At 64.9% G+C, this 55771-nt stretch carries 56 protein-coding genes (1 of these 56 cut by a window edge); 24 read left to right on the top strand and 32 right to left on the bottom strand.

The window, feature by feature from the left end:
• Nucleotides 1-885 carry the 5' portion of a 16S rRNA (cytosine(967)-C(5))-methyltransferase RsmB gene (rsmB, locus tag FHW58_RS25210; protein ID WP_179675941.1) on the bottom strand. 522 nt of this gene lie to the left of the window's left edge, so the window shows 885 of its 1407 coding nt (coding positions 1-885); its start codon is at nt 883-885; its stop codon lies off the left edge, out of view.
• A 126-nt stretch (nt 886-1011) separates the two neighbouring features.
• Between rsmB and FHW58_RS25205 the strand changes: the two genes are divergently transcribed.
• The 8 genes from FHW58_RS25205 (at nt 1012) to FHW58_RS25170 (ending at nt 7618) form a co-directional block, all read left to right on the top strand.
• Nucleotides 1012-1350 carry a hypothetical protein gene (locus FHW58_RS25205; RefSeq protein ID WP_179675889.1) on the top strand — a complete coding sequence of 113 codons (339 nt, stop codon included), beginning with the start codon at nt 1012-1014 and terminating at the stop codon, nt 1348-1350.
• A 116-nt stretch (nt 1351-1466) separates the two neighbouring features.
• Nucleotides 1467-3176 carry an arginine--tRNA ligase gene (argS, locus tag FHW58_RS25200; RefSeq protein ID WP_179675940.1) on the top strand — a complete coding sequence of 570 codons (1710 nt, stop codon included), beginning with the start codon at nt 1467-1469 and terminating at the stop codon, nt 3174-3176.
• 21 nt (nt 3177-3197) lie between these two features.
• On the top strand, nt 3198-3905 hold the full coding sequence (locus FHW58_RS25195; RefSeq protein WP_179675939.1) for an SPOR domain-containing protein: 708 nt from the start codon (nt 3198-3200) through the stop codon (nt 3903-3905).
• An 11-nt stretch (nt 3906-3916) separates the two neighbouring features.
• On the top strand, nt 3917-4582 hold the full coding sequence (locus FHW58_RS25190; RefSeq protein ID WP_179675938.1) for a thiol:disulfide interchange protein DsbA/DsbL: 666 nt from the start codon (nt 3917-3919) through the stop codon (nt 4580-4582).
• 2 nt (nt 4583-4584) lie between these two features.
• Nucleotides 4585-5379, top strand: a complete 795-nt coding sequence (locus FHW58_RS25185; RefSeq protein ID WP_179675937.1) for an SDR family oxidoreductase — start codon at nt 4585-4587, stop codon at nt 5377-5379.
• A gap of 13 nt (nt 5380-5392) precedes the next feature.
• Complete coding sequence (locus tag FHW58_RS25180) at nt 5393-6172, top strand: biotin--[acetyl-CoA-carboxylase] ligase (protein WP_229265489.1); 780 nt, start codon at nt 5393-5395, stop codon at nt 6170-6172.
• Entirely contained in the window at nt 6169-6921 is a 753-nt protein-coding gene (locus FHW58_RS25175; RefSeq protein ID WP_179675935.1) for a type III pantothenate kinase, read from the top strand. The genes FHW58_RS25180 and FHW58_RS25175 overlap by 4 nt, the downstream gene beginning before the upstream one ends.
• A gap of 10 nt (nt 6922-6931) precedes the next feature.
• Nucleotides 6932-7618, top strand: a complete 687-nt coding sequence (locus FHW58_RS25170; RefSeq protein ID WP_179675934.1) for an SPOR domain-containing protein — start codon at nt 6932-6934, stop codon at nt 7616-7618.
• Here the strand turns inward: FHW58_RS25170 and FHW58_RS25165 are convergent, their stop codons facing one another.
• From FHW58_RS25165 to FHW58_RS25130, 8 genes are all read right to left on the bottom strand, one after another.
• A complete protein-coding gene (locus FHW58_RS25165) occupies nt 7619-8809 on the bottom strand; it encodes a septal ring lytic transglycosylase RlpA family protein (RefSeq protein WP_179675933.1) in 1191 nt (396 codons plus the stop codon).
• Complete coding sequence (mrdA, locus tag FHW58_RS25160) at nt 8793-10712, bottom strand: penicillin-binding protein 2 (RefSeq protein WP_179675932.1); 1920 nt, start codon at nt 10710-10712, stop codon at nt 8793-8795. Before mrdA (FHW58_RS25160) ends, FHW58_RS25165 begins: the two co-directional genes overlap by 17 nt.
• A complete protein-coding gene (gene rodA, locus FHW58_RS25155) occupies nt 10709-11833 on the bottom strand; it encodes a rod shape-determining protein RodA (protein WP_179675931.1) in 1125 nt (374 codons plus the stop codon). Before rodA (FHW58_RS25155) ends, mrdA (FHW58_RS25160) begins: the two co-directional genes overlap by 4 nt.
• Nucleotides 11833-12945: a rod shape-determining protein RodA gene (gene rodA, locus FHW58_RS25150; RefSeq protein WP_179675930.1), complete on the bottom strand. Its 1113-nt coding sequence runs from the start codon at nt 12943-12945 to the stop codon at nt 11833-11835. The genes rodA (FHW58_RS25155) and rodA (FHW58_RS25150) overlap by 1 nt, the downstream gene beginning before the upstream one ends.
• 13 nt (nt 12946-12958) lie before the next feature.
• On the bottom strand, nt 12959-15013 hold the full coding sequence (mrdA, locus tag FHW58_RS25145; RefSeq protein WP_179675929.1) for a penicillin-binding protein 2: 2055 nt from the start codon (nt 15011-15013) through the stop codon (nt 12959-12961).
• Between the two features lie 15 nt (nt 15014-15028).
• Entirely contained in the window at nt 15029-15541 is a 513-nt protein-coding gene (mreD, locus tag FHW58_RS25140) for a rod shape-determining protein MreD (protein ID WP_179675928.1), read from the bottom strand.
• Nucleotides 15538-16830, bottom strand: a complete 1293-nt coding sequence (mreC, locus tag FHW58_RS25135) for a rod shape-determining protein MreC (RefSeq protein WP_179675927.1) — start codon at nt 16828-16830, stop codon at nt 15538-15540. The genes mreD and mreC overlap by 4 nt, the downstream gene beginning before the upstream one ends.
• A gap of 95 nt (nt 16831-16925) precedes the next feature.
• Nucleotides 16926-17969, bottom strand: coding sequence for a rod shape-determining protein (locus tag FHW58_RS25130; RefSeq protein WP_072789105.1), 1044 nt, complete (start codon nt 17967-17969; stop codon nt 16926-16928).
• A 255-nt stretch (nt 17970-18224) separates the two neighbouring features.
• Here FHW58_RS25130 and gatC point away from each other — a divergent pair, with 255 nt between their 5' ends.
• From gatC to FHW58_RS25085, 9 genes are all read left to right on the top strand, one after another.
• Nucleotides 18225-18527 (top strand): Asp-tRNA(Asn)/Glu-tRNA(Gln) amidotransferase subunit GatC, encoded by a 303-nt coding sequence (gatC, locus tag FHW58_RS25125; protein WP_179675926.1) that lies wholly within the window; start codon nt 18225-18227, stop codon nt 18525-18527.
• 131 nt (nt 18528-18658) lie between these two features.
• Nucleotides 18659-20131 carry an Asp-tRNA(Asn)/Glu-tRNA(Gln) amidotransferase subunit GatA gene (gatA, locus tag FHW58_RS25120; RefSeq protein ID WP_179675925.1) on the top strand — a complete coding sequence of 491 codons (1473 nt, stop codon included), beginning with the start codon at nt 18659-18661 and terminating at the stop codon, nt 20129-20131.
• A gap of 23 nt (nt 20132-20154) precedes the next feature.
• Nucleotides 20155-21615 carry an Asp-tRNA(Asn)/Glu-tRNA(Gln) amidotransferase subunit GatB gene (gatB, locus tag FHW58_RS25115; RefSeq protein WP_179675924.1) on the top strand — a complete coding sequence of 487 codons (1461 nt, stop codon included), beginning with the start codon at nt 20155-20157 and terminating at the stop codon, nt 21613-21615.
• 112 nt (nt 21616-21727) lie between these two features.
• Nucleotides 21728-22099, top strand: a complete 372-nt coding sequence (locus FHW58_RS25110) for a hypothetical protein (protein ID WP_179675923.1) — start codon at nt 21728-21730, stop codon at nt 22097-22099.
• An 85-nt stretch (nt 22100-22184) separates the two neighbouring features.
• Nucleotides 22185-22580, top strand: coding sequence for a HEPN domain-containing protein (locus FHW58_RS25105; protein WP_179675922.1), 396 nt, complete (start codon nt 22185-22187; stop codon nt 22578-22580).
• Nucleotides 22577-22969 carry a hypothetical protein gene (locus FHW58_RS25100; RefSeq protein ID WP_179675921.1) on the top strand — a complete coding sequence of 131 codons (393 nt, stop codon included), beginning with the start codon at nt 22577-22579 and terminating at the stop codon, nt 22967-22969. Before FHW58_RS25105 ends, FHW58_RS25100 begins: the two co-directional genes overlap by 4 nt.
• Before the next feature lie 66 nt (nt 22970-23035).
• The gene (locus FHW58_RS25095; protein WP_179675920.1) at nt 23036-23407 is read left to right on the top strand and encodes a BlaI/MecI/CopY family transcriptional regulator; all 372 of its coding nucleotides are present in this window, start codon (nt 23036-23038) and stop codon (nt 23405-23407) included.
• Entirely contained in the window at nt 23404-24669 is a 1266-nt protein-coding gene (locus FHW58_RS25090; protein ID WP_179675919.1) for a M56 family metallopeptidase, read from the top strand. The genes FHW58_RS25095 and FHW58_RS25090 overlap by 4 nt, the downstream gene beginning before the upstream one ends.
• Nucleotides 24666-25910 carry a hypothetical protein gene (locus tag FHW58_RS25085; protein ID WP_179675918.1) on the top strand — a complete coding sequence of 415 codons (1245 nt, stop codon included), beginning with the start codon at nt 24666-24668 and terminating at the stop codon, nt 25908-25910. The genes FHW58_RS25090 and FHW58_RS25085 overlap by 4 nt, the downstream gene beginning before the upstream one ends.
• A gap of 2 nt (nt 25911-25912) precedes the next feature.
• Here the strand turns inward: FHW58_RS25085 and FHW58_RS25080 are convergent, their stop codons facing one another.
• The 7 genes from FHW58_RS25080 to pyrE form a co-directional block, all read right to left on the bottom strand.
• On the bottom strand, nt 25913-26653 hold the full coding sequence (locus tag FHW58_RS25080) for a LytTR family DNA-binding domain-containing protein (protein ID WP_179675917.1): 741 nt from the start codon (nt 26651-26653) through the stop codon (nt 25913-25915).
• Entirely contained in the window at nt 26650-27696 is a 1047-nt protein-coding gene (locus FHW58_RS25075; RefSeq protein ID WP_179675916.1) for a sensor histidine kinase, read from the bottom strand. Before FHW58_RS25075 ends, FHW58_RS25080 begins: the two co-directional genes overlap by 4 nt.
• Nucleotides 27693-28262, bottom strand: coding sequence for a transcriptional regulator (locus FHW58_RS25070; protein ID WP_179675915.1), 570 nt, complete (start codon nt 28260-28262; stop codon nt 27693-27695). The genes FHW58_RS25075 and FHW58_RS25070 overlap by 4 nt, the downstream gene beginning before the upstream one ends.
• Nucleotides 28259-28819, bottom strand: a complete 561-nt coding sequence (locus tag FHW58_RS25065) for a transcriptional regulator (protein WP_179675914.1) — start codon at nt 28817-28819, stop codon at nt 28259-28261. The genes FHW58_RS25070 and FHW58_RS25065 overlap by 4 nt, the downstream gene beginning before the upstream one ends.
• Nucleotides 28820-28936: 117 nt before the next feature.
• The gene (locus tag FHW58_RS25060) at nt 28937-29782 is read right to left on the bottom strand and encodes an alpha/beta fold hydrolase (protein ID WP_179675913.1); all 846 of its coding nucleotides are present in this window, start codon (nt 29780-29782) and stop codon (nt 28937-28939) included.
• 14 nt (nt 29783-29796) lie between these two features.
• Nucleotides 29797-30168 carry a hypothetical protein gene (locus FHW58_RS25055; protein ID WP_179675912.1) on the bottom strand — a complete coding sequence of 124 codons (372 nt, stop codon included), beginning with the start codon at nt 30166-30168 and terminating at the stop codon, nt 29797-29799.
• A gap of 72 nt (nt 30169-30240) precedes the next feature.
• Nucleotides 30241-30906 (bottom strand): orotate phosphoribosyltransferase, encoded by a 666-nt coding sequence (gene pyrE, locus FHW58_RS25050; RefSeq protein ID WP_179675911.1) that lies wholly within the window; start codon nt 30904-30906, stop codon nt 30241-30243.
• 79 nt (nt 30907-30985) lie between these two features.
• Between pyrE and FHW58_RS25045 the strand changes: the two genes are divergently transcribed.
• On the top strand, nt 30986-31759 hold the full coding sequence (locus tag FHW58_RS25045) for an exodeoxyribonuclease III (protein ID WP_179675910.1): 774 nt from the start codon (nt 30986-30988) through the stop codon (nt 31757-31759).
• Between the two features lie 96 nt (nt 31760-31855).
• Here FHW58_RS25045 and FHW58_RS25040 read toward each other — a convergent pair whose 3' ends face one another.
• The 12 genes from FHW58_RS25040 to FHW58_RS24985 all read right to left on the bottom strand — a co-directional run bounded on the left by FHW58_RS25040 (nt 31856) and on the right by FHW58_RS24985 (nt 43313).
• Nucleotides 31856-32746: a pseudouridine synthase gene (locus FHW58_RS25040; protein WP_179675909.1), complete on the bottom strand. Its 891-nt coding sequence runs from the start codon at nt 32744-32746 to the stop codon at nt 31856-31858.
• 2 nt (nt 32747-32748) lie between these two features.
• A complete protein-coding gene (locus FHW58_RS25035) occupies nt 32749-33630 on the bottom strand; it encodes a M48 family metallopeptidase (protein ID WP_179675908.1) in 882 nt (293 codons plus the stop codon).
• The gene (locus FHW58_RS25030) at nt 33617-34864 is read right to left on the bottom strand and encodes an MFS transporter (protein ID WP_179675907.1); all 1248 of its coding nucleotides are present in this window, start codon (nt 34862-34864) and stop codon (nt 33617-33619) included. Before FHW58_RS25030 ends, FHW58_RS25035 begins: the two co-directional genes overlap by 14 nt.
• A complete protein-coding gene (metW, locus tag FHW58_RS25025) occupies nt 34864-35466 on the bottom strand; it encodes a methionine biosynthesis protein MetW (protein WP_179675906.1) in 603 nt (200 codons plus the stop codon). Before metW ends, FHW58_RS25030 begins: the two co-directional genes overlap by 1 nt.
• Nucleotides 35463-36611: a homoserine O-acetyltransferase gene (locus tag FHW58_RS25020; RefSeq protein WP_179675905.1), complete on the bottom strand. Its 1149-nt coding sequence runs from the start codon at nt 36609-36611 to the stop codon at nt 35463-35465. The genes metW and FHW58_RS25020 overlap by 4 nt, the downstream gene beginning before the upstream one ends.
• 76 nt (nt 36612-36687) lie before the next feature.
• A complete protein-coding gene (ptsP, locus tag FHW58_RS25015; protein WP_179676064.1) occupies nt 36688-38436 on the bottom strand; it encodes a phosphoenolpyruvate--protein phosphotransferase in 1749 nt (582 codons plus the stop codon).
• A 44-nt stretch (nt 38437-38480) separates the two neighbouring features.
• Nucleotides 38481-38750 carry an HPr family phosphocarrier protein gene (locus FHW58_RS25010; protein ID WP_179675904.1) on the bottom strand — a complete coding sequence of 90 codons (270 nt, stop codon included), beginning with the start codon at nt 38748-38750 and terminating at the stop codon, nt 38481-38483.
• A gap of 41 nt (nt 38751-38791) precedes the next feature.
• The gene (locus FHW58_RS25005) at nt 38792-39199 is read right to left on the bottom strand and encodes a PTS sugar transporter subunit IIA (protein WP_179675903.1); all 408 of its coding nucleotides are present in this window, start codon (nt 39197-39199) and stop codon (nt 38792-38794) included.
• A gap of 47 nt (nt 39200-39246) precedes the next feature.
• The gene (gene gshB / locus FHW58_RS25000) at nt 39247-40194 is read right to left on the bottom strand and encodes a glutathione synthase (RefSeq protein WP_179675902.1); all 948 of its coding nucleotides are present in this window, start codon (nt 40192-40194) and stop codon (nt 39247-39249) included.
• Between the two features lie 140 nt (nt 40195-40334).
• Nucleotides 40335-41636 (bottom strand): glutamate--cysteine ligase, encoded by a 1302-nt coding sequence (gene gshA, locus FHW58_RS24995; RefSeq protein ID WP_179675901.1) that lies wholly within the window; start codon nt 41634-41636, stop codon nt 40335-40337.
• Between the two features lie 146 nt (nt 41637-41782).
• On the bottom strand, nt 41783-42547 hold the full coding sequence (locus FHW58_RS24990; RefSeq protein WP_179675900.1) for an SDR family NAD(P)-dependent oxidoreductase: 765 nt from the start codon (nt 42545-42547) through the stop codon (nt 41783-41785).
• A 10-nt stretch (nt 42548-42557) separates the two neighbouring features.
• Nucleotides 42558-43313 (bottom strand): VOC family protein, encoded by a 756-nt coding sequence (locus FHW58_RS24985; RefSeq protein WP_179675899.1) that lies wholly within the window; start codon nt 43311-43313, stop codon nt 42558-42560.
• 112 nt (nt 43314-43425) lie between these two features.
• On the opposite strand from FHW58_RS24985, the gene FHW58_RS24980 reads away from it, so the two are divergent.
• Nucleotides 43426-44034 carry a TetR/AcrR family transcriptional regulator gene (locus tag FHW58_RS24980; RefSeq protein ID WP_179675898.1) on the top strand — a complete coding sequence of 203 codons (609 nt, stop codon included), beginning with the start codon at nt 43426-43428 and terminating at the stop codon, nt 44032-44034.
• Nucleotides 44035-44113: 79 nt separating this feature from the next.
• On the opposite strand, the gene FHW58_RS24975 is transcribed toward FHW58_RS24980, so the two are convergent.
• The 3 genes from FHW58_RS24975 to FHW58_RS24965 are packed head-to-tail and all read right to left on the bottom strand — an operon-like array spanning nt 44114 to nt 46763.
• Entirely contained in the window at nt 44114-45652 is a 1539-nt protein-coding gene (locus FHW58_RS24975) for an ammonium transporter (protein WP_179675897.1), read from the bottom strand.
• 14 nt (nt 45653-45666) lie between these two features.
• Nucleotides 45667-46005: a P-II family nitrogen regulator gene (locus FHW58_RS24970; protein WP_154360515.1), complete on the bottom strand. Its 339-nt coding sequence runs from the start codon at nt 46003-46005 to the stop codon at nt 45667-45669.
• An 11-nt stretch (nt 46006-46016) separates the two neighbouring features.
• Entirely contained in the window at nt 46017-46763 is a 747-nt protein-coding gene (locus FHW58_RS24965; RefSeq protein ID WP_179675896.1) for a TorF family putative porin, read from the bottom strand.
• 275 nt (nt 46764-47038) lie between these two features.
• On the opposite strand from FHW58_RS24965, the gene FHW58_RS24960 reads away from it, so the two are divergent.
• From FHW58_RS24960 to FHW58_RS24940, 5 genes are all read left to right on the top strand, one after another.
• The gene (locus FHW58_RS24960) at nt 47039-47314 is read left to right on the top strand and encodes an accessory factor UbiK family protein (protein WP_179675895.1); all 276 of its coding nucleotides are present in this window, start codon (nt 47039-47041) and stop codon (nt 47312-47314) included.
• 98 nt (nt 47315-47412) lie between these two features.
• The gene (locus FHW58_RS24955; RefSeq protein WP_179675894.1) at nt 47413-48927 is read left to right on the top strand and encodes a YifB family Mg chelatase-like AAA ATPase; all 1515 of its coding nucleotides are present in this window, start codon (nt 47413-47415) and stop codon (nt 48925-48927) included.
• Between the two features lie 161 nt (nt 48928-49088).
• A complete protein-coding gene (locus FHW58_RS24950; protein ID WP_179675893.1) occupies nt 49089-50789 on the top strand; it encodes a M1 family metallopeptidase in 1701 nt (566 codons plus the stop codon).
• Entirely contained in the window at nt 50789-51274 is a 486-nt protein-coding gene (locus FHW58_RS24945) for a hypothetical protein (RefSeq protein WP_179675892.1), read from the top strand. The genes FHW58_RS24950 and FHW58_RS24945 overlap by 1 nt, the downstream gene beginning before the upstream one ends.
• Nucleotides 51275-51410: 136 nt before the next feature.
• Complete coding sequence (locus tag FHW58_RS24940; protein ID WP_179675891.1) at nt 51411-51752, top strand: DUF1840 domain-containing protein; 342 nt, start codon at nt 51411-51413, stop codon at nt 51750-51752.
• 5 nt (nt 51753-51757) lie between these two features.
• On the opposite strand, the gene FHW58_RS24935 is transcribed toward FHW58_RS24940, so the two are convergent.
• Nucleotides 51758-55630, bottom strand: coding sequence for a two-component regulator propeller domain-containing protein (locus FHW58_RS24935; RefSeq protein WP_179675890.1), 3873 nt, complete (start codon nt 55628-55630; stop codon nt 51758-51760).
• Between the last annotated feature and the right edge of the window lie 141 nt (nt 55631-55771).

The following is a 55771-nucleotide window of genomic DNA, read 5'->3' as shown; positions in this document are numbered from 1 at the left end:
CAGCACGCGCATGCCGTCGCGCACGTCCAGCAGCGGCGCGGCCAGCTGGGCGCCGGCGTCCTGCACCGACACCTCGCCCTCGGCGAAGCCGGGAATCAGGTGCACGCCAACCGCCTTGTCCAGCCGCACCGCGTAGGGGCCGATCTGGCGGGCGGCGATGCCGGCGGCGGCCAGCCTGGCCAGGTACTGTTCGCTGGTCTGGCGGCGGGCGTTGACGCGCAAGGTCAGCGGCGGGGCGCTGTTGCCGGCCGCCAGCACGGCCTGCCATTGCTGCGGCCAGGCGGTCTTGACCGCGTCGATCCACCACTGTGGATAGTTCCATTGTGCTACCGGTTGCCGCAGGGCGGTGTCCAGCAGCGCCTGGCGCTCGCGCAGGAAGCGGCGCAACACGGCGTTGACCATGCCCTTGGCGCGCGCGGTGTCCGGGTGCGACTCGGCGGCGCTGACGGTCTGGTCGACCACGGTGAAATCCTCGTACGGCCGGCTGGCGTCCGGCGCCGCCAGCAGCGCCAGCGCGCACGACAGCAGGGCCGACACCAGCGGCTCCGGCGCCTTGGGCGCCATCAGGCCGACCAGCGCCTCGCTCTGGCCCAGCAGGCGCATGGCGCGGTAGCTGATGTCCTGCATGGCGCCGCGCGCCTGCGGCGTCAGCTCGGGCTGGCGCGCCCACACCTGGGCCAGCGCCTGCGGCAGGTTGGTGCCGGTGCGCACCTGGGCAATGGCGGCGGCGGCGCCGACCAGGCTGTAGGCCAGCGAATCGGGCTTGAGGTTAGTCTGGAAATGGGTCTGCAACGCCGGTTTCAGGTCGCGCGCATGGCTGGCGCGCAGTTTCGGCGCGGCCGGCTTGGCGGGAGACTTCAAAGAGAGCGTTGGACGCTTGTTCATATGCTAATTCCAGAGTGGGTAACGGCCGTGATCGCGCAGTATACATTAGCGCCTGACGCAAGGCGACAGCGGTAGCGGCTTAATTTGGATCAAACGCGCGGCCGCCGACCAGCGTAAGATCGGCAAATGGCTACGCAACCTAAACCCGAGCAATCCACCGACGAGCAAGTCCTGACACGACTGACAGGCGTCGAGACGCGCTTGACAGGCGTCGAAACGCGTCTGACAGGCGTCGAAACGCGTCTGACAGGCGTCGAAACAGATGTTGCTGTCGTCAAATCGAACTATGCGACCAAAGAGGACATCGCAAAGTTACAGGGTGATGTCCGCGAAGGCGATGCCAAGCTGGAGCTCAAAATGGCGCAACTGGAAACGCGGCTCATCAAATGGTTCGTGGGCACCGCCATCACCTTGTCGGCCGTGGTCGGCACGATCGCGTTCAGCATTGCAAGGTTTATTCATTAGCAACACCGTTGCCGCTCACAGTCCGCCCCTCCGCCCGGTCAACACAGTATAATTACCGCTGTTTGGCCGGCGCCCATGCGCCCGCCGTTTCCACTATCTGATGAATTTTTAAGCGCATGCTAGCCCAACAAAAACAAGATATCACGGCCCTGTTCCAGGCCGCCCTCGCCCCGATCCTGGCCGGCACCGAGGTCACCGCCAACGTCGTGCTGGAGCGCCCGCGCGACCCGTCGCACGGCGACGTCGCCTGCAACATCGCCATGCAACTGGCCAAGCAACTGAAAATGAACCCGCGCGAACTGGCCACCAAGCTGGTCGACGCGCTGCTGGCCAATCCGGCCCGCGACGGCCTGATCGACAGCGCCGACATCGCCGGCCCTGGCTTCATCAACCTGCGCGTCAGCGCCGCCGCCAAGCAGGCCGTGGTCAAGACCGTGCTGGCGCAGGGCGCCGCCTACGGTTCCGGCGACGCCGGCAGCGGCAAGAAGGTCATCATCGAATTCGTCTCCGCCAACCCGACCGGCCCGCTGCACGTGGGCCACGGCCGCCAGGCGGCGCTGGGCGACGCGCTGTCGTCGCTGTTCATCTCGCAGGGCTACGACGTCACCCGCGAGTTCTACTACAACGACGCCGGCGTACAGATCCAGACCCTGGCCAACTCGGTGCAGGCGCGCCTGCGCGGCCACAAGCCGGGCGACGCCGACTGGCCGGAGTCGGCCTACAACGGCGACTACATCGCCGACATCGCCGCCGACTTCAAGGCCAAGAAAACCGTGTCGGCCTCCGACGGTTCGCCCGCCACCGCCTCCGGCGACGTGGAGGACATCGAATCGATCCGCGCCTTCGCCGTCACCTACCTGCGCAACGAGCAGGACATCGACCTGCAAGCCTTCGGCGTCAAGTTCGACAACTACTACCTCGAATCGTCGCTATACAGCGACGGCAAGGTGGATGCCGCCGTCGACCTGCTCAACAAATCCGGCAAGACCTACGAGGAAGACGGCGCCCTGTGGCTGCGCACCGAGGACTACGGCGACGACAAGAACCGCGTGATGCGCAAGAAGGACGGCACCTACACCTACTTCGTGCCGGACGTGGCCTACCACATCGTCAAGTTCCAGCGCGGCTACCACCAGGCCATCAACATCCAGGGCTCCGACCACCACGGCACCATCGCCCGCGTGCGCGCCGGCCTGCAGGCCGTCAACCTGGGCATCCCGCAGGGCTTCCCGGACTACGTGCTGCACAAGATGGTCACCGTGATGAAGGGCGGCGAAGAGGTCAAGATCTCCAAGCGCGCCGGCTCCTACGTCACCGTGCGCGACCTGATCGAATGGTCGGGCGGCGGCGACATTGAAAAAGGCCGCGACGCCGTGCGCTTCTTCCTCATCTCGCGCAAGGCCGACACCGAATTCGTGTTCGACGTCGACGTCGCGCTGAAGACCTCGGACGAGAACCCGGTCTACTACGTGCAGTACGCCCACGCGCGCATCTGCCGCATGCTGGAGCAATGGACCGGCAGCGAAGCCGACCTGGCCAAGGTCGACCTGTCGCCGCTGACCGCGCCAACCGAAGCGGCGCTGCTGGCCACCCTGGCGGCCTACCCGGAAACACTGGCGCGCGCGCAGGCGGAACTGGGGCCGCACCAGATCGCGTTCTACCTGCGCGACCTGGCCGCCAACCTGCACAGCTTCTACTTCGCCGAGCGCGTCCTGGTCGACGACGAGGCCCTCAAGGCCGCGCGTATCGCCCTGATGGTCGCCACCCGCCAGGTGCTGCGCAACGGCCTGGCGCTGATCGGCGTATCGGCTCCCAACAAAATGTAATTGCGAAGGACATCCCGCACAATGAATTTCCGTTCACGCTTTACCCCACGTTCGCAACAGCAGGGCAACACCTTCATCGGCATCGTCATTGGCCTGGTCATCGGCCTGAGTATCGCGGTGGTGGTGGCGCTGATGATCACCAAGGGCTCGACGCCGTTCACGGACAAGGGCCATCCGGGCAAAGCAACGGAACCAACGGCGGGACAAGTGGCCGACCCGAACAAGCCGATGTACGGCAACAAGGACGCGGCGCGCGAGGCGGCCAGGGACTTCGCCAAGGACCAGCAACAGCCAACCGCGCCGGCGGCCCCCGCCACGCCGGCGCCGACCGCGCCAACGCCGCACGCGGCCGACCAGCTGCAGGCCGTGGTCGACAAGATCCAGGGCACGCCGGCGACGCCGGCCAAACCGGCCGCCACGCCCAACGCCGCCAACATCACGCCGCAGCCGGCCGCCAAGCCGGCGGCGGCGGCCGATGCCGGCGGCGACGAGAAATACCTCTACCTGCTGCAGGCCGGCGCCTTCCGCGAGATCGCCGATGCCGAAAACGTGCGCGCCAAACTGGCGCTGCTGGGCTTTGAGGCCAACATCTCCGACCGCACCACCGACGCCGGCGTGCTGCACCGCGTGCAGATCGGTCCTTACAGCCAGGTCGAAACCATGAACAACGTGCGCCGCAAGTTGTCCGAAAACGGCGTCGATGTCGCCGTTGTGCGTAAACAAAAGTAAGAGGAGCAAAGATGCGATTCCTGAAGTTCATCCTGACCGCAGTGACCCTGAGCGCCGTCGCACTGACCGCGTCCGCCTCGCCAGCCGATCCAAAGGCCGGCACCGAATACAATGTGCTGCCGACGCCGCAGCCGGTGGACACCGGCAAAAAAGTCGAAGTCATCGAATTCTTCGACTACGCCTGCCCGCACTGCGCCGGCTTTGACCCCATCCTCAACGCCTGGGTGAAAAAACAGGGCGACAACATCGTCTTCAAGCGCGTGCACATCGGCCGCCAGGGCACCGACCTGCCGCAGGAGAAAATGTTCTACACGCTGCAGGCCATGGGCGTGCTGACGCCGGAGCTGCACACCAAGGCCTTCAACGAAATCCACGTCAACCACAATCGCCTGAACCGCGATGAACAGGTGTTCGACTTCGTCGCCAAGCAAGGCGTGGACCAGCAGAAGTTCATCGACACCTACCGCAGCTTCGGCATCGCCGGCCACCTGCGCAAGGCGCTGTCGATGATGGACGCCTACAAGGTCGAGTTCTGGCCCTACCTGGTGGTGGACGGCAAATACGCCACCGCGCCGTCGATGGCCCTCTCCAACGCCAACACCGAAACGCAGCTGAACGACGCCGCGGTCCAGGTGCTGGACGTGCTGGTCGCCAAGGCCAAAGCAGAGAAGAAGTAAGCATGACGCCTTTGCGCGTCTTCATCACCGGCGCGTCCAGCGGCCTGGGCGCCGCGCTGGCCCGCCAGTATGCGGCGCAAGGCGCCACCCTGGGCCTGCTGGCCCGGCGTGGCGACGCCCTCGCCGCGCTGATCGCCTCCCTCCCCCACGCCGAACGCCACCGCGCCTATGCGGTGGACGTGCGCGACCACGCCGCCATCAATCACGCCGCGCAGGCCTTCCTCGCGCATGCTGGCGGCGTGGACGTGGTGATCGCCAACGCCGGCATCTCGGTCGGCACGCTGACCGAATACGCCGAGGACCTCGCGGTGTTCTCCGACATCATCGCCACCAACGTGCTGGCCACCGCCGCCACCTTCGCGCCCTTCATCGGCGCCATGCGCGCGCAGCGCACGCCGGGACGGCTGGTGGGCATCGGCAGCGTGGCCGGCATACGCGGGCTGCCGGGCGCCGAGGCGTACAGCGCTTCCAAGGCCGCCGTCATCAGCTACTGCGAATCGCTGCGGCTGGAGATGAAGCCGCACGGCATCCGCGTGGTCACCCTCTGCCCCGGCTACATCGACACCCCGATGACGCAGGTGAATCCCTACCCGATGCCGTTCCTGATGGCGCCCGACAAATTCGCCACGCGCGCCGCGCGCGTGATCGCCGCCGGCTCCAGCTACGCCGTCATCCCGTGGCAGATGGGCGTGGTCGCCAAGGTGCTGCGCATGCTGCCGAATCCCGTCTACGACTGGGCCTTCGGCAAGGCGCCGCATAAACCCCGCAAACCGGCCGCGCCGGCCGCGCCGCATTGAGATGAATCCTTCCATGAACCCAGCCGCCATCGCCGCGCATTGCGCCACCTCCGCCAGCCACGTGGCGATTGAAGCCGTGGCCGAAACCGGCTCCACCAACGCCGACCTGCTAGCCCGTATCGGCACGCTCACTGGCCCGGTGCTGCGTATCGCCGACAACCAGACCGCCGGGCGCGGTCGCGCCGGCCGTTCGTGGCTGTCGCGGCCCGGCGCCGCGCTGATGTTCTCGCTGGCCTGGCCGTTCAAGGGACCGCTGCACAAGATGTCAGGCCTGCCGATGGCGGTGGGCGTGGCGCTGGCCGAAACCATTGCCGCGCTGGGCGTGCCGGTGCAGATCAAGTGGCCCAACGACCTGCTGCGCGACGGCGCCAAGCTGGCCGGCATCCTGGTCGAAACGCAGAAGACCGACGACGGCATCTGGGCCGTCATCGGCTGCGGCGTCAATCTGCTGATGCCGGACGAACTGGAAGCGCAGATCGGCCGTGAAGTCGCCAGCGCGCCATGGCTGGCGCAGATGGACCGCAACCAGCTGATGGCTGCCCTGCTCAGCCGCCTGGCCGCCGTACTGGCGGAATTCGACCACACCGGCTTCGCTCCCTTCGCCGTCCGCTGGAACGCGCTGCACGCATGGCAGGGCAAGGAGGTGGTCCTGCTGGACAATGGCGCCGAGGTACAACAGGGCCGCGCCGCCGGCGTCGACGACATCGGCCGCCTGCTGCTGGACACCGAGGCCGGCCGGGTGGAAATCCTGTCCGGCGATGTATCGCTGCGCTTATCCGGAGCACAACCATGATGTTACTGATCGACGCCGGCAACACCCGCGTCAAATGGGCGCTGGCCAAGGCCGGCGCGGAACTGGGCACGTGGATTACCCACGGCGCCGCCACCCACGCCGACATGCCGCAGCTGGAGCTGGCGTGGTGCGAGGCCGCCGCCACGCATGGCGTCAGCCGCATCCTGATCGCCAACGTGGCCGGCAACGCGCTGCGCGTGCAGCTGGAATACGTGTTGCGGCGTTGCCTGCCGGAGGTGCCGCTGGAGTGGTTTGCCTCGCTGCCGTCGCTGGCCGGCGTCACCAACGGCTACCGCAATCCGGCGCAGCTGGGGTGCGACCGCTTCGCCGCCGCCATCGCCGGCCACGCGCTGGCGCCGGGACGGCGGACCATCGTGGCCAACTGCGGCACCGCCACCACCATCGACGCCGTCACGCCGGACGGGGTGTTCCTGGGCGGGATGATCCTGCCGGGCCTGGGCCTGATGGCCAGTTCGCTGGCGCGCAACACCGCGCAGTTGCCGCAGATCGCGCAAGACGGTAAGCTGCCGGAGGGGTTCGCCGACAATACCGACGACGCCATTTTGAGCGGCATCCTGGCCGCGCAGAGCGGCGCCATCGAACACGCCTGCGCCGCGCATCAGGCGCAGGAATGCATCATTTCGGGCGGCGCCGCGCCCTACATTGCGCCGATGCTGAAAGTGCCGTACCGTATCGTTGAAAACATTGTGCTGATAGGCCTGCAGGCCGCCGCCGGCAGCGCTGAATAAGGAACGCCTCGTGCTGAAGTTTATTTTCTGGACCCTGCTTGCCCTGAACGCCGCGCTGTTCGCGTACGGGCGCGGCTATCTGGGTCACTTCAGCGGCAACGAACGCGAGCCGGAACGCCTGCTCAATCAGCTCAACGCCAACAAGCTGTCCATCATCTCGGCCGACCAGGCCAACAAGCAGGCCGCCCTCGCCGCCGCGCTGCTGGACGACGCCAAACCGTCGCCACCGCCGGTGCAGGCGTGCGTGGAAATCGCCAGCTTCGTGCTGGCCGACGCTCGCCGCTTCGAGGCGCAGCTGGCCGCGCTGGAGCTGGGCGACCGCCAGTCGCGCCACAACCTGCCGGGCACCGAGGTATCGAGCTATATCGTTTATATTCCGCCGCAGGGCAGCAAGGAAGGCGCCGACAAGAAAGCCGGCGAACTGCGCGCGCTGGGCGTCACCAACTACTACATCATCCAGGAAAACACGCCGCTGCACTGGGGCATTTCGCTGGGCGTGTTCAAGACCGAGACGGCGGCGCAGAATCAGCTGGCGGCGCTGATGAAGCAAGGCGTGCGCACCGCGCGCGTGGCGCCGCGCCTGAGCGGCAGCAAGCAGCTGGCCTTCCAGTTCCGCGACGTTGACGCGGACCTCAAGGCCAAACTGGAAAAGATCCGTGCCGGCTTCCCCGACACGACAGTCCGCAACTGCAAGTAATCAGCGCTGCACGATGATGGGCTTGAGGCCCAGCGACGACGGTAGCCCTTGTGCCGCCTGCTGCGCTTCCTGGCGCGTGGCGAACGGGCCGCCGAACAGCCGGTACACGGCGCCGCCCTGCACGACCTCCAGACCATTCAGTTTGCCAGACAGCTTGCCGCGCACCGCCTCGGCGTTTTCCGCGCGCGAGTAAGCGCCCAGTTGCAGATAGAAGCCACCCGCCGCCGGCGTATCCGGCGCGGCGTAGCCGGCTGGCGCGCGGTCGGTCAGCATCAGCGATTCGATCTCCTTCGGCGCGGCGACCGACGCGGCCGCCGCCGCCGTGCTGGCGCTGGCGCCGGCACCAGCGACGGCAGGCGTGGCGGCCGGCGCCGCCGGCGTCAGCACCAGCGGCGTATCGATCATCTTTGCCGTCACCTTGGGCACCGGCGCCGCCTGCTCGCCCGGCTGGGCGGACGGCAGCGGCGTCTTGATCGGCGGCGTCAGGCGCGGCTTGGTGCCCTGCAGGCCCTCGCGCGACGCCAGGATGCGGTCCACCTCCTCGGGCAGGATGCGCTCGATCTTCAGCTCATGACTGCCCTTGCCCAGCAAGCCCAGTTTCAGCGCCGCCGTGTACGACACGTCGATGGCGCGGTTGGCATGGAACGGCCCGCGATCGTTAATGCGCACGATGACCGTGGCGCCGCTCACCATATTGGTCAGCCGCGCGTACGAGGGAATCGGCAGAATCGGATGCGCGGCCGTCATCTTGTACATATCGTACAGCTCACCCGACGAAGTACGCTGACCGTGAAACTTCTTGCCGTACCAGCTACCCACGCCGATCTGCGTAAACGGCTGGTCGTCCGTGATTGGCGTATAGGTTTTGCCGAAGACGACGTAAGGCCGGTTGGAGCGCGGCAGCAGCGGATCATTGCGCACGTCGGCGTCCGGCGTGTCCATCAGATTCGGCGGCGGCGAATCGCCCGGACCATCATCCTGATAATAACCGCCACGTCCCGAATTCGCCGGCGGCAGCACCGGCAGCGACGGATCCGGCTTGGTGGTGGATGGCGCCTTGATCACCGGCCCGGTCGACTGCACCGGGCGCGGTGCGCGCTCGGTCGACACCGGCGCCGTGCCGCAACCGACCAGCACCAGCGCCGACGCCATCGCCGTCAACTGCAGCAGACGATTACGTTGCAGGCGCATCGCCGCTCTCCGTGTTTTCTTGTTCCACTTTGTTCTTGTCCTTCTCCGCCGGACGCTTGCCCAGCAGGTAATAATCCAAAGCCTTGCGCGCAATCGGCGCCGCGGCCTCGCCGCCATGGCCGGCGTTTTCCACCACCATGGCCAGCACGATGCGCGGCTTGTCCACCGGCGCAAACGCGGTGAACAGCGCATTGTCGCGCAGGCGCTCGGCCAGTCGGGCGGCGTTGTATTTCTCGCCTTTTTTAATCGTGATGACCTGCGCGGTGCCGGTCTTGCCGCCCACCGTGTAGCCGGCGTTGGCAAACACGCGGTAGGCCGTGCCACCCGGCTCGCTGGTCACGCCCACCATCGCATTCTTGATAAAGTCGATGTTCTCCTGCTTGAGCGGAATCCGATAGCTTTGCTGCGCCACCGTCAGCTTGCGCGCGTGCGTGGCGCTGTCCTCAACGATCTTCACCAGGTGCGGCTTCATCACCACGCCGTTATTTGCCAGATTGGCCACGGCGTGAGCAATCTGCAAAGGGGTGTAGGCATTGAGGCCGGAACCATTGCTGACCGAGATAGTATCACCACCGACCCAGCGCCCCGCCGCACCCTTGAAGCGCTTCGCCTTCCACTCCGGCGACGGCAACGCGCCGGTCTTTTCGTTTTCAAGATCGATGCCGGTCTTCTCGCCAAAGCCGAACGGCTGCATGAAGTCGTGAATGGCGTTGATGCCCATGTCGTGACCCAGCTCGTAGTAGTAGGTATTACACGACACGATGATCGACCTGCGCATGTCCACCGAACCATGCCCGCCCGGCACGTCGTCGTTGAAACGGTGGCCGCCCAGCATGTAGAAACCGGGATCGTAGATCGCCTGCGACGGCGTGCGCTTGCCCAGCTCCAGCGCGGCCAGCGCCATGAAAGGCTTGAAGGTGGAACCCGGCGCGTAGGTGCCGGAGATCGGACGGTTCAGCAGCGGCTTGTCCTGCGATGTATTCAGCTCGTCCCAGCTTTGCGAGTCGATGCCGTCGACGAAAAGATTGGGATCGTAGCCGGGGCGCGAGACGTAGGCCAGGACGTCGCCGGTCTCCGGCTCGATCGCCACCAGCGCGCCGCGGCGGTCGCCAAAGGCTTCCTCCACAATCTTCTGCAGCGCGATGTCGATCGACAGTATCAGGTTGCTGCCCGCCTTGGCCGGCGTCCGCGACAAGGTGCGGATGGCACGGCCGCCGGAAGTCTTCTCCACTTCTTCAAAGCCGGCCTGGCCATGCAGCAGCTTCTCGTAGCTTTTCTCCAGCCCTTCCTTGCCGATATGGTCGGTGCCGCGATAGTTGGCGGCATCATCGCTGTCATCCAGCGCGTCGGCTTCGGCGCGGCTCACGCGGCCGATGTAGCCGATGACGTGCGACGCCGTTTCGCCCAGCGGATACTGGCGGAACAGGCGCGCCTGCACTTCCACGCCGGGGAAGCGGAAGTGCTGCGCCGTAAAGCGCGCCACTTCCTCGTCGGTGAGACGGCTGCGCAGCGGTACGCTCTCGAAGCCCTTGGACTCCTCCAGCAGCTTCTTGAAGCGGCGGCGGTCCTTCACGTCCACCGTCACCAGCTTGGACAGCTCGGCGATGGTGTCATCCAGCGGCGCCTCCAGCCTGGATGGCGTGATCTCCAGCGTGTAGGCCGAGTAGTTACGCGCCAGGACCACGCCATTGCGGTCCAAAATCAGCCCGCGATTCGGCACGATAGGCACCAGCGAGATGCGGTTTTCTTCCGCCTTGACGGCAAAGTCGGCGTGCTGGATGATCTGCAGCCAGACAAAGCGCGCCAGCAGCAGGAAGAAGCACAGGAACACCAGCCCGCCCAGCACCGTCACGCGCAGGCGGAACTCGCGCATTTCGACGTCGTTGTCCTTGAACTCCGTCATCCGCGCGCTCCGTCGCGCACCAGCCGGCCGTGGCGCTGGATGCTCATCAGGATGCCGCCGCCCAGGCCGAGCGTCATTAGCGCGGTGCCGCCGTAGCTCATGAACGGCAGCGGCACGCCGACCACTGGAATGATCCCGCTCACCATGCCCATGTTGACGAAGGCGTAAGTAAAGTAAATCATGGTGATGGCGCCCGCCAGCAGGCGCGTGAACAGCGTCGGCGCGTTCAGCGTGATGCTCAGTCCACGCCAGATCAGCAGCAGGTACAGCACCATCAGCACCACGTTGCCAAGCAGGCCAAACTCCTCGGAGAACACGGCGAAGATAAAGTCGGTGGTGCGCTCGGGGATGAATTCCAGGTGCGCCTGCGTGCCGTGCGTCCAGCCCTTGCCGGTGACGCCGCCCGAGCCGATGGCAATCATCGACTGAATGATGTGAAAGCCCTTGCCCAGCGGGTCGTGGTACGGATCGATCAGCGTCAACACGCGGTCGCGCTGGTAGTCATGCATGAAGGTCCACAGCACCGGCAGGCCGGCCGCGCCGACGGCGAACAAGGCGCCCAACGCTTTCCACGACAGGCCGCCGAGGAAGATCACGCAGGCGCCCGCCATGGTCACCAGCATCGCCGTGCCCAGGTCCGGCTGGCGCGCGATCAGGCCGGCCGGTATCGCCAGCAGCACGGCGGCGATGATGTAGGTGCGCCAGTTGACGTGCCCCTGCTCGCGCTGGAAAAACCAGGCCAGCATCAGCGGCATGGCGATCTTCATCAATTCGGAAGGCTGGATCTGCGTGCCGACATACAGCCAGCGGCGCGAACCGCCCTTGATGATGCCAAACAGCGCCACCGCCACCAGCAGCGCCACGCCCACCACGTAGGCCGGCACGGCCAGCCGCATCATCATCTGCGGCGGAATGTTCGCCACCAACCACAGCACCAGCACCGCCGCCGCGATATTGCGCAACTGGTCCCACACCTTGCCGGGTATGGCGATGCCTGCCGAGTACAGCGTGACCAGGCCGACCGACAGCAACGCCGCGATGATCAGCGCCAGCGGCGCGTCAAACACCAGCACGTGGGGGCGCAGGCGCTGCCACCACGTGCGGCTATCCGCAAGGCCCATCAGGTCTGCACCAGCTTGCGGTGGCGCTGGATGCTCATCAGGATGCCGGCGCCCAGGCCTAGCGTCAGCAGCGCGGTGCCGCCATAGCTCATGAACGGCAAGGGCACGCCCACCACCGGCAGGATGCCGCTGACCATGCCCATGTTGACGAAAGCATAGGTGAAGTAAATCATGGTGACGGCGCCGGCCAGCAGGCGGGTGAAGAAGTTGGGCGCGTTCCCGGCGATCATCAGGCCGCGGCCGATCAGCATCAGGTACAACACCATCAGGATCAGGTTACCGACCAGCCCAAATTCTTCCGAGTAGACGGCGAAAATAAAGTCGGTGGTACGCTCGGGGATGAATTCCAGGTGGGCCTGCGTGCCATGCGTCCAGCCCTTGCCGGTGATGCCGCCCGAGCCCACCGCGATGGTGGACTGGATGATGTGGAAGCCTTTGCCCAAGGGGTCGGTGGTCGGATCGATCAGCGTCATCACGCGTTCGCGCTGGTAGTCGTGCAGCACCGACCAGATCACCGGCAGCGCCGCCGCGCCGGCCGCGAACAATCCAACCAGCGCCTTCCACGACAGGCCCGCCAGAAAAATCACGCAAAAGCCGGCGGCCACCACCAGCAGCGCCGTGCCCAGGTCGGGCTGGCGCACGATCAGGCCCACCGGCACCGCCAGCAGCAGCGCGCCAATGGCGTACGACTGCCACGTCAGGTGGCCGGAGCGGCTCTGGAAGAACCACGCCAGCATCAGCGGCATGACGATCTTCATGAATTCGGACGGCTGGATGTCGATGCCGACGTGCAGCCAGCGCCGCGCCCCCAGCTTGACGGTGCCGAACAGTGCCACGCACACCAGCAGGAATACGCCGATGGCGTAGGCCGGCACGGCGATCCGCATCATCATCTGCGGCGAGATGTTCGCCACCACCCACATGATGAAGAACGACAGGAAGATGTTGCGCACCTGGTCTTCCATCTTGCCGGGAATGCCAATGCTGGCCGAGTACAGCGTGATCATGCTGACGGTCAGCAGCATGATGATGATCAGGGTCAGCGGGCCGTCGAAGACCGTGAAGTAAGGCCGCATTCGACGCCACAGCGAACGTCTCTCGTGGATGCGCATGGTGAGGTGGTCCTTATTGTTTCTTCCGTGCCGGCGTCACCGGCTGCGCCGCCGGCGTGGCGGCGGGCGTTGGTGGTGGCGCGGGCGTTGGCGCCGGCGCCTGTTCGCGGCGCGATTCGGCTGCCGCGGCGGCGGCTTCGGCAGCTTCCGGATCTTCGATCGGCACGAATTCGGCCGCGTCTTCCTTCGGCACCTTGGTGGTTTCCTTGTCGGCCGGGCGTTTGCCCAAGAGGTAGAAGTCCAGCGCCTTGCGCGCGATCGGCGCCGCGATCTCCGCGCCCCAGCCGGCATTTTCCACCACCATGGCGACCACGATCTTCGGCTTGTCGGCCGGCGCGAAAGCGGTGTACAGCGCGTTGTCGCGCAGGCGTTCGGCCAGCGCGGCGGCGTTGTACTTCTCGTTGGCCTTGATGCCCACCACCTGCGCCGTGCCGGTCTTGCCGCCGGAGGTGTAGGCGGCGTTGGCGAAGGCGCGGTAGGCGGTGCCGCCCGGCTCACTGTTCACGCCCACCATGGCGCTTTTGACGATGTCGATGTTGGTCTGGTTGAGCGGGATGCGGTAGCTTTCCTTCGGCACGGTGAGCTTGCGCGCCTTGGTGCCGCCGTCTTCCACGATCTTCACCAGGTGCGGCTTCATCACCACGCCGTTGTTGGCCAGGTTGGCCATGGCGTGGGCGATCTGCAGCGGCGTGTAGGAGTTGTAGCCGGAGCCGTTGGACACCGAGATGGTGTCGCCGCCCACCCACTTGCCGGCATTGCCCTTGAAGCGCTTGCGCTTCCATTCTTTCGATGGCAGCACGCCGGTCTTTTCGTTATCCAGGTCGATGCCGGTTTTTTCGCCGAAGCCGAACGGTTTCATGAACTGGGTGATGGCGTCGATGCCCATGTCGTTGCCCAGCTGGTAGTAGTAGGTGTTGCAGGACACGATGATGGAGCGGCGCAGGTCAACGTTGCCATGGCCGCCCACTTTATCATCGCGGAACTTGTGGCCGCCGAGGTAGAAGAAGCCCGGGTCGGGATACGCGGTGGCCGGGTTGCGCTTGCCCAGTTCCAGCGCGGCCAGCGCCATGAAGGGCTTGAAGGTGGAACCCGGCGCGTAGGTGCCGGACAGCGGGCGGTTGACCATCGGCCGGTCGAGCGAGGTATTCAGCTCGTTCCAGCTTTGCGAATCGATGCCGTCGACGAACAGGTTGGGGTCGTAGCCGGGACGCGAGACGTAGGCCAGGATGTCGCCGGTTTCCGGCTCGATCGCAACGAAGGCGCCGCGCCATTCGCCAAAGGCTTCCTCCACCACCTTCTGCAGTTCGATGTCGATCGACAGGATCAGGTTATTGCCCGGCGTGGCCGGGGTGCGCGACAGCGTGCGGATGGCGCGGCCGCCGGCCGACACTTCCACTTCTTCGTAGCCGGTCTGGCCGTGCAGCTGCTTCTCGTAGCTCTTTTCCAGGCCTTCCTTGCCGATATGGTCGGTGCCCTTGTAGTTGGGGCCATCGTCGGTGGCGTCGATGGCTTTGACTTCGGACTGGTTGATGCGGCCGATGTAGCCGATCACGTGCGACGCGGTTTCGCCCAGCGGGTACTGGCGGAACAGGCGCGCCTGCACTTCCACGCCGGGGAAGCGGAAGCGCTGGGCGCTGAAGCGCGCGACTTCCTCGTCGGTCAGGCGGGTGCGCAGCGGCACGCTCTCGAAGCCCTTCGATTCGTCCAGCAGTTTCTTGAAGCGCTTGCGGTCCTTGATGTCGACGGTGACCAGCTTGGACAACTCGTCGATGGTTTCGTCCAGCGTGGCATTCAGTTTGGACGGCGTAATCTCCAGCGTAAAGGCGGAGTAGTTGCGCGCCAGGACCACGCCGTTGCGGTCCAGGATCAGGCCGCGGTTGGGGACAATGGGGACGATGGCGATGCGGTTTTCTTCGGCCTTGACGGCGAAGTCGCTGTACTTGACGATTTGCAGCCAGATGAAGCGCAGCAGCAGCAGCGCGAAGCAGAAGAACACCAACCCGCCCAGCACCGTCAGGCGCAGGCGGAACTGCTGGAGTTCGCGCTGGTTGTCCTTGATTTCAGTCATGCCGGAACCGCAGCGTCAGATGGGGCGCGTGTGATCGCGGTCGACCGCGCGGCGCTGGGGCGCCAGCAGGATCCACGTGACCAGCGGCCACAGGACGACGGCGATCATGCTTTCAACGAAGTAGAACCAGCCCGGCGTTTTGCCGGAGACGCAGAAGCGCACCAGCAGCTGCACCGTTTGCGCCATCACCAGCAGCGGGAACACGTGCAGCGCCTGGGTCCAGATCGGGAACCACAACACCCGGCGGTGCAGCATGATGGCGAAATAGGACAGCAGCGTGTAGGCCAGCGCGTTCTCGCCCAGCAGCGTGGAGTCGTGGACGTCCATCAGCAGGCCAAGGAAGAAAGCGGTGCCGATGCCGACCTTGCGCGGTTGGTGCACGCCCCAGAACACCAGCAGCAGCGCGACGAAGTCCGGCACGCCGACGAACTGGCCCCATGGCAGAAGGTTCAGCAGGAAGGCGCAGAACAGGCTAAAGGCGATGAACAGCGGGCTGACCGGCAGCAGGATGTAGTGCGGACGATTCATCGTGCCGGCTCCTTGGATTGAGTGACAGCCGCCGGCGCGGTCGCGCGTGCAGCGGCCGGCGACGTCGTCGCAGCACCGCCAGCGGTGCGCGTCGCGGCTTGCGTGCCTGGCGCGGCGCCAGCCGTCGTGGCCGCGGTGCCGCCGGCGGCGCGCGGGGCGCCTTGCGCGGTCGCGGCGTTGGTCGGCGTCGCGGCGCCTGGCGTGGTGCCGGCCGGCGATGCATTGGTTGGCGTGGTGGCCGGCGCGGCGCCATCGGCGGCTGGCGCGGCGGCCGGCTTCGGCGGCGGCGGCATGACCGGGAACAGTCCTGCCGCGCCGTTCGGCCCTGGCGTGGCGCCGGCGGCGCCGGCGGCCGGCTGGCCCTCGCCCTCTTTCGGCGCGTCCTTGATCGGCGCCATCTTGTTATTGTGCTTGCGCGGCGCGCGCTCCACCTCATCCGGAGGACGCGGCGGCATATCCGGCGCCGACATCAGGATCAGCAGCTGCGTATTGTTGGTGATGCCCGCCAGCGGCTGGCAGATCACGCCCCCGAACGAACCGCCGGCGCTGTTCTCCACCTGCGTCACCTTGGCCACCGCCAGGCCGGCCGGATACACACCGTCCAGGCCCGAAGTCACCACGATATCGCCCACCTGGATATCCGCGTTCGGCGCCGTAAAGCGCAACTCCAGATTGCCCGACTTGCCACGCCCATACGCCACCGAGCGCAAGCCATTGCGCAGCAGCTGCACCGGAATCGCCTGCTCCTTGTCGGACAGCAGCGTCACCTCGGAAGTAAAGGGAAACACGCGCGTGACCTGGCCGACCACGCCCTGGTTATCGATCACCGGCAGGCCCAGCGTCACATCATGATGGGTGCCGCGATCGAGAATGATCTTGCGGCTGTTGGCGTCGCGCGCGTCGTACAGCACCTCGGCCAGCTGCGACTTGACCGGCACCCGCTCGCGCGCGTCCATCAGCTTGCGCAGTTGGGCGTTTTCCGCCGACTGCAGCTTCGCCTGCTGCAAGGCCTGCGAGTTGACGATCTGCTGCGTCTTCAGCTCGCGCACCTGCTTTTCCAGCGACGACAACGTAGAGAAATATTCACCGACGCCGTAGATGGCGTCGCGCGGCAGCAAGGCCACCTTCTGCACCGGCCGCAGCACCGCGCCGGCATAGTAGCGCACCCGTTCAAGACTGCGCATGTGCGAGTCGACCAGCAGCAGTGCAATCGATATGCACGCGAACACCGTCATCTTGACCCGCGCCGAAGCGCCTTGCTTGAAAAGTGGCGGAGGACTGTATTCCATGACTTCCAATAATCCGGCGCACCCACGCGCCAACGAGACTATCAACTCACCGTAAAGCACCGGGGCCGCTATCTGGCGGCCCCGGTTGTTTCAGATCACTCGTAGGAGAAGATCGAGCCCAGTTGGTCCATGCGCTCCAGCGCCATGCCCGAACCGCGCACCACGCAGGTCAGCGGATCTTCCGCCACCAGCACCGGCAGGCCGGTTTCTTCCATCAGCAGGCGATCCAGGTCACGCAGCAGCGCGCCACCACCGGTCAGCATCATGCCCTTCTCGGCGATGTCGGCGCCCAGTTCCGGCGGGGTTTGTTCCAGCGCGTTCTTGACGGCCGACACGATGTTGTTCAGCGGGTCGGTCAGCGCTTCCAGGATCTCGTTGGACGAGATGGTGAACGAACGCGGGATACCTTCCGACAGGTTGCGGCCCTTGACTTCCATTTCCTTGACTTCCGAGCCAGGGAAAGCCGAACCGATGGCTTTCTTGATCGCTTCCGCGGTCTGTTCGCCGATCAGCATGCCGTAGTTGCGGCGGATGTAGTTGACGATGGCTTCATCGAACTTGTCGCCGCCCACGCGCACCGAACCCTTGTACACCATGCCGCCCAGCGAGATGATGCCCACCTCGGTGGTGCCGCCGCCGATGTCCACCACCATCGAGCCGGTGGCGTCCGATACCGGCAGGCCGGCGCCGATGGCCGCCGCCATCGGCTCTTCGATCAGGTACACCTGCGAGGCGCCGGCGCCCAGCGCCGACTCGCGGATCGCGCGGCGTTCCACCTGGGTCGAGCCGCACGGCACGCAGATGATGATGCGTGGCGATGGACGGAAGAATTTGGAGTCGTGCACCATGCGGATGAACTGCTTCAGCATCTGCTCGGTGACGGTGAAGTCGGCGATCACGCCGTCTTTCATCGGGCGGATCGCCTCGATGTTGCCAGGTACTTTACCCAGCATCTGCTTTGCTTCTTTACCAACTGCCTGGATGGTCTTCTTGCCATTCGGGCCGCCTTCCTGGCGGATGGCGACCACCGACGGTTCATCAAGGACGATACCTTGGCCGCGGACGTAGATCAGGGTGTTGGCCGTGCCCAAGTCAATGGCCAGGTCGGAGGAGATGTAACGACGTAAAAAACCAAACATTAAAGTGTCCCGTGGCGCTACCAGTGTGCGCGTAAACCGTTAAGTGAAAAATTCTGTCCGAATGCGGCGGCAGCAATGATTCAGCGCCGACAACGCATCAACCCGCCATTCTACCTTATAATTTGACTGCGATTTAGCCAAAATCCACCCAAAAGTGTGATGCCTGAGACCGCGATTTAAGCGGCATTCGTCGGCAGTTACCGACGGATAGGCAGAATTTCAAGTTTTTTATCAATATCACAACGAAGCTCCGCCATGTCCCTGACCTTATCCGACGTAAACCGCATTGCCAAACTGGCCCAACTTGAGATGAGCGAGCAGCAAAGCGCGACCGCGCTGGAGCAGCTGAACGGCATCTTCGCGCTGGCCGAACAGATGCAGGCGGTCGACACCGACGGCGTCGCTCCGCTGAGCCATCCGCTGGCAGCGCACATGAACAACATCGCGCTGCGCCTGCGCGACGACGTGGCCAGCGAACCGAACCGCCGCGACGACTACCAGGCCGTGGCGCCCAAGACCCAGGACGGCCTGTACCTGGTGCCGAAAGTGATCGACTAACGGACCGCAGAACCATCCGCCGTCATTCCGGCGCAAGCCGGAATCCATAGAACGCTGGCCGATCCGCGCAGCATGGATTCCGGCGTTCGCCGGAATGACGGGGGACGACGCAACGAATTAACTGAAACGCCATGCACACCAAAACCATTAAAGAGCTGTCCGCCCTGCTGCAAAGCAAAGCGATTTCCGCCACCGAACTGGCCACGCACTTCCTCGACCGCATCGAAAAGAGCGACCTGAACGCCTTCCTGCACGTCGATCGCGCGCTGACGCTGGCGCAGGCCGCCGACGCCGACGCCCGCATCGCCGCCGGCACCGCCACGCCGCTGACCGGCGTGCCGATCGCCCACAAGGACATCTTCGTCACCAAGGGCTGGCGCTCGACCGCCGGCTCGAAAATGCTGGCCAACTACGTCAGCCCGTTCGACGCCACCGTGGTCGAGAAGTTCCGGCAAGCCGGCATGGTCACGCTGGGCAAGCTGAATTGCGACGAATTCGCCATGGGCTCGGCCAATGAAAACTCGGCCTTCGGCGCGGTGAAAAACCCGTGGGACAAAAGCGCCGTGCCAGGCGGCTCGTCGGGCGGCTCGGCGGCGGCAGTGGCCGCGCGCCTGGCGCCGGGCGTCACCGGCACCGACACCGGCGGCTCGATACGCCAGCCCGCCTCGTTCTGCGGCATCACCGGCATCAAGCCGACCTACGGCCGCGTGTCGCGCTTCGGCATGATCGCGTTCGCCTCGTCGCTGGACCAGGGCGGCCCGATGGCGCAGACCGCCGAAGACTGCGCGCTGCTGCTCAACGCCATGGCCGGCTTCGACGAACGCGATTCGACCTCGCTGACGCCGGAACTGGGCGGCGTGGACGAAGACTTCACCCGCGAACTGGGCCAGCCGCTGACCGGCCTGCGCATCGGCGTGCCGAAGGAGTACTTCGGCGAGGGCCTGTCCAAGGACGTGGAAGACGCGGTGCGCGCCGCGCTGGCCAAGTACGTGGAACTGGGTGCGACGCTGGTCGACATCTCGCTGCCGAACACCAAGCTGTCGATTCCGGCCTACTACATGATCGCGCCAGCGGAAGCGTCGTCCAACCTGTCGCGCTTTGACGGCGTGCGCTACGGCTTCCGCGCCGAAGGCTACAAGGACCTGCAGGACATGTACCGCAAGACCCGCGACCAGGGCTTCGGCAACGAAGTCAAACGCCGCATCATGGTCGGCACCTATGTGCTGTGCCACGGCTACTACGACGCCTACTACCTGAAGGCGCAAAAGATCCGCCGCCTGATCGCGCAGGACTTCGAAAAAGTGCTGAATGGTCCGGACGCCGTGTGCGACGTCATCATGGGCCCGGTGGCGCCAACCGTGGCGTGGGACCTGGGCGACAAATCGGACGATCCGGTGGCCGCCTACCTGGCCGACATCTACACGCTGTCCACCAGCCTGGCCGGCCTGCCCGGCATGTCGATCCCGGTCGGCTTCGGCGCCAAGAACCGCCCGGTGGGCCTGCAGATCATCGGCAAGCACTTTGGTGAAGCCAAGCTGCTGAACGTCGCCCACGCTTACCAGCAGGCGACCGACTGGCACACCCGCGCTCCGGCCGGCATCTAAGAATCAAATCAAGCGAGAACACTATGGAATGGGAAGTCGTCATCGGTATTGAGAACCACGTGCAGCTCACTACCGCATCTAAAATCTTCAGCGGCTCGCCGACCACGTTCGGCGCCGAGCCGAACACGCAAGCCAGCCCGGTGGACCTGGCGCTGCCTGGCGTGCTGCCGGTCATGAACAAGCAAGCCGTGGACCGCGCCATCCGCTTCGGCCTGGCCGTTGGCTCGACAATCGCGCCAGCGTCGATCTTCGCCCGCAAAAACTACTTCTACCCCGACCTGCCGAAGGGCTACCAGATCAGCCAGTTCGAAGACCCGGTGGTGCAGGGCGGCGCCATCACCTTCGGCTACGAGAAGGATGGCGAATTCGTCACCAAGACCGTCAACCTGACGCGCGCCCACCTGGAAGAAGACGCCGGCAAATCGCTGCACGAAGACTATGCCGGCATGTCCGGCATCGACCTGAATCGCGCCGGCACGCCGCTGCTGGAAATCGTCTCCGAGCCGGAGATCCGCAGCGCCGCCGAGGCGGTGGCCTACTGCAAGGCGCTGCACTCGCTGGTGATGTGGCTGGGCGTCTGCGACGGCAATATGCAGGAAGGCTCGTTCCGCTGCGACATCAACGTCTCCGTGCGTCCGAAGGGCCAGAAGGAATTCGGCACCCGCTGCGAGATCAAGAACCTGAACTCGTTCCGCTTCATCGAGGAAGCCGTGCACGTGGAAGTGCGCCGCCAGATCGAGCTGATTGAAGACGGCGGCAAAGTGGTGCAAGCCACCCGCCTGTACGATCCGGACCGCAAAGAGACGCGCGAAATGCGCAGCAAGGAAGACGCGCAGGATTACCGCTACTTCCCGGACCCTGACCTGCCGCCGCTGGTCATCTCCAACGCCTGGATCGAGCAGGTGAAAGCGTCGATGCCGGAACTGCCGGCGGCGATGCGCGAACGCTTCGTCAGCGAATACGCGTTGCCGGAATATGACTCGCTGGTGCTGACGCAGTCGAAAGCCATGGCCACCTACTACGTCGCCGTGGTGGATGCCGCCGGCAAGGACAACGCCAAGGCCGCCGCCAACTGGCTGATGGGCGACGTGTCGTCGACGCTGAACCGCGAAGGCGTGGACATCGCCGACGCGCCAGTCAAGCCCGCGCAACTGGCGCTGATGCTGAAGCGCATCGCCGACGGCACCATCAACAACAAGACCGCCAAGGAGCTGTTCGGCGACATGTGGGCGGCCAAGTCGGACGACGACAACCTGGTCGACGCGCTGATCGAATCGAAAGGCCTGAAGCAGATCTCCGACACCGGCGCGCTGGAAGCGATCGTCAATGAGGTCATCGCCAACAACGCCAAGTCGGTGGAGCAGTACCGCGCCGGCAAGGAAGCCGCCATCAACGCCCTGATCGGCCAGGCGATGAAAGCCTCGCGCGGCAAAGCCAACCCGGCCCAGCTGACCGAACTGCTGAAAGCCAAGCTGGCCGGCTAAGTTCGCGCCAGGACGGCACAAAGCCCCACCAGGCCTGGCCTCGTGGGGCTTTTTTGCGTGGTTTTACATCGCCGCAACGCCGCTTAACGGCCAGCTGAGCGCATAATGCCCCATGCGCCTCGCTCTCCTCTCCCTCCTGCTGCTCACCGCTGCCGCCATGGCCGATCCGGTGGACATCGACAAAGCCAAGAAAGACTTGGCCAAGATCGACCGCGAACTGCGCGAAGCGCCAGCGGTGCCGGACTTCGGCAAAGAAAAACCCTACAGCCGCGAGATCACCGAAATCGCCGACGCCTATATCGGCACCGGAGAAGACTCGCGCGGCGTCTACGAGTCGCCGGACGGCACCACCTACTACACCGAAACCATTCGCGGCAAAACCAGCTGCTCCATGACCGGCGCGGTCGGCAACCCCGCTGGGAAAGGCGGCGGCGCCACAAAGATCCAATGCCCCTCCTCCATGGCCAACTTCAAAAAGTATTGATACAGATCAGCCAACCGCCAGCACACGCTTGGTATGGCCGCACCTCTTGGCGAGAATGACAGCCAGCCCTACAAGAGGTGTGCCTATGCTGACCATACTCAACCTGGAAGAAATTTCCGCCGCACGGCTACACGATGCACAGAGCCTGTACGCGGCAGGGCGTTACGACGGCGCTTACTATCTGGCAGGGTACTCGCTTGAGCTGGCACTCAAGGCACGCCTCTGCAAGACGCTGAATTGGGCTGACTTTCCCATGACTCATAAAGAGTTTGAACGTTTTCGCTCATTCAAGGTCCATGATCTGGAGGTCCTGCTGAAGTTAAGTGGTTACGAACCAGCAATAAAGGGCAAGCAGCTCCCCGAGTGGTCGACCGTGAAGGTTTGGCAGCCAGAAGTTCGCTATCGTCCGATTGGCTTTGCCAATGAGAAATCTACAAGCGAAATGCTGCGTGCAATCGATACCTTGATGGGCAAATTATGAATACCTTTATTGAGAGAATGAAGTGCATAGAGCAACGCGTTTCAGAACAATATGGCCCTTTCGAATTATTCGCGCTCTTTCGGCCGGATACCACATTACGTCTTTGGGATATCCTCATCTCCGCCCAATGGATCGAGGACGACCGGCTGGCCGCGATGCGCATCATTGCCGAGCAGATGAATCAGGTGTTCTCCATCACCGAGATTGTCCAGTTCTCGGGGTTTGTGATCATTGAGCATGATTACGAAGGCTTGCGGCAGTTCCAATCCGAAGTTGACGTCGAACACGGCATGCGTGAGTTTCGCAACGTCACCTTTTTCGACGTGCCGATCCTGCACGCTTACGTCATCACGTCACACCACGCGGCGGATAGCGCTCTGCTGATCTAGCAAATTAAAGTATACATTTTTGTCTAGAACGGCTACGCTACATCCATCGATCGATGTGGAGGCGCCATGAGTATTCCCAAACCCACCGCCGGAGAGCTGGAACTGCTGCAGGCACTGTGGCCGCTCGGCCCGGCCACGGCCAAGCAGGTGCACGAGGCCATGTTGGCGGACAAGCCGGACCTGGCCTACGGCACCGTGCTGCGGCTGATGCAGATCATGCACACCAAAGGCATCCTGACGCGCGACGAAAGCCAGCGCTCGCACATCTACGCGCCGGCGCAGGCACAGGACACGCTGCAACGCAGCCTGCTCAAGGACCTGATGCAGAAAGCCTTCGCCGGCTCCGCCAAGGCGCTGGTGCTGGCCGCGCTGCGCAACGGCATCTCGAAAAAAGAGCGCGACGAAATCGAAAAGCTGCTGAAGGATGACCCGCAATGAGCGCCTTCACCTTCGCCCTCGGCCTGACGCTGATGCACTTCCTGTGGCAAGGCCTGCTGCTCGGCTGCGCCGCCGCCGTGGCCCTCACGCTGCTGCGCAACAGCCGCGCCGAATACCGCTACCTCGTCGCCTGCTGCGCGCTGCTGACCTGCCTTGGCTGGCCGGCGCTGGAGCTATGGCAGCGGCTGGCCAACGATGCCGATACCACCAGCGCCAGCATGCAGGCCCTGCCCTGGGCCGCGCGCGCCCTCGCCGGCGACGCCGACTGGTTCAACCTGCGCGATTCGGTGCGCGGCGTGGTCGGCCTGTGGGCCTTGTGCGCGGCCGCGCTGGCGCTGCGCCTGGTGGCCGGCCTGCTGTGGATCGACCGCATGGCGCGCCAGCCGGGCGCCGGTGATCGCACAACGCAGCGCCGCCTGCAAGCCGAACTGGCGCAACTGGCGCAACGCTTCGGCATCACGCGCGAGGTCCGCGTGCGCCTGGTCGACACGCTGGCCAGCCCGATCACCGCCGGCTGGTGGCGGCCGGTGGTCATGGTGCCGACCGCGCTGGTCACCGGCATGCCACCGCAGCTCCTGCAAGCGCTGCTGGCGCATGAACTGGCGCACATCCAGCGCCACGATTACCTGATTAACCTGCTGCAGAACGTCATCGAAACGCTGCTGTTCTACCACCCCGCCGTGTGGTGGCTGTCGAACCGCGTCCGCCTCGAACGCGAACTGATTGCAGACGCAGTCGCCGCAAGGCAGCTGGGCGAACCGCGGCGCCTGGCCCTGGCGTTATCGGAACTGGAGCGGCTCCGGTTCTCCCATCATCAACTGGCCCAAGCGGCCAATGGAGGAGATTTAATGCAGCGCATCCAACACCTGCTGCGGCCGGCGCCGCAGTCCCTGAACTGGAAAGCCGCCATCGCCATGCTGGGCGTGGCCATGGCCTGCGTTTCGGTCTACGCCGAAGCCACCGCCGCCGACAAGAACGCCGCCGGCAACCGCCACGCGCTGGTCGACTTTGACAAATGCAGCAAGCCGGCCTGGCCGGAAGGCGCCATGGCCGCCCGACGCGCCGGCACCGTGCAGTTGAACTTCCTGATCGGCAGCGATGGCGCGGTCAAGGACGCGAAGGTCGACCGCTCCAGCGGCCACCCGGACTTGGACGAAGCCGCACGCGCCGGCATCGCCCAATGCCATTTCAACCCAGCCCTGAAGGCCGGCAAACCGGTCGCGACCTGGCAGAAGATGCAGTACGTCTGGGTGCTGGAATGAAGCGTGCCGCCGTTGCGGTCTTGCTGGCGGCGGCGCTGCACAGCGCTGCCGCCGGCGTCGATCCTGAAGTCGACCTGCGCAAGGCGGAGCTGGAGGCGGCAAGCGCCCGCGCGGCAGTGCTTCAACCTGCGCCGACGTCGAACGATGCGGCCAGGGCCAGGTCGGCGCTGAATAGCACGCTGCAACGGCTGGGCAACCAACGCTCGTTTGTTGGCGACGACCATGGCGCCATGGCCGCCTTCGATGAATTGACATTGTCCCGCGCTACCGGCGGCGCCAGCGCCGACGCGGAAGATCTCGCGCGGCTCGCCAGCGCGCGGGAAGAAGACGCCATCGGCGCCATCGTCCGGGAAGCCGGCAAGCACCGCGTGGTCATCTTGAACGAAGCGCACCACGTGCCACTGCATCGCGCCTTTGCCATGCGACTGGCGCGAGAGCTGCGCCGCATCGGCTACAGCTGGCTGGCCTGCGAAACGTTCGAGGAGACGCCATTCCGCAAAGGCTATCTGGCGCTGTCGGACGGCTACTACTCGCGAGAACCGGCGTTCGGCAACTTCCTGCGCGACGCCAAGGCGGATGAATGGCAGCTGGTGCAATATGAACCATTCGACCTGCCCTCCGGCGGCACCATGGCCGAACAGACGGCGCAGCGCGAGCGCGGCGAGGCGCGCAATCTGGTGGCGCGCATCTTCTCCCGCCATCCGGACGCCAAAGTTTTCATCTATGTCGGCTACGGCCATGTGCGGGAGAAGCCGGGCGTGGATGACGGCAGCGGCCCCGCAATGATGGCGGCACAACTCAGGCAGATGACCGGCCTTGATCCGCTCACCATCGACCAGACCACGATGATGGCGCACACCGATCGCGCCGCCGAGCATCCACTGTACGCGGCGGCCCTGCGGCAGCCGCACGAGACACCGTTCGTGCTGCGTACCCCGGATGGTGGCTATGCGGTATTCGGTTCCTACCGTTCTGCCGTCGACATGCAGGTCGTGCATCCACGATATGGCGTGGATGCCGACAGTGGCCGGGCAGCCTGGCTGCGCACCCTGTCCGGCTTCCATGCTGCCGAGGCGCCGGCCGCCATGCGCAACGCCGAAGCGCCCTCCTATGTCTACGCTTATCCACAAGGCCAGCCGGAGAATGCGGTGCCGGTGGATGTGGTACGCCTGACGCCGGGCCTCCCCGCGCCGAAGTTGATGCTGCCGGATGGCCAATTCCGCTTCACCATCCAGCAGTAGCCTCACATGCCCTTGAACCGGTGCTGGAAGCGCTGGCTCACGGGCAGCCGCGATGCATGGCCGCGCAGATCAAGCCACACCGCACCGTCGGCGTCGCGGCTCACCGCCGCAATGCGCTTGACGGCCACCACATAGCCGCGGTGGATCTGCCAGAAGCCCGCTGCTTCCAGCTGTTCGGCAAGTTCCTTCAATGGCGTGCGGATGTGCGCCTCCATCTGGTCCGTGACCACTCGCGTGTGCTTGAATTCCGCACCGAAGTACACCACTTCGCTCAGATCGATAAAGTGGATGGTGTTGCCAACGCTGGCCTGCAGCCAGGCCGGCGGCGTCTTCTTAGGCGCCAGTTGTTGCACCAGCCGCGCCAGGTCCGGCGGCGGTGTGCCGAGCCGCGCACGCAGGCGCTCAATGGCGCGCGCCAACCGCACTGCATCGACGGGTTTCAGCAGATAGTCGACCGCGCCTTCGTCGAACGCCGCCAGCGCGTGTTCCTGGTAGGCGGTGACAAACACCACGTGAATGCGCGAGCCGAAGGTGCGCGCCACCTCCAGCCCGTTCAGGCCGGGCATGCGGATGTCGAGAAAGGCGATGTCCGGCTGCAGTTCGCGTGCCATGCGCAGGGCTTCGACGCCGTCGCTGGCCACGCCAACCAATTCCGCCTCCGGCCACAGCGCAGCCAGCGTGGCGCGCAATTCGGCCTGCAGCAGCGGCTCGTCGTCGGCGATCAGGATGCGCGGCGCGGTCATGGGGCCACCGGCAAGGTCAGTTCGGCGGCCGTCCAGCCGTCCGCGCCCATGCTCAGGCGCAGGCTGGCCGCCGGGCCGTACAGTGCTTCCAGCCGCTGCCGTACGTTGCGCAGACCAACGCCGCTGCCCAGCACCGCCTGACCGCTGCCCACGCCGGCGCCATTGTCGCGCACCGCCACCAGCACAGCATCGCCGGCGCGCTGTGCCTGCACGGTCACGGTGACGGCGCCGGCGTGCGGCTCAACGCCATGCTGCACGGCGTTTTCCACCAGCGGCATCAGCATCAGCGGCGGCAGCGCCAGATCGCGCACGTCGTCGGCGCAGACGATGTGCACGCTGAGGCGCTCGCCGTAGCGGATCGCCATCAGCGCCAGATAGTGGCCGGCCAGTTCGCACTCACGGCCCAGCGTGGACATCGGGCTGCGCAGGTCCGGCAAGGCGCTGCGCAGATAAGCGATCAGGTGATCCAGCGTCTCCATCGCGCGTTGCGGCTCATGACGCACCAGGTAGCGGGTGTTGGCCAGCGTGTTATACAGGAAGTGCGGCTCGATCTGCGCCTGCAGCGCCTTCAGGTCCGACGCCAGCGCCGCCTGTGACAACTGGGCCAGATGCAGTGTGCGTGCCCGCATCTGCGCCATCCACAGCGGCAGCACCAACAACGCGAGCAGCAGCAGCGCCTCCACCGTCATGGCCTGCGATTCGTTCAGCGGATCGATGCCTATCCACGAAAGACCGAGGTGGTAGATCGTTCCCGCCGCCGCCACGCATGCCGGCACCAGGGCCAGCAGCGCCGCCCACACGCCCCACCACGACTGGCAGACGCGATAACGCCGCGCCAACAGCAGCACCGCAGCGCCAAAGACCAACGGCAGCAGCAAGGCCGCAAACAACGCCAGCCAGGTATAGGCGCGCAGCCCCAGCGACGCCATCGCCATGACGGCGGCCAGCCCCGCGCCCAAGGCCAGCTGGCGGCGCGAACACGCCACCACGCGCGCCAGCGCTTGCGGAGCGTCGTCCGGCCCGGTGCCACGACAGGCAATCATAGAGCGGGCTTCTCCGGCAATCGAGTGTAGGACATGACATCCACCGGCACCTCTTTGCCAACCACTTCAAATGACAGCTCGTCGATCCAGACCTGGCCGCTGCCGGCGTTGTTGACGCCGAACGAGATGGTGGTGGCATCGGCCGGCACGTCCAGCGTCACGCTGCGCATCTGCCACGGGGACGTGCCGCGCAGAGGCTGGTCGAAGCTGTTGTAGAACGCACCATTGGCGGGCTGCTCAGCCCGTATCTGCATCCACAGCCCGGCCCATTTGTTGACATTACGGGTCTTGATCTTGGCGCGGAACCGCACCCGCTGTCCCAGATAGCGCTGCGCGGAAATCACCTGCGCCAGCGAGCCATAGCCGGTGTCCTCGCCCTGCACATAGCGCAGGAACTTGGCGCCCTTGCCGCTGCTGGTTTCCACGTTGTCGATGCCGCCCTCGTAGGAGGTCGCATGGTCGCCGGATACGAACCAGGGCGGCGGCAACTTGCCCACCGATTCGGCCGCCACCACCCACAGCGAAGTGGCGGCCAGCGCGGCTGCCATTACATGCAGGGGCTTCATAGCGAAGGCTCCAGCGCGGGCGGGCGACGGCCGGGCAGCTGATCGACCGGCACATCGTTGCCCACCACTTCCAGCGACAACTGGTCGATCCATACTTGCCCCTTGCCGCCATCAATCACACCAAAGTTCAGTGTGGCCGCATCCTGTGGAATGTCCAGCGTGACGCTGCGCAGCTGCCAGTCGGTGGTGCCGGTGATGGGCTTGTCCTGGCTGTTGTAAAACGCCGAGGCATATTTTTCGCCCGGACGCAGAGCGCTCATCCACAAGCCCGCCCACTGGCTCACCTCCCGGGTTTTGATCTGAGCCTGAAAGCGCACCCGCTTGCCCTGGTAGTTTTTGGCAGAAATCTGTTGCGTGAGTGCCCCGTACGATGCACTCTCGCCCTGCACGTAGCGGATAAAGCGGGCCGGCTGGCCGCCAACGGTTTGCTCGCTGTCCACGCCAATCTGGTAGGACCTGGCGGCGCCGCCGCTGAGATACCAGTTTTCCAGCGGGTCGGCTGCGGCTGCCAGGCCGGGAACGGCCAGCAATACTGCGATCAACAGGGTAGGTTTCAATTGCTATCTCCATAAGCATGACGGATTGTCATGCAGCTACTGTGCCCTGTCCAGTGCCAGCGCGGGAAGGCATGCGACAAGCGCGGCCCGGTGCCGACAAACGCGCCGCTGGGCGGATTAGCGGTCGATCCAGGCCAGGATGTCGGCGTAGATGTCTTCGCGATTGAGCTCGTTGAAGTTTTCGTGGAAGTTGCGCGGGTGGCGCTGATAGGTCAGCAGGTGGGCCGGCACCGACTGCAGCATGGCCTCGGCAGCGTCGGCGTCGGCCAGCTTGTCGTCGCCGGCCACGACGGCGAACAGCGGCTTGGTCCAGCCGGGCATGCGCGCCGCCAGGCCCTGTTGCGCGGCCGTCAGCGCATTGCCGAAGCGGACCGTGATTTCGGTGGCGCGTACGCCGTCGCGCTCGTCCTCGTAGTGGCGCGCGGTGATGTCGGCATCGTGGGTCAGTTGGTGCGTCAGCGGCGCCAGCGGCACTTTCATGCGTGGCGCCAGCGCACCCAGCACGCCGGCCAGCGCCAGCAGCAGCGGCGACACCTTGATGGCGTTGACGTAATACGGCGACGACAGAATGAAGCCCCGGATGGCGTCGTCATCGCGGAAGTGGCCGAGTCCCAGGTGGGTGGCGATCAGCGCGCCCATCGAGTGGCCCATCACGTACACCGGCAAGCCGGGATACTGCTGCTTGACCCATTGCAGGAACAGCGCGCTGTCGTCGAGGAAGACGTGAAAGCCGGGGATATCGACGCGGCGCGCGTCCTGATGGCCGCACAGGTCGTAGGCCACGGTGGCGATGCCGTGCTGGCGGAACCAGCGCGCCGGCGTCACATAGTCGCCGCCGTGCGCCATGCCGCCGTGGATGGCCAGGATGACCGCCCGCGGCGCGGCCGGCTCCCACACGTGGACGCGCCGCGCCGCGCCCTGTCCGGCGGCGAAGCTGGCCAGCCTGTCTTCGGCGTAGCGCATCAGGCGGTCAGGGGTCAGGGAGTGATGCTGAGGTTGATGCCCATTTCGACCAGCATGGCCATGTCGGCCAGCGACAGGTCCAGCGTTGGCGTCGACGCGCCGGCATCCGAGGGGAAGGAAATGCGCAGCTCGGCGGCGACGTCGGAGCGCTCGAAGTGGATGCCGCGCGCCTGGCACTCGCTCAGGTAAAAGCGGATCTGCTTGACCAGCTCGGTCGGATTTTCCTCGGTGCCGATGGCAACGTAAAAACCGGAGTCAATGCGCTTGCGGCCGGCGGGCGTGACATCGCCCTTCTGCCAGTCGCCATGCGGCTCACTGGGCAGTCCGTCGCGGACGTCTGCCAAGCCCTCGGGGTCGCCGTGTACCTTCAGTGTTGCGATATTCATGGTCTGCCTTTTTGGTCTCCTACCAAAATAAGGTTACACCATAGAAATATCAAAGTCTAGCAATATAGCCAATCAGGCAACGCCGTACTGGCTGCGGTAGGCCGCCACCGCGTCCTTGTACTGGGCCAGTTGCGGATCGGCGCCGGCGCCGTTGAGGAAGCCGAACAGGTCGTTCAGGTTGCCGATCGAGATCACCGGGATGCCGTATTTCTGGGTCACTTCCTGCACCGCCGACAGCTCCGAGATCTGGCCGTCCTTGCCGCCGCGCTCCATGCGGTCCAGCGCGATCAGCACCGCGCACGGCTCGGCGCCGGCGGCACGGATCATCTCCACCGACTCGCGCACCGAGGTGCCGGCCGAAATCACGTCGTCGATGATGACGACCTTGCCCTGCAGCTTGGCGCCGACGATGGTGCCGCCCTCGCCGTGGTCCTTGGCTTCCTTGCGGTTGTAGGCAAACGAGGTGTTGCGGCCCTTGCCGGCCAGCGCCACCGCCGTGGCCGAGGCCAGCGTGATGCCCTTGTAGGCCGGGCCGAACAGCATGTCGAACTGTACGCCGGAATCGATCAGCGTCTGCGCGTAGAACTGCGCCACCTGCGCCAGCGTGGCGCCGTCATGGAACAGGCCGGCATTGAAGAAGTACGGCGACTGGCGGCCGGCCTTGGTGGTGAATTCGCCGAAGCGCAGCACGCCGGCTTTGACCGAAAACGCAATAAATTCCTGACGTAAATTGTCCATCGTGAAGCCTCATTTCTGTAAAGTGCCGGTATTTTACCGCTACACTAGCGCATTCCGTACTTTCAGCCTCGAATCTTCTATGCCAAAAATCATCTCCGCCAACCTGAACGGCATCCGCTCCGCCGCCTCCAAGGGCTTCTTCACCTGGCTGGCCAAGCAGGACGCCGACTTTGTCTGCGTGCAGGAACTCAAGGCGCAGGCGCCGGACATGACGCCGGAATTCCTCAACCCGGGCGGCTACCACGGCCACTTCCACTACGCCGAGAAAAAAGGCTATTCCGGCACCGGTGTCTACAGCAAGATCGAACCGGACCGCGTGGTGATCGGCTTCGGCTCGCCGGAATTCGACGCCGAGGGCCGCTACGTGCGCTGCGACTTCGGCCAGCTGACGGTGATTTCGGTGTACTGCCCGTCCGGCTCGTCGGGCCCCGAGCGCCAGGAAGCCAAGTTCCGCTTCATGGACCTGTTCCTGCCGCACCTGCAGCAACTGCACGCCGAGGGCCGCGAAGTGGTCATCTGCGGCGACTGGAACATCGCCCACAAGGAAATCGACCTGAAGAACTGGAAGGGCAACAAGAAAAACTCGGGCTTCCTGCCGGAAGAGCGCGAGTGGATGACGCGCATTTTTGATGAAGTGGGTTACGTGGACGTTCACCGCAGCATCGACCCGCGCGAGGAGCAGTACACCTGGTGGAGCAACCGCGGCCAGGCCTATGCGAAGAACGTCGGCTGGCGCATCGATTACCACGTCGCCACCCCGGGCATCGCCGCCAAGGCCACCTCGGTTGCCATCTACAAGGACGAAAAGTTCTCCGACCACGCGCCGCTGACCATCATCTACGACGCTTCCTAAACAGCAGCGGCGGCTGCTGGAACCGTTCACCCCGCACTGCGGCGCACAGGGGTCTGACCCCGTACGGGGTCAGACCCCGACCTTTTGGGGTTGACGCTAAAGGCTCCGCCGCGACCGGAACTCGCGCCATTCGCCACTGATCGGATCGATGAAACTAATGGCGCGAGCCAGCAGTTGCAGCGGTTGCGACACGTCGTCCTGCTTGCATGGCAGCGCCACCGGATAGAAGGCGTCGTTCACAATCGGGATGCCGAGCGACGACAAATGCACACGCAGCTGGTGCTGCCGCCCGGTGTGTGGATACAGGCGGTACAAGGTCAACGCGCCGCGCTGCTCGATCACGTCGATCATCGTTTCGGAATTCGGCTCGCCCGGCTCCTCTTTCATGACGAAGAACTTGTCGCCCTCCACCATGCGGCTGCGATAGGTGAACGGGAACTGCACGTCTCGCAGGTGCGGCGCCAGCGCTTCGTATTCCTTGTCGATCACGCGCTTCTGGAACATCGACTGGTACACGCCACGGCTCTGCGGATTGCGCGAGAAGATCACCACGCCTGCGGTCTCGCGGTCCAGCCGATGGATCGGCACCAGATCCTCTTCGCCCAGCGTTTTGCGCAGGCGCACCAGCAGCGTCTCATGCAGGAAGCGACCGGACGGAATCACCGGCAGGAAGTGCGGCTTGTCGACCACCACCAGGTGCTCGTCCAGGTGCAAGATCTCTTCTTTGAACGGAATCGGCGTCTCCGGCGCCTCCAGTTCGCGGTAGTAGAACATGCGCAGGCCGCGCTTGAAGCGGCTGGTGGGCAGCAGCGGCTTGCCATCGGCATCGACCACGTCGCCGCGCGCCATGCGCTCGCGCCACGCGGCTTCCGACACGTCCGGAAAACGCTCGACCACAAAGCTGATCATGTCAGGCCAGTCGCCCTCCGGCAGATACAGGTAGCTGGGCGCGACACCGTCGCGCATCGGCAAAGGATGACGCGACATGATCAGGAGCGTGGCAGCGCGAGCGAATGGTAAGGCGGCAGCTTGTTGGGGTCCAGCCCCTTGGCGCGCGCGAACACCGGCAGCACCAGGTGCATATTGTCCTGCATGTTCTGGATGCGGTCCTTGCTGGTCGGGTGGGTCGACAGGAAGCCGATCGGCTGGCGCTGATTGACCTGGCCCATCTTCTGCCACAGCGCGATGCCGGCGCGCGGGTCGAAACCGGCGCGCGCCGCCAGGTCCATGCCCACCAGATCCGCCTCGCTTTCGTCGGAGCGCGAGAACTGCAGTGCGGCCAAGCGCGAGGCGCCGCTGCCCACCGCGTCGCCGACGCGCGGGTCCATGCCAAGATAAGCCGCGCCGGCGGCGCCGACGATGCGTGCGACCACCGAGGTAGCGGTGTTCTTGCCCGCCTGCTCGCGCGCGTGTTCGCGCAGCGCGTGGGCGATTTCGTGGCCCATCACCATGGCCACTTCATCGTCGGTGAGATTCAGCTTGGTCAGGATGCCGTTGTAGAAGGCGATGCGGCCGCCCGGCATGCAGAAGGCGTTGACGGTGTCGGAGCGCAGCAGGTTGACCTGCCAGTCCCACTTGGCCGAATCCGGATTCCAGCGCGCGGTGTACGGAATCAGGCGCTTGGCGATACCGCGCAGCCGTATCAGTTGCGGATTGCGGTCGGTGGCGACGGCATCCTTCTTGTGCGCCTCGTTCAGCATCTGGTCGTACTGCAGCTTGGACTGCTGATCGAACTGGCGCGCATCGCCGCCCAGGCCGCGCAGGCGCGACATGCTGGTGACGGGGATGCCATCATCTTGCGCGTGCAGCGACAGCACGCTGGTACAGAGCACCAGCGCCAGCAAGGCGTTCTTTAATTTAGGCTTGTTCATGGCGAGTATTCCAGGGAGCAATTTTCGGCAGCAGCATCATCGCCGGAAACGCGAGGATAAAGCATACGATAAAGAACCAGAACCACCCGGTTTCGGCAACAATATACCCCACCGACGAATTAATGAATGTGCGCGGGACCGCAGCCAGGCTGGAAAACAGTGCGTATTGCGTGGCGGTGTAGCGCGGATCGGTGGCGCGCGACATGAAGGCCACCAGTGCCGCCGCGCCCAGCCCCGGACTGGCGAACGCCTCGAAGCCGTAGACGGCGCTGAGCAGCACCGGGTCCGGGCCGACCTTGGCCAGCCACGCGAAGCCGAGAATGGCGATCGCCTGCAGCACGCCAAACACCCACAGCGCGCGGTTGATACCGAGTTTGATCATCCAGATGCCGGCCACCGCGCCGCCGGCCAGCGCCGCCCACCAGCCGGTGGCGTTGGCCGCCAGGCCAATCTGCTTGGTGCTGAAGCCGATATCGAGGAAAAATTTGGTCGACAGCGCGGTGCTCATGGTGTCGCCGATCTTGTACAGCAGGACGAAGGCGATGATCAGCAAGGCCTGGCGCCAGCCGTCGCGCAGCACGAACTCGCGGAACGGCAGGACCACCGCCTCCTGCAGGTTCTTCGGCGGGGAACCGTACAGCGCCGGCTCCTTGGCCAGCAGCGTGCAGGCGAGGCCCGGCAGCATGAAGGCGGCCACGGTCCAGAACACGATCTGCCACGGCTGGCTGTCCGCCATCACCAGCCCCAGCGCGCTCGGGATCAGGCTGGAGGCCTTGTAGGCGTTGACGATGATGGCCGCACCCAGGCCCTGCTCTTCCTCGGCCAGGATCTCGCGCCGGTAAGCATCGATCACCACGTCCTGGCTGGCCGACATGAAGGCGATGGCAAACACCGCCACCACGATCACCGACAGCTCCAGCTTGGGGTCCAGCATGCCCATGCCACCGATGAACAGGAACAGCGCCAGTTGCGTCACCGCCATCCAGCCGCGCCGGCGACCCAGCGGCAGCACGGTGTAACGGTCCATGAACGGCGCCCACAGGAACTTGAAGGTGTAGGGGAACATCGCCAGGCCGAACAGGCCGAGCGCTTTGACATCCAGCCCGGCCTTGGCCAGCCACGCCTGCATCAGGTAGATCAGCGTGTACAGCGGCAGGCCGGAGCTGAAGCCCAGGAACAGGATGGAGACGGTACGCCCGTTGATGTAGCTGTACCAGGGCTTGGTGTCGGTCATTATTTTCTGCGGAGTCGGAAGACGGCGAGATCGCCGCGCAAATTAGGCAGGAATGATACCCGTTTGCCCTCCGCCAGCGCCACACATTCAATCACTTCCAGCCCGCATTCCTCGGCCAGGTCGCGGAAGTCGTTGATGGTGGCGCAACGCACGTTGGGCGTGTCATACCACTGGTACGGCAGCGACTCCGACACCGGCATGCGGCCCTTCAGCAGCGCCACGCGGTGCGGCCAGTAGGCGAAGTTGGGGAAGGACACAATCGCCTCCTTGCCGACGCGGACGATGTCGCGCAACAGCCCCTCGACGTGCGTCATCATCTGCAGCGACGACAGGCACAGCACCGTGTCGAACGAGTTGTCGCCGAACAGGCCAAGGCCGTTCTCCATGTCCTGCTGGATCACCTGCACGCCGCGCTGGGTCGAGGCCAGCACCTTGTCGTCGGCGATCTCGATGCCGTAGCCGCTGCATTGCTTGTCGCTCTGCAGGTAGTCCATCATCACGCCGTCGCCGCAGCCGACGTCCAGCACGTGCGCCTGGCTGTCCACCCAGTGGGCGATGAAGGCCAGGTCCGGCCGTGCCGCGCTCAGTTCATTGAAATTCATGCCGCACCTCCGATCTCTTTCCATACCTGGTCGTAGTAGGCGCGTACCATGTTCATGTAGCGCGGGTCTTCCAGCAGGAAGGCATCGTGGCCGTGCGGCGCGTCGATTTCCGCGTAGGTGACCTGGCGGCGGTTGCTGATCAGTGCCTGCACGATTTCGCGGCTGCGCTCCGGCGAGAAGCGCCAGTCGGTGGTGAAGGACGCCAGGAAGAACCTGGCCTTGGTGCCGGCCAGCGTCTTGGCGAGGTCGCCGCCATGCTTGCGCGCCGGGTCGAAGTAGTCCAGCGCCTTGGTGATCAGCAGGTAGGTGTTGGCGTCGAAGTATTCGGAGAACTTGTCGCCCTGGTAGCGCAGGTAGGATTCGATTTCGAAGTCGATGCCGAAGCCGAATTTGTAGTCGCCGGTTTCGGCAACGTCGCGTAGCTTGCGGCCGAACTTCTCGGCCATGTCGTCATCCGACAGATAGGTGATGTGGCCGACCATGCGCGCCACGCGCAGGCCGTTTTTCGGCACCACGCCATGCTCGTAGAAATCGCCGCCGCGGTAATCCGGGTCGGACAAAATGGCCTGGCGCGCCACGTCATTGAAGGCGATGTTCTGCGCCGACAGCTTGGCGGTCGAGGCGATCACCACGCAGTGGCGCAGACGGTCAGGGTACATGATGGACCAGGCCAGCGCCTGCATGCCGCCCAGCGAGCCGCCCATGACGGCGGCGAATTGCTGGATGCCCAGTTGATCGGCCAGGCGCGCCTGCGCGGCCACCCAGTCTTCCACCGTCACCACCGGGAAGGCGGCGCCGTAGGGCTTGCCGGTGGCCGGGTTGTGATGCATCGGTCCGGTGGAGCCGAAGCAGGAACCCAGGTTGTTGATCCCGATGACAAAGAACTTGTTGGTGTCCAGCGGCTTGCCCGGGCCCACCATATTGTCCCACCAGCCGGTGCTTTTCGGCTGGCCTTCATATTCGCCGGCCACGTGGTGCGAGGCGTTCAGCGCGTGGCACACCAGCACCGCGTTGGACTTGTCGGCATTCAGCGTGCCGTAGGTTTCGTACATCAGCATGTAGTCGCGCAGCGACGCGCCGCTTTGCAGGAGCAGGGGCTCGGCAAAATGCATGGTTTGCGGCTTGACGTATCCGAGGGATGACATTCGTTGGTTTGGTTGTGTTGGGGCGGCCCCGCGGGCCAACTAACAAGGCGGCGCCGCGAGGATGGGCGCCGCCGCTCTACATCAACTGCAATTGTTCGACCGCGTCTGCAATTACGTTGGGTTCCATCGAGCGCATGATCTTGCGGGTTTGCGGCATGATGCGCGCAAGGTCGCTGTTCAGGATTTCCTGCTTGACCGAGAGCAGTTGGGCCGGATGCATCGAGAACTCGCGCAATCCCATGCCCAGCAGCAGGCGTGTCAACTTGACATCGCCCGCCATTTCGCCGCACACGGCGACGTCGATCCCGGCTTTATGCCCGGCCGCAATCGTCATCGAGATCAATTGCAGCACAGCCGGATGCAGCGGATTGTAAAGGTGCGCGACCTCATAATCAACCCGGTCGATGGCGAGGGTGTACTGGATCAGGTCATTGGTGCCGATCGACAGGAAGTCCATGCGCTTGACGAACATCGGCAGCGCCAGCGCCGCCGCCGGAATTTCGATCATGGCGCCGACATCCACATCGTCATCGAACTTGACGCCCTGCTCGCGCAGCTCGGCCTTGGCCTGCGCCACCATGGCCAGCGACTGGTCGATCTCGAACGCGTGCGCCAGCATTGGAATCAGGATGCGCACCTTGCCGAACGCCGAAGCGCGCAAAATCGCGCGCAGCTGCGTCAGGAAAATCTGCGGCTCGGCCAGGCAGTAGCGGATGGCGCGCAGGCCCAGCGCCGGATTCAGCGCGGTCTGCTCGCTCTGGTCGAGCGGCTTGTCGGCGCCGATGTCCAGCGTGCGGATCGTCACCGGCCGGCCCTTCATCGCCACCACGGCCTTCTTGTACTGCTCGAACTGCTCTTCTTCCGACGGGATCTTGTTGTTCCGGCCCATGAACAGGAATTCGGAACGGAACAGGCCCACGCCATTGGCGCCGGCTTCCAGCGCGGCCGGGCAGTCGTCCGGCAGCTCGATGTTGGCCAGCAGCGTGATCTCGGTGCCGTCCTTGGTGATGGCCGGCGTCTTTTTCAGCTTCTGCAGCTTCTTGCGCGCGCGCGCGGCGGCGCCCTGGCGTTCGCGGTACTGCTCCAGCACCAGCGCGCTCGGGTTGACGATCACCACGCCGGCATCGCCGTCGATGATGATCCAGTCGTCCTGCTCGATCAGCGTGGAGGCGCCGGACATGCCCACCGCCGCAGGAATGTCGAGCGAGCGGGCGACGATTGCCGTGTGCGAGTTCTGGCCGCCGACATCGGTGACAAAGCCGATGAAGGAGCGGTCGCGGAACTGCAGCATGTCGGCCGGCGAGATGTCGTGGGCGACGATGATCATCTGCGGCTGGTAGTCGTCCTCGCCGCCGTCAGTGGCTTCGGGCAGTACCGTCTCGGTGCCCATCAACACCTTCAGCACGCGTTCGGCCACCTGCTGGATGTCGGCCTTGCGCTCGCGCAGATAAGGGTCCTCGATTTCGTCGAACTGCGCCGACAGCTCATCGATCTGCGTCAGCAGCGCCCATTCGGCGTTGTAGTGGCGGGTGCGGATGATGTCCAGCGGCGCTTCCGAAATCATCGGGTCGGACAGGATCAGCGCGTGGACGTCGATGAACGCGCCCAGTTCGGTCGGCGCGTCCTTGGGCAGTTCATTCCACAGCGTTTGCAGTTCCTTGTGGACGGCGGCCAGCGCCTGCTGCAGGCGCGAGACCTCGGCCTCGACCCGCTCCTCGGCCACCAGGTAGTGCTTGACGTCCAGCGCGGCCGGCGCCAGCAGATGGGCGCGGCCGATGGCGATACCGCGCGAGACTGGAATGCCGTGCAGCGTGAACGAGGCCATCGGCGGGCCTGCGGGGAAACGGGGACGGCTGCGCTCCGCCGCCATTACTCGCCTTCGCCGAACTTGTCGTTGACCAGGGCGGTCAGGGCGGCGACGCAATCCGCCTCGTCATCGCCGTCCGCCTCCAGCAGCACCTTGGCGCCCTTGCCGGCGGCCAGCATCATCACGCCCATGATGGACTTGGCGTTGATGCGGCGCGCGTTGCGCGTGAGCCAGACATCGCTTTTGTATTTTGCTGCCAGTTGGGTAAATTTGGCGGAAGCGCGCGCATGCAAACCAAGCTTGTTAATAATTTCGAGTTCTTGCTGAATCATTTTTCTTTTATCTCAATCAGTGCGCATTGCTAAAAAAATCGTCAGGTTTCCCCGACGCGGATCCGGTTGTCGACGCGCACCGCTCCACTTTGCGCGCCGGCCAGGGCCATCTCGACCACCACGTCCAGCGTGTCGCGGCGGTAGGTGATGGCGCGCAGCAGCATCGGCAAACTGATGCCCGCGATGACCTCCACCCGGCCGGCGTCCGCCAGCCGGTCGCAGCAGTTGGCGGGCGTGCCGCCCTTGACGTCGGTGATCACCAGCACGCCGTCGCCATCGTCGAGGCGCTTGATCGCCGCCGCCGCCAGCGACTGCACTTCGCCGAGGTCCTGGTCGGCGATCACGTCGATCGCTTCCAGGTGCTCGGTGGGGCCGCGGAACACGTGGGCGCAAGCCGCAAGAAAGGCTTGCCCCAGTGGTGCGTGCGTCATAAGCAGTATGCCTACCATATTGTTAAACCGCCAGTCAGGATTAAGGTTTTCTTGTCATCGGAGACTTATTTCACCGCAGCGGCCGCTTCCACCGCGTCGATGAAGGTGGCCGCCACCGGGAAGCCGGCCTGCTGGGTAATCTCCTGGAAGCAGGTCGGGCTGGTGACGTTGACTTCCGTCAGGAAATCACCGATAACATCTAATCCTACCAGCAACAGGCCGCGGGCGGCCAGAATCGGTCCCAGCGCGTTGGCGATTTCAAAGTCGCGCTCGGTCAGCGGCTGGGCCACGCCGAGGCCGCCGGCGGCCAGGTTGCCGCGCACCTCGCCGTTCTGTGGAATGCGCGCCAGCGAAAACGGCACCGGCTTGCCGTTGATGACCAGGATGCGCTTGTCGCCCTTGACGATGTCCGGGATGTATTTCTGCGCCATGATGGTGTACTTGCCGTTGCCGGTCAGCGTTTCGATGACCGAGCCGAGGTTCATGCCGTCCGCGCCGATGCGGAAGATGCCGGCGCCGCCCATGCCGTCCAGCGGCTTGAGGATGATGTCGCCGTGCTGCTTCTGGAAGGCGCGGAGGCGCGCCTCGTCGCCGCTCACCAGCGTCGGCGAGGTGAACTCGCTGAACTGGGTGATGGCCATTTTCTCGTTGTGGTCGCGGATGGCGGACGGCTTGTTGAAGACCTTGGCGCCCTGCTTCTCGGCCAGCTCCAGCATATAGGTGCCGTAGACATATTCCATGTCGAACGGCGGGTCCTTGCGCTGCAGGATGGCGTCGAACTCGCCGAGGTTGGTGTCGACCGGGTCGGCGGCGCGATACCAGTCGTGGCTGTCGCCGGTCATGGTGATGCGCTGCACGCGCGCGGTGACCACGCCCTGTGCCACCGCCATGTCCTTTTGCTGGAAGGCGTAGACCTCGTGGCCGCGCTGGGCCGCCTCCACCATCATGGCGTAGGTGGAGTCCTTGTAGGTCTTGAAGGTCGACAGCGGATCGGCGAGGAATGCGATTTTCATGGGTACGTCCGGTAGAGTGAATGCCTGATTTTAGCCGAGATTGGCAACGCCGGCCGATGAGTGAGACGCGCCGTCCCCCCCGGGCAAGGCGGGGTCGGACCCCGTACGGGGTCCGACCCCAGTATGCCGCCGTGCGGGTTTCAATAGACTTCCGGGTTGGGATCGGTCCGCTCCATTTCCAGCGAGGCGGCCAGCAGCGCCAGCCGCGCCACCACCCCGTACACATAGAAACGGTTGGGGGCGGCGGTGCCGGGTTTGGCCTTCAGGTCCGGCACCGCGTGCTGCTGCGCGAACGCCAGCGGCACGTACTGCGATCCCGGCGCGTTCAGGTTCTGGTCGACGCCCTTCTCGGCATGCACACGGTAGAAGCCGCCCACCACGTAGCGGTCGATCATGTACACCACCGGCTCGGCCACCGCGTGCTCGATGCTCTCGAAAGTCGGCACGCCTTCCTGGATGATGAAGTCGGTCACTTCCTTGCCATCCTTGATGACGGTCATCTTGTCACGCTGGGCCTGGGTCAGGTCCTTGATCTCGCTGGAATCCTTGATGGTCAGGATGCTGGTGCCATAGGTGCCGGCGTCCGGCTTGACGATCACGAAGGGCTTTTGCTCCTTCATGCCGTATTCCTTGTACTTCTTCTTGATCTTGGCCAGCAGCGCGTCGATGTTGGCGGCCAGACAGTCGTAGCCCTCGCCGGTGCGGAAATTGACGGCGTCGCACTTGGCGTGCAGCGGGTTCAGCATCCACGGATCGACGCCGATCAGCTTGCCGAACTTCTTGCACACCTCGTCATAGGCGCTCAGGTGGTTGCTCTTGCGGCGCAGCGCCCAGCCGGCGTGCAGCGGCGGCAGCAGGCTCTGCTCGTGGATATTCTGCAGGATGTCCGGCAGGCCGGCCGACAGGTCGTTGTTGAGCAAAATCGTGCACGGATCAAAATCCTTGAGGCCGACGCGGCGGCCGTTCGGCGAGCGCACCAGCGGCTCCACCACCAGCATATTGCCGTCCGGCAAAGCGATCGGCGTCGGCTCGGTGACTTCCGGCGACAGCGAACCCAGCCGTACGTGCAGGCCGGTCTGGCGGAAAATCTGCATCAGCCGCGCCACGTTCTGCCAGTAGGTCGGATGGCGCTGCGTGCTTTCCGGGATCAGCAGCAGGTTGCGGGCGTCCGGACAATACTTGTCGATCGCCGCCATGGCGGCCTGCACCGACAGCGGCAGCATCTCGGTGGCCAGCATGTTGAAGCCGCCCGGGAACAGGTTGGTGTCCACCGGCGCCAGCTTGTAGCCGGCGTTCCTCATATCAACCGAGCAATAAAACGGCGGCGTGTGCTCCTGCCATTCGAGGCGGAACCAGCGTTCGATTGCGGGGGTGGCGGCCAGGATTTTTTCTTCCAGGTCGAGCAGTGGTCCGCTCAGGGCCGTGACGAGGTGGGGAACCATGTGATTACTTCCTTATTACCGTGCGGGTATCCCAAATGAGGGCAAAAATGCCATTTTAAAGGCAGGAAATAAAAAAATGGTGCAAGTTATCTTAACTAAACGATTACACACCGGTCGGCATGCCATCAAGGCATGCCGTTAACACATCATTCCATGACGGTGCGCTCCTGCTGGATCTGGCCGCCGTTGATTTCATAGACCGCGCCAGTGACGAAGGAGCTGTCGTCCGACAGCAGCAGGGCCACGATGGCGGCCACTTCCTGCGGCGTGCCGGTCCGCCCCATGGCGGTCTTGGCGGCGATCCGCGCGCGCACCGCGGCCGGCAGGCCGGCCGCCTTGTCGGTCAGGATCGGCCCGGGAGCGACCGCGTTGATGCGGATGCCGCGCGTGGCATATTCCACGGCCGCGCTGCGCGTCAGTCCGACTATGCCATGCTTGGACGCCGCATAGGCGGCGCGCGTCGCGTGCGCCTGCAAGCCGGCGGTGGAGGCCATGTTGACGATCGCGCCGCCCCCGTGCGTCAGGAAATGCGCGATTTCGGCCTGCATGCAGTAGAACGTGCCGTTCAGGTTGACGTCAATGACACGGCGCCAGTCGGCCGGGTCGATCTGGTCGGTATCGCGCGGCAGCGGCGTCACGCCGGCATTGTTGAATGCCAGATCGAGCCGGCCATAGCTCGCCAGCGCAAACGGCACCAGCCGCGCCACTTGTTGCGGCTGACTGATGTCGCAGCCGATGGCGACCGCCTGCCCACCGTCGGCGAGGATGGCGGCCGCCACCCGCGCGGCGCCGTCCGGGTTGGCGTCGGCCAGGACCACGCGTGCGCCGCGGCGCGCCAGCAGGACGGCGGCGGCTTCGCCCAGCCCCGCTCCGCCGCCGGTGACCAGCACCACTTTCCCATCGAAAGCCATGGCGCCCTCCTTATGCCGTCCGCGCCACGCCGGCGCCATGAGCCGTCACGCGCACACTGAACACCGACGCCGCCGGGTCCAGGAAGACGGCAATCTGGCCGTGTGCCGTGTTGAGCGACGGCAGCAGCACCACGCCGCCCAAGCGCTCGACCGTCTCGGCCACGCCGTCCAGCGCCGCCACGCCGAAGTACACATCCCAGTACGGCGGCATGTCGGCCGGCATCGCGGGCGGACGCGGCAGCAGACCGGCCACCGGCCGGCCGTCCAGCAGCCACTGGCGGCGCTGGAACGGGTCGTCGGCCGCCGGCGCCGACAGCGTCCAGCCGAACAACTGGCCATAAAACGCGGCCGCCGCCCCGACGTCGTCGACGATCAGCTCGCTCCAGACCAGGGCGCCCGGCACGCCGCGCAACGCCTGGTCGGGCGCGGCGGCGCGCTGCCAGATCACCAGTTCCACACCGGCATGGTCGGCCAGCACCGCCGCGCCATCGGTTTGCGTTAGCAGCTTGCCGCCGGCCGCCAGCGCGCGCGCCACGCTGGCGCCGACCTCGGCCACTTGGACATGCAGGCGCCAGGCCGGCCCCACGCCGTCCGTGGCGCCGACGATGCTGGCCACCGGCTGCCCGTTCAGGCGACAGACGGTGTCGGGCTCGGCCGGGACATGCCAGCCCAGCAGATCGGCATAAAACTGCCGCGCCCTGGCCGGCGCGGTGGTGGTGAGAGTGACCCAGTCGGGCATGCCGACGGTGGCGCGCTGATGCTGCATGAGGAGCTCCTTTTGAAATGATTTCTGCACTGAGTGCAAGTTTGCACTCAGTGCATATTCAATGTCAAGCCAGATGCGGGTATGATCTGCGCTGGACCAATCGCACATCACCATGACCACATCCCCGACTCAGGAGCCAGCACAGGGCTTGCGCGAACGTAAGCGCCAGCAAACGCGGCAGGCCATCGCCTCCGCCGGCCTCGGCCTTTTTCTTCAACAAGGCTACGACGGCACCACGCTGGACCAGATCGCCGCGGCGGCCGGCATTTCGCGGCGCAGCTTTTTCGCGTATTTCCCTTCGAAGGAGGAATTGCTGCTAAGCGCGGCCAACACCGGGTTTGTCGAGGCCTTGCGCACCGCCTTTGCCGCCGTGCCGGCGGCCACGCTGCGGCCGGTCGAGGCCATGTGCCGGGAATTGCCGAAGCTGGTGTCGCGCTTTGAAAGCGAGGAATCGCTGGCCATCGACCGCTTGCTGCGCTCGTCCGAAACGCTGCGGGCACGCAAGCAGGCGGTGTTTATGGAAATGGAAAACAACCTGTCCGACGCCCTGGCCGCCCGTTGGCGCGACACCGATCCGCAAGCGCTGCGGCTGGTGGCGATGAGCGGCATCGGCGCACTGCGGCTGGCGATGGATGCCTGGCGCGGCGACCACCGGCAAGCCGCGCTGTCGGTGCACCTCGACCGTCAGCTAGCATTGCTGAGGCAGAGCGTCGGCGCATGAAAAAACCCGCAAGCCGGCGCGCCGGCATTGCGGGTTGATGAGCCGCCTGAAGCAGGCGGCCGTCTGAGGCGGGCGACGATTAGCTGTGGTAGGCCGATTCGCCGTGGGTGGTGATGTCCAGACCCTCGCGCTCCTCTTCTTCCGGCACGCGCAGGCCGATGACCACGTCCACCAGCTTGTAGGCGATCAGGGCGACGATGCCCGACCACAGGATGGTCACGCCGACGCCGGTCGCCTGCACCATTACTTGCGAGCTGATCGAGTAGTCGGCCGATGCCTTGTTGGCCACGTAGTCGAACACGCCCTGGCCACCCAGCGACGGTGCGGCAAACACACCGGTCAGGATCGCGCCCAGGATGCCGCCGACGCCGTGCACGCCGAACACGTCCAGCGAGTCGTCCGCGCCCAGCAGTTTTTTCAGGCCGTTCACGCCCCACAGGCAGATCACGCCGGCCAGCAAGCCCATGATCAGCGCGCCCATCGGGCCGACGAAGCCGCAGGCCGGGGTGATAGCGACCAGACCGGCCACCGCGCCCGAGGCGCCACCCAGCATCGATGGCTTGCCCTTGAAGATCCATTCAGCGAACACCCACGACACGGTGGCGGCAGCGGTGGCCAGCAGCGTGTTGATGAAGGCCAGCGCGGCGATGTCGCCCGCTTCCAGCGCCGAGCCGGCGTTGAAGCCGAACCAGCCCACCCACAGCAGCGAGGCGCCGATCATGGTCATGGTCACCGAGTGCGGCGCCATCGATTCGCGGCCGTAGCCGACGCGCTTGCCGATCATGTAGGCGCCGATCAGGCCGGCCACGGCGGCGTTGATGTGCACCACGGTGCCGCCGGCGGTGTCCAGCGCGCCCTTCTGGAACAGGAAACCGGCTTTGGCGGTTTCGGTGGCCAGGGTGGCGGCGTCCTTGATCGCGTCCGGACCGGTCCAGAACCAGACCATGTGGGCGATCGGCAGGTAGGCGAAGGTGAACCAGATCACCACGAACACCAGCACGGCGGTGAACTTGGCGCGCTCGGCGAAGGCGCCGATGATCAGACCGCAGGTAATGGCGGCGAAGGTGGCCTGGAACGCCACGAAGGCAAACTCCGGAATCACCACGCCCTTGCTGAAGGTGGCGGCGTAAGCGAAGGCGCCCTTGGCCGGATCCCAGATGCCGTTCAGGAACACGCGGTCATGCAGGTTGCCGAAGAAGGCGTTGCCCTCGGTGAACGCCAGCGAGTAACCGTAGATGCACCACAGCACGATGATCAGCGCGAAGATCATGAACACCTGCATCAGGATCGACAGCATGTTCTTGGAACGGACCAGGCCGCCGTAGAACAGCGCCAGGCCAGGAATCGTCATCAGGATCACCAGCAGAGTCGAGGTCATCATCCAGGCGGTATCGCCTTTTTGCGGCGTCGGCGCCGGCGCGGCGGCGGCCGGAGCGGCTTCCGCCGGCGCAGCGGCGGGCGCGGCAGCAGCAGGGGCCGGGGCGGCGGCGGCTGGCGCCGGGGCGGCAGCGGTGGCGGCAGGCGCGTCAGCCGGCTTGGCGTCCTGGGCGTGCACGGGTGCGGCCAGCGCAAACAGGATGGAAACCCCAGCGAGCATGCTTGTTATAATTTTCTTCATTCTCATCGTCCTCTTTAGAGAGCTTCGTTACCGGTTTCGCCGGTACGAATACGGATCACTTGTTCCAGGTTGTACACAAAGATTTTGCCGTCACCGATTTTGCCGGTGCGGGCAGCGCCTTCGATGGCTTCGATGGCCTGTTCGACGATGGCGTCGTCGACTGCCGCTTCGATCTTGGTCTTCGGCAGGAAGTCCACGACATACTCCGCACCGCGGTACAGCTCGGTGTGGCCCTTCTGGCGACCGAAGCCTTTCACTTCGGTCACGGTAATGCCCTGCACGTTTATCGCCGACAGGGCTTCACGCACCTCGTCAAGCTTGAACGGCTTGATAATGGCGGTAATCATTTTCATACTGGCCTCGCTTAGAAGGTTTTGGAAATGGTCAGGACAGCACCGGTTTTACCCAGGTTCTTCCCTCTTCCGACGTAGGCCTCGGTGTCGGCATAGACCGCCGCCAATGCCACACTGACTACGCCGAAATCTTTGGTCACGCCCACCTTGTAGTCGGTATAGCTGGAGGCGCCATTATTTTTCACGTTCTGCCGGCCGACGTGCAGGTTCAGGATGTAGCCATCGCTGATTTCCTGGTTCAGCTGGGCGTCGACATAGCCGGAATTCTTGGAGTCGGCAAAGCCGAACAGGTTGGTGGTGGACTGCGAGTACTTCAGCGAGGCCGGGCCGATGGAGATCTGGCCATACAGCTCGAAGGTGTTGGCGCTCGGGTGCAGCTTGTTGGACGGGTAGTAGTAGTACAGGCCGCCGACGTCGTAGCTGATCAAGTCGGTGATCGCGCCACGTTTGCCGGCATACAGATCCCATTCCACCTCGCCATCGCCGCCGCCATCCTTGACCCATTTGATGGTGGACAGCCAGGTGCCGGCGTACAAGCCGGTCGGGTTGTTGACATAATCCGCACCGCCCTGTAAGGCGGGTTTGAGACGGGTTTGCGATACGCCGCGGTAGCGGTAGTCGCTGACAACGGCAGCGTTAAAGCTGACTTCGTTATCTGGTTTCGCTTCCGGGGCGGGTGCCGCCTCTTCCGCGCGCGCCATGGACGCGAATGCTAAGGTCAACGCAGCAATCAGGGTAAAGTTCCGGGACATTTTCATAATTGTTTTTCCTAGTAAGTGAACTTGTTGGCAGTTGCGGTTTAAAATTCTGTTACGTCGAAGCGATGAAAAGCATTCAACGTTTTCTTTAGCAGAATGTGTGCCAGCTAATGTTGTTCAGCAAACAGGTGCCGTATCATGCTTGACAACGGCCCTGCTCTCCCGGAAGTGAGAATCACTCCGCCCGGACAGCGGGATTTCGGCGGTTTCGCACCACATTAACGCCGATTAGCACCATTATGGTGCAAAGAGGGACCAACCGATCGAGGAATATTATGGATATGAATACTTTTTTTAATGACTTGCAAAACAAGATCAGCCAGGCCATCGAAAATTCACCAGCAAAGGACATTGAAAAGAACGTCAAGTCCATGATGACGCAGGGCTTCGCCAAGCTGGACCTGGTGACCCGCGAGGAGTTCGACATCCAGACGCAAGTGCTGGCCAAGACCCGCGCCAAGCTGGAAGCGCTGGAAACCCGCCTGGCCGACCTGGAAGCCAAGGCCGCCGGCGGCAACAAGGTCGACATCGCCAAGGGCGAAGTGCTGTAAGTCTCGCGCCGCCCGGATCAAACTGGTTTGGGCTAGCGCAAACTGACGCGGCGGGCATGCGCTACGCTGGCGGCTGGTCCTTTATGCCCGCGCCAGCCATGTCCATCCTCGCCATACTCAAAAGCCGCGCCCTGGCCGGCATGGAAGCGCAGGAAGTCAGCGTAGAAGTGCACCTGGCCAACGGACTGCCGGCCTTCACCATCGTCGGCCTGGCCGACACCGAGGTCAAGGAAGCGAAAGACCGGGTCCGCGCCGCCATCCAGAACGGCGGTTTCGACTTCCCCGCGCAGCGCATCACCGTCAATCTGGCGCCGGCTGATCTGCCCAAGGAATCGGGCCGCTTCGACCTGCCGATCGCGCTCGGCATTCTGGCCGCCTCCAAACAAATCCCCTCGCGCCGCCTGCACCAGTACGAATTTGCCGGCGAGCTGTCGCTGTCCGGCGAACTGCGGCCCATCCGCGGCGCGCTGGCGATGTCGCTGGCGACCCGGCGCGACGGCGGCTGCCTGGCCTTCATCCTGCCGATGGCCAACGCCGACGAAGCCGCGCTGGTCGCCAACGCAGCCATCTACCCCGCCGCCACGCTGCTGGACGTCTGCCGCCACTTCGCCGGCAAGTCGGTCGACAACATGCTGTCACGCCACGAGGCGATGCCGGTGGTGGTCCCGCAGGAGTATCCGGACTTTGCCGACGTTAAAGGACAAACGTTCGTCAAGCGCGCGCTGGAAGTGGCGGCGGCGGGCAGTCACTCGGTCCTGATGGTCGGTCCGCCGGGCACCGGCAAGACCATGCTGGCTTCGCGCTTTGCTGGCCTGCTCCCGGAAATGAGCGACGACGAAGCACTGGAGTCAGCCGCGGTCCAGTCGCTGGCCGGCAACTTCCGGATCGGACAATGGAAGCACCGGCCATTCCGCGCCCCCCATCACACCTCCTCCGGTCCAGCCCTGGTAGGCGGCGGCAGCGTGCCCCGGCCTGGCGAAATTTCGCTGGCCCATCGCGGCGTGTTGTTCCTCGACGAACTCCCCGAGTTCAATCGCCACGTGCTGGACGTGCTTCGCGAACCGATGGAATCGGGCCGCATCACCATTTCGCGCGCGGCGCGGCAGGCCGACTTTCCTGCGGATTTTCAGTTGATTGCGGCCATGAATCCCTGTCCCTGTGGCTATTTTGGCCACGGTGGCGTGGTATGCCGTTGCACCCCGGACATCATGCTGCGCTACCAGAGCCGCATTTCCGGGCCACTACTGGACCGCATCGACATTCAAATCGAAGTTGCTGCCGTTCCTCCCGATATTCTCGCGGCCCCGGCGCATGGCGAATCGTCGGCCGTGATCGCCGCGCGGGTCCAGGCAGCCGCAAGTCTGCAACTGGAACGCCAGGGGAAACGCAATCAGTACCTGACGCCGCGCGAAATCGATCATTACTGCAAACTTGATCGCATCAGCAAGAGTACGCTCAAGCACAGCATGGAGTCCTTTCACTGGTCGGGCCGGGCATATCACCGCATCTTGCGCGTGGCGCGCACCATCGCCGACATCGCTAAAAGCGAGCGCATTCAGGAACACCATTTGAGCGAAGCAGTTCAGTATCGGCGGGCTTTACTTACCGATTAGCCAGGCGACCTGCTTGCGGATCGGGGGGCAGAAAACTTCGTGGAAAACCAAGGCTGATGGGTAACGCCAGTATAAAAAGCGGCCGAAGCGGATGATCAACATACCAAGTCTTGCCGGCTTGCTGCTATATTTGCTCGCAGCTTACTCACGCCAGGATAACAATGACCCGTTTGCCCCTCTATCTCGCCGCCAGCGCCGTGCTGGCCGGTTGCGCCACCGCCCCCTTGCCGCCCACCGATTTCACCGCCAACTCCGGCAGCCCGCGCACGCCCGAGCAGCTGGCGGTGACGTTTGAAAAAGTCGATCTCGCGCTGCGCGTCGAGCCGGCGACCAAGAGCATCCGCGGCGACGCGGCGCTGACCTTCCTGCTGAAAGAACCGCTGACCCGCATCGCCGTCGAGCTGGACCGCAACCTGCCGATCGACAGCGCCAGCGTCGATGGCGTCCCGCTGGCGCCGTCCGCCATCAGCAATCCCGACGGACGCGTCTACCTGACGCTGCCGTCGCCGCTGCCGGCCGGCGCCCGCACCACCGTGCGCATCCAGTACCACGGCGTGCCGCACGTGGCCAAACACGCGCCGTGGGACGGCGCCTTCACCTGGAGCCAGACCGCCGACGGCCAGCCGTGGATCGCCACCACCGTCGAAGGCGAAGGCTGCGACATGTTCTGGCCCTGCATCGACCATCCGATGGGCAAGCCGCAACTGATCGACCTGCACATCACCGTGCCGTCGCCGCTGGTGGTGGCCGGCAACGGCGTCGCCACCGGCATGGCGGAAAAGGATGGCTGGCGCACCTACAACTGGCGCGCCAAGAATCCCAGCACCTACGGCGTCGCCCTCAACATCGGCCCGTACGAGATGCTGTCCGGCGACTACGCCAGCCGCTTCGGCAACACCATCCCGCTGCGCATGTGGTATCTGAAGGGCCACGAGCAGGAGGCGCGCGGCCTGTTCGGCGAATTCAAGCCGATGCTGGATTTCTTTGAATACCGCGTCGGCCCATATCCGTTCGGCGACGAGAAAATGGGCGTGGTCGAAACCCCGCACCTGGGCATGGAACACCAGACCATCAACGCCTACGGCAACGGCTACGTCAAGTCCGCCTACGGTTACGACTGGCTGTTGCACCACGAGCTGTCGCACGAGTGGTTCGGCAACCAGATGACCAACGCCGACTGGGACGACATGTGGCTGCACGAGGGCTTCGGCTCCTACATGCAGCCGCTGTACCTGGAGGCGATGCGCGGCGAGCGCGAGTTCCAGGCCGAGCTGTTCAACTTCCGCAAGACGCTGGCCAACAAGGCGCCGGTGGTCAGCGGCAAGACCCAGCGCATCGAAGACATCTACGAGGACGCGCGCGGCGGCCCCGGCAACGACATCTACACCAAGGGCGCGCTGATCCTGCACACGCTGCGCAACCTGATCGGCGACGACGCCTTCTTCACCGCCACCCGCCGCATGGTCTACGGCACCGCGACGCCGACGCCGGGCAACTTCCAGCCGCGCTGGAGCAGCACCAGGGAATTCGTCCAGTTCGCCAACGAGGCCAGCGGCCGCGACCTGCACTGGTTCTTCGACGCCTACCTCTACCACGCCGCGCTGCCGGAGCTGGTGGAGGAACGCCAGGGCGACAAGCTCAGGCTGCGCTGGAAGCTGAAGGACGGCGGCGCCTTCCCGATGCCGATCGAGGTGCGCGTCAATGAACGCATCGAGAAGCTGCCGATGACCGACGGCAGCGGCGAAGTCACCGTGCCGCCGTTCGCCATGGTCACCATCGACCCGATGTCGCGCGTGCTGCGCCAGCAGCCATGGATCGATGAGTGGAAAGCCGCCGAGGGCAAGAAGAAAGGCAAGCGCTAATGCGCGGGCTGCCGCTGGCGCTGCTGCTGGCCATCGCGCTGTCGGCGTGCAGCCCCAAGTATGACTGGCGCGACTACCGCAGCGCCGACGCGCCGTACGCCGTGCTGTTCCCCGGCAAGCCCGCCACCCACACCCGCACCATCCGGCTCGACCAGTTGACAGTCAGCATGACGATGGCCGCCAGCGACATCGATGGCCTGGTGTTTGCCATCGGCAGCGCGCAACTGGCCGACGCCGCGCAGGCCCCGGCCGCGCTGACGGCCATGCAGGCCGCCATGGTCAGCAACATCGGCGGCACCATCACCAGCAGCAGGCAACTGCCCGGCGGCGGCGTGGAACTCGCCGCCAGCGGCCCCACCATGCGCCTGCTCGGCCGCTTTATCGCCCGCGACCGGCGGATTTACCAGGTCGTCATCGTCGGCCCGGCGCGGCAATTCGACGCCGAAACCGCCGAAACATTCTTCACTTCCTTCAAACTCTTGTAAAAAATTGAATAATTCGCTTAGGGAATACTTAATCCGGGTGCGGCAGCGCCCAAACAGGCGGCTCGGGGTATTGTAAAGTTTCAGGTATGTACTAAAGTCTTACTAACTGACTTAATAAGACCAAGAAAGTGCCGCTATGTTAATCGCATTCAAATCGAAATCGAGCCCTGAGGTGCTGATGTACCAGGAACACGCGCAACGCATCCTGGATCTGTTGCACAAGAATCCCACGCGCGGCGTGATCACCGCGGCCGAGGCGGCCGAGGCGCTGTCGGTGCTGGAGCATGAGGTCGCCGAGACCAAGCTGCATCCGGAAACCGATGTCGAGCACGACATCCACGCCCACGAGCAGGAAGAAGGCGAAACCAGGGAACACGCGCAAGCCCAGCGCGTCGGCTTCTCGGCGCGCGCCTACCCGCTGCTGGAAATGCTGCGCACCGCCAAGGCGGAAAACGAGCACATCATCTGGGGCATTTGACCGCCTCAGTCGCCCGCCAGGGACGCCTTCAACGGTAAATCCATCGTGAAGCGCGTCCCGACGCCCACCGCGCTGTCCACCCGTATCGCGCCATCCAGCAGCGACGTCACGATGTTGTAGGTGATGCTCAGGCCCAGCCCGTTGCCGCCCTGCCCCAGCTTGGTGGTGAAGAAGGGATCGAAGATGCGCGCCTGATGTTCCTGCGGTATGCCCTTGCCGTTGTCCTCGAACACGACGCGCACCCGGTCGGCGCCCAGCTGCACCGCCCACATGCGGATCTCGCCGCCCTCGCGCCCGTCAAACGCGTGCAGCAGCGCGTTGTTGATCAGGTTGATCACCACCTGGCCGTAGGGGCCGGGGAAACTGTCCATGACGATATCGTCCGGCATCTCCAGCACGATGTGGTGGCCGGCCTTGCGCACCTGGTTTTTCATCGTCATCACGATCTCCTGGCTGGCCTGCTGCAGATTGAACTGGCGCCGCTTGGCGCTGGCCTGATCGACCGCCACCTGCTTGAAGCTGTTGACCAGCTCGGCCGCGTTGCGCAGGCTGCGCATCAGCAGCGTGGACGCCTCGCGCGCGGCGTCGAGGAAGCCGCGCAGGTCGGAGCGGCGCAGCGTGTTGCCGTGGTTGAGGATCTCCATCTCGGCGGTCTTGTCCTCCAGCGTGCTGGCGATCACCAGGCTGTTGCCGATCGGCGTGTTCAGCTCGTGCGCGACACCCGCCACCAGCGAGCCCAGCGCGGCCAGCTTCTCGCGCTCCACCAGTTGCTGCTGGGCGTCGCGCAGCTGGCGGTAGGAATCGGCATTGGCGAATGCCACCGCCACATACGAGGCCAGCGTGGTCAGCATGTCGAGATCGATGCGCTGGTAGGCGTGGCTGCGGTAGCTGTGCACGGTGATCACGCCGCGCACCTGGCCGCCCACCGAGATCGGCACGTAGATCAGCGAGCGCGGCTCGGTCGGCAGCGAGCCGTCCTCCAGCGTGCCCATGTTCTCGGCGCCGGACACCAGCTCCAGGCTGTCGATGTAGCGGCGGTATTCCTGCTCGACGTCGTTGATGAACACCTCGCGCCCATGCAGGATGCACCACACCGCCAGCTGGTTGGGCTCGCGCATGCTGCGCGTGTACGGCGTGTAGCGCTTGCCGCGCTCCATCGCGAACGGATACTCGATCAGCTCCTGCTCGGGCCGGTAGATACCGATGCCGAACACGCTGGCATCCATCAGCGCGTGCACCTGCTCGTACAGCAGCTTCATGATGGCCTCGCTGTCGAGGTTGGCGGTGATGCGGCGGCCGATGTCCGACAGCAGCGAGATGCTGCGGTGGGCCAGCTCGACATTTTCCTTCTCGCGCTCGATCGACTCCTTCTGCCGCACCAGCTCGCGCGTGCGGCTGCCGACCTCGTGCTCCAGGTCCTGCTTCTGCAGCACCAGCAGGCGAATGCGGACGCGGAACAGCAGATACGCGCTGCCCAGCACCAGGCCGGCCGCCAGCAGTCGGAACCACCAGGTCTTCCACACCGGCGGCGCGATCGTCACCGTCATCGACACCGGCTCGGTGCTCCACACGCCATCCTTGTTGGCGGCCTTGACGCGGAACACGTAGCGGCCGGGATCGAGATTGGTGTAGCTGGCGAAGCGCTTGCCGGCATCGGCCGTCACCCATGCCGGATCGAATCCTTCGAGCTGATAGGCGTAGCGGTTGCGCTGCGGATCGGCGTAATGCAGACCAGCGAACTCGAACGAAAACACGGCGTCGCGGTAGGACAGCGCCAGCGCCTGCAACTCGCCCTGCGCACCGCGTCGCAGCACGTCGCCGCGCGGCACGCCGGTGAGGATGGACTGGTTGAAGATCGAGAAATCGGTGATGGCCACCTGCGGCGGCGACGGATTGTCGTGTATCCGCGCCGGCTGGAACGCGGTCACGCCCTCCAGCCCGCCGAAGTACAAGGTGCCGTCCGGCGCGCGGTAGCCGGTGCCGACGAAGTACGAACCATCGATCAGGCCATCGCGCGAGGCATAGTTCCTGAACTGCCCGCTGTGCGGATCGAAGCGCGAAATGCCGGCCGTGGTGCTGATCCACAAGCGGCCCTGCTGGTCCGGCAGGATGGCGCCGATCGGATCATGCGAGCGGCCGTTGGCCGGCGGATAGACGTGGAAGCGCAGCGGACCATCCGCGCCCAGGCGCGCCATGTTGAGGCCGGACGCCGTGCCCAGCCACAGACTATCCTGCTCGTCCAGGTACAGGTAATAGATGCGATTGTGGCTCAGGCTGTCGGACCGGGCGGCATCGTGGCGGTAATGCGTGAACTTGCCGGTGGCGCGGTCGAAACGGTCGAGGCCATTCTCGGTGCCCAGCCACAGCGTGCCCCGGCGGTCCTCCACCAGCGCGTAGACGCGCCCGGACAGCTTGTCGGGCTCGCTCGCGTCGGTCGCATAGGTCTGCACCGCCAGCGTCTGCGGGTCCACGCGGAACAGCGCGCTGCGCGAGCCGACCCAGAGCACGCCATCGCGGCCCACCAGGATGCGCTGGACGTGGCGCGCCTGCGCATCGTCCGCGAGCGGCAGCGCATGGAAAGCCTCGGCGCCGGGCTCGCGCCAGAACAAGCCGCTGGGCGAGCCCAGCCACAACCGGCCGCGCTGGTCGACCGCCAGCGCCGACAGCCCATCCGGCGGCAGCGAGCCCGGCCGCTGCACCGCGCTGGAGGTGAATGTCACCTTGCCCTGCGCCGGATCAAGCCAGGCCAGCCCTTGTGCCGAGCCCAGCCATATCTTGCCATCCGGCGTGCCGGCAATCGCGCGCACCTTGCCGCTGCCGATGCCCGGCAGCACGCCGCCATATTCAGTGTAGCGCTCAAAGCCGCCGCTGCTCAGGTCGACATGGTCGGCGCCGCCATACCAGGTGCCGACCCACAGCGTGCCGCTGCGGTCCTGATACAGCGCGCTGACCTGGCTGTCGCTGATGCTGTGCCGGTTGAGCGGATCGCGCGGGTAGCTGTAGACGCGGCCGCTAGCGGCGTCGCGCCGCCGCAAGCCATCGCTGAACGTGCCCAGCCACAGTGTGCCGTCGCGGTCGTGCAGCAGCCGGGTCATGCGCAGCCGGGTCAGTTCCTCGGGCAAGGCCAGCGCCAGGCGCTCGGCAGATTGCCCCTGCAGGCGCCACGCCTGGACGCCCCTGAGCGCGCCGGCCCACAACACACCGTCCGGGCCGATCGACAGCGCGGTCAGCGAATTCTCCGGCCGGCCGTCCTGCGGGCCGATATGGCGAAAGCGTGTTTCTGCCGCCGCCAGCAGATCCAGCCCGCGCACCGTGCCCACCCACAGGTTGCCGTTGGCATCGCGCGCCAGCGCGGTCACGCGGTCGTCGTTGATGCTGTCTTGGTCGCCGTCGGCGTGGCGCAACAGGCGCAACTGGCCGCTGGCCAAGTCCAGGTGCTGCAGGCCGTCATTGGTGCCCAGCCACAAGCCCTGCTTGCCATCACTGACGATGCTGCTCACCGGCACGCCGGACAGCACGTGCGTGAACGCCTGGGTGACGGCATCGTAGCGGTCGAGGCCGCCCCGGCTGCCGACCCACAAATGGCCGGCGGCGTCTTCGTACAGCGTCTGGATATAGCTGTCCAGCAGGCTTTGCGGATTGGCGGGATCGTTCTTGAACGCGGTGAGGCGGTAACCATCGTAGCGGTTCAGCCCAGACTGGGTGCCCAGCCAGATATAGCCCTGGCGGTCCTGAACGATGCTGTTGACAGTTTCCTGGGTGACGCCCTGCTCCACGCTCAGATGGCCAAAGCGCAGTGTCAGCGGCGCCGCGCGGGCCATGGACAGCATCGCCAGCAAGAGGAAAGTACAGGCACAACGAATTGCGTAAGCTGGCATAGGGTTGGGTTGCATCTCCGATATCGACCCATTTTAATGCACAAAAGCAAAAAAGCCCGCTCAGGCTTTACCTGAACGGGCTTTTTCTAAATAACTAGCTTGACGATAACCTACTTTCACACTGGTTGCAGCACTATCATC

Source organism: Duganella sp. 1224 (assembly GCF_013408245.1).
Taxonomy (GTDB): Bacteria; Pseudomonadota; Gammaproteobacteria; order Burkholderiales; family Burkholderiaceae_D; genus Rugamonas.
The sequence above is the reverse complement of the archived record's forward strand: the minus strand, read 5'-3'. Positions and strand labels throughout refer to the sequence as shown.

Bases quoted from the DNA above. Each gene is read 5' to 3' on its own strand.
- FHW58_RS25205 (WP_179675889.1), top strand. From the start codon at position 1,012: ATGGCTACGCAACCTAAACCCGAGCAATCCACCGACGAGCAAGTCCTG.
- argS (WP_179675940.1), top strand. From the start codon at position 1,467: ATGCTAGCCCAACAAAAACAAGATATCACGGCCCTGTTCCAGGCCGCC.
- FHW58_RS25195 (WP_179675939.1), top strand. From the start codon at position 3,198: ATGAATTTCCGTTCACGCTTTACCCCACGTTCGCAACAGCAGGGCAAC.
- FHW58_RS25190 (WP_179675938.1), top strand. From the start codon at position 3,917: ATGCGATTCCTGAAGTTCATCCTGACCGCAGTGACCCTGAGCGCCGTC.
- FHW58_RS25185 (WP_179675937.1), top strand. From the start codon at position 4,585: ATGACGCCTTTGCGCGTCTTCATCACCGGCGCGTCCAGCGGCCTGGGC.
- FHW58_RS25180 (WP_229265489.1), top strand. From the start codon at position 5,393: ATGAACCCAGCCGCCATCGCCGCGCATTGCGCCACCTCCGCCAGCCAC.
- FHW58_RS25175 (WP_179675935.1), top strand. From the start codon at position 6,169: ATGATGTTACTGATCGACGCCGGCAACACCCGCGTCAAATGGGCGCTG.
- FHW58_RS25165 (WP_179675933.1), bottom strand. From the start codon at position 8,809: ATGCGCCTGCAACGTAATCGTCTGCTGCAGTTGACGGCGATGGCGTCG.
- mrdA (WP_179675932.1), bottom strand. From the start codon at position 10,712: ATGACGGAGTTCAAGGACAACGACGTCGAAATGCGCGAGTTCCGCCTG.
- rodA (WP_179675931.1), bottom strand. From the start codon at position 11,833: ATGGGCCTTGCGGATAGCCGCACGTGGTGGCAGCGCCTGCGCCCCCAC.
- rodA (WP_179675930.1), bottom strand. From the start codon at position 12,945: ATGCGCATCCACGAGAGACGTTCGCTGTGGCGTCGAATGCGGCCTTAC.
- mrdA (WP_179675929.1), bottom strand. From the start codon at position 15,013: ATGACTGAAATCAAGGACAACCAGCGCGAACTCCAGCAGTTCCGCCTG.
- mreD (WP_179675928.1), bottom strand. From the start codon at position 15,541: ATGAATCGTCCGCACTACATCCTGCTGCCGGTCAGCCCGCTGTTCATC.
- mreC (WP_179675927.1), bottom strand. From the start codon at position 16,830: ATGGAATACAGTCCTCCGCCACTTTTCAAGCAAGGCGCTTCGGCGCGG.
- FHW58_RS25130 (WP_072789105.1), bottom strand. From the start codon at position 17,969: ATGTTTGGTTTTTTACGTCGTTACATCTCCTCCGACCTGGCCATTGAC.
- gatC (WP_179675926.1), top strand. From the start codon at position 18,225: ATGTCCCTGACCTTATCCGACGTAAACCGCATTGCCAAACTGGCCCAA.
- gatA (WP_179675925.1), top strand. From the start codon at position 18,659: ATGCACACCAAAACCATTAAAGAGCTGTCCGCCCTGCTGCAAAGCAAA.
- gatB (WP_179675924.1), top strand. From the start codon at position 20,155: ATGGAATGGGAAGTCGTCATCGGTATTGAGAACCACGTGCAGCTCACT.
- FHW58_RS25110 (WP_179675923.1), top strand. From the start codon at position 21,728: ATGCGCCTCGCTCTCCTCTCCCTCCTGCTGCTCACCGCTGCCGCCATG.
- FHW58_RS25105 (WP_179675922.1), top strand. From the start codon at position 22,185: ATGCTGACCATACTCAACCTGGAAGAAATTTCCGCCGCACGGCTACAC.
- FHW58_RS25100 (WP_179675921.1), top strand. From the start codon at position 22,577: ATGAATACCTTTATTGAGAGAATGAAGTGCATAGAGCAACGCGTTTCA.
- FHW58_RS25095 (WP_179675920.1), top strand. From the start codon at position 23,036: ATGAGTATTCCCAAACCCACCGCCGGAGAGCTGGAACTGCTGCAGGCA.
- FHW58_RS25090 (WP_179675919.1), top strand. From the start codon at position 23,404: ATGAGCGCCTTCACCTTCGCCCTCGGCCTGACGCTGATGCACTTCCTG.
- FHW58_RS25085 (WP_179675918.1), top strand. From the start codon at position 24,666: ATGAAGCGTGCCGCCGTTGCGGTCTTGCTGGCGGCGGCGCTGCACAGC.
- FHW58_RS25080 (WP_179675917.1), bottom strand. From the start codon at position 26,653: ATGACCGCGCCGCGCATCCTGATCGCCGACGACGAGCCGCTGCTGCAG.
- FHW58_RS25075 (WP_179675916.1), bottom strand. From the start codon at position 27,696: ATGATTGCCTGTCGTGGCACCGGGCCGGACGACGCTCCGCAAGCGCTG.
- FHW58_RS25070 (WP_179675915.1), bottom strand. From the start codon at position 28,262: ATGAAGCCCCTGCATGTAATGGCAGCCGCGCTGGCCGCCACTTCGCTG.
- FHW58_RS25060 (WP_179675913.1), bottom strand. From the start codon at position 29,782: ATGCGCTACGCCGAAGACAGGCTGGCCAGCTTCGCCGCCGGACAGGGC.
- FHW58_RS25055 (WP_179675912.1), bottom strand. From the start codon at position 30,168: ATGAATATCGCAACACTGAAGGTACACGGCGACCCCGAGGGCTTGGCA.
- pyrE (WP_179675911.1), bottom strand. From the start codon at position 30,906: ATGGACAATTTACGTCAGGAATTTATTGCGTTTTCGGTCAAAGCCGGC.
- FHW58_RS25045 (WP_179675910.1), top strand. From the start codon at position 30,986: ATGCCAAAAATCATCTCCGCCAACCTGAACGGCATCCGCTCCGCCGCC.
- FHW58_RS25040 (WP_179675909.1), bottom strand. From the start codon at position 32,746: ATGTCGCGTCATCCTTTGCCGATGCGCGACGGTGTCGCGCCCAGCTAC.
- FHW58_RS25035 (WP_179675908.1), bottom strand. From the start codon at position 33,630: ATGAACAAGCCTAAATTAAAGAACGCCTTGCTGGCGCTGGTGCTCTGT.
- FHW58_RS25030 (WP_179675907.1), bottom strand. From the start codon at position 34,864: ATGACCGACACCAAGCCCTGGTACAGCTACATCAACGGGCGTACCGTC.
- metW (WP_179675906.1), bottom strand. From the start codon at position 35,466: ATGAATTTCAATGAACTGAGCGCGGCACGGCCGGACCTGGCCTTCATC.
- FHW58_RS25020 (WP_179675905.1), bottom strand. From the start codon at position 36,611: ATGTCATCCCTCGGATACGTCAAGCCGCAAACCATGCATTTTGCCGAG.
- ptsP (WP_179676064.1), bottom strand. From the start codon at position 38,436: ATGGCCTCGTTCACGCTGCACGGCATTCCAGTCTCGCGCGGTATCGCC.
- FHW58_RS25010 (WP_179675904.1), bottom strand. From the start codon at position 38,750: ATGATTCAGCAAGAACTCGAAATTATTAACAAGCTTGGTTTGCATGCG.
- FHW58_RS25005 (WP_179675903.1), bottom strand. From the start codon at position 39,199: ATGGTAGGCATACTGCTTATGACGCACGCACCACTGGGGCAAGCCTTT.
- gshB (WP_179675902.1), bottom strand. From the start codon at position 40,194: ATGAAAATCGCATTCCTCGCCGATCCGCTGTCGACCTTCAAGACCTAC.
- gshA (WP_179675901.1), bottom strand. From the start codon at position 41,636: ATGGTTCCCCACCTCGTCACGGCCCTGAGCGGACCACTGCTCGACCTG.
- FHW58_RS24990 (WP_179675900.1), bottom strand. From the start codon at position 42,547: ATGGCTTTCGATGGGAAAGTGGTGCTGGTCACCGGCGGCGGAGCGGGG.
- FHW58_RS24985 (WP_179675899.1), bottom strand. From the start codon at position 43,313: ATGCAGCATCAGCGCGCCACCGTCGGCATGCCCGACTGGGTCACTCTC.
- FHW58_RS24980 (WP_179675898.1), top strand. From the start codon at position 43,426: ATGACCACATCCCCGACTCAGGAGCCAGCACAGGGCTTGCGCGAACGT.
- FHW58_RS24975 (WP_179675897.1), bottom strand. From the start codon at position 45,652: ATGAAGAAAATTATAACAAGCATGCTCGCTGGGGTTTCCATCCTGTTT.
- FHW58_RS24970 (WP_154360515.1), bottom strand. From the start codon at position 46,005: ATGAAAATGATTACCGCCATTATCAAGCCGTTCAAGCTTGACGAGGTG.
- FHW58_RS24965 (WP_179675896.1), bottom strand. From the start codon at position 46,763: ATGAAAATGTCCCGGAACTTTACCCTGATTGCTGCGTTGACCTTAGCA.
- FHW58_RS24960 (WP_179675895.1), top strand. From the start codon at position 47,039: ATGGATATGAATACTTTTTTTAATGACTTGCAAAACAAGATCAGCCAG.
- FHW58_RS24955 (WP_179675894.1), top strand. From the start codon at position 47,413: ATGTCCATCCTCGCCATACTCAAAAGCCGCGCCCTGGCCGGCATGGAA.
- FHW58_RS24950 (WP_179675893.1), top strand. From the start codon at position 49,089: ATGACCCGTTTGCCCCTCTATCTCGCCGCCAGCGCCGTGCTGGCCGGT.
- FHW58_RS24945 (WP_179675892.1), top strand. From the start codon at position 50,789: ATGCGCGGGCTGCCGCTGGCGCTGCTGCTGGCCATCGCGCTGTCGGCG.
- FHW58_RS24940 (WP_179675891.1), top strand. From the start codon at position 51,411: ATGTTAATCGCATTCAAATCGAAATCGAGCCCTGAGGTGCTGATGTAC.
- FHW58_RS24935 (WP_179675890.1), bottom strand. From the start codon at position 55,630: ATGCCAGCTTACGCAATTCGTTGTGCCTGTACTTTCCTCTTGCTGGCG.